The 41,634-nt window shown below is 69.3% G+C and carries 34 protein-coding genes and 2 riboswitches; of the genes, 5 read left to right on the top strand and 29 right to left on the bottom strand.

The window, feature by feature from the left end; translation table 11 throughout:
- Nucleotides 1–1,757 (top strand): substrate-binding domain-containing protein (locus tag A5655_RS20130; RefSeq protein WP_067013035.1); only part of this gene is annotated, 1,757 nt, incomplete at its 5' end.
- A gap of 14 nt (nucleotides 1,758–1,771) precedes the next feature.
- Here A5655_RS20130 and A5655_RS20125 read toward each other — a convergent pair.
- Nucleotides 1,772–2,620 (bottom strand): MBL fold metallo-hydrolase, encoded by an 849-nt coding sequence (locus A5655_RS20125; RefSeq protein WP_067013027.1) that lies wholly within the window; start codon nucleotides 2,618–2,620, stop codon nucleotides 1,772–1,774.
- Nucleotides 2,621–2,700: 80 nt separating this feature from the next.
- Here A5655_RS20125 and A5655_RS20120 point away from each other — a divergent pair, with 80 nt between their 5' ends.
- On the top strand, nucleotides 2,701–3,561 hold the full coding sequence (locus A5655_RS20120; RefSeq protein ID WP_067013025.1) for a haloalkane dehalogenase: 861 nt from the start codon (nucleotides 2,701–2,703) through the stop codon (nucleotides 3,559–3,561).
- Between the two features lie 84 nt (nucleotides 3,562–3,645).
- On the opposite strand, the gene gcvP is transcribed toward A5655_RS20120, so the two are convergent.
- From gcvP to A5655_RS20060, 12 genes are all read right to left on the bottom strand, one after another.
- A complete protein-coding gene (gcvP, locus tag A5655_RS20115) occupies nucleotides 3,646–6,483 on the bottom strand; it encodes an aminomethyl-transferring glycine dehydrogenase (protein ID WP_067013023.1) in 2,838 nt (945 codons plus the stop codon).
- A gap of 160 nt (nucleotides 6,484–6,643) precedes the next feature.
- Nucleotides 6,644–6,741, bottom strand: a riboswitch (glycine riboswitch).
- Between the two features lie 24 nt (nucleotides 6,742–6,765).
- The gene (locus tag A5655_RS20110; protein WP_067013021.1) at nucleotides 6,766–7,395 is read right to left on the bottom strand and encodes a MerR family transcriptional regulator; all 630 of its coding nucleotides are present in this window, start codon (nucleotides 7,393–7,395) and stop codon (nucleotides 6,766–6,768) included.
- Nucleotides 7,396–7,691: 296 nt separating this feature from the next.
- Nucleotides 7,692–8,186 (bottom strand): bifunctional nuclease family protein, encoded by a 495-nt coding sequence (locus A5655_RS20105; RefSeq protein ID WP_066933175.1) that lies wholly within the window; start codon nucleotides 8,184–8,186, stop codon nucleotides 7,692–7,694.
- A 64-nt stretch (nucleotides 8,187–8,250) separates the two neighbouring features.
- Nucleotides 8,251–9,018 (bottom strand): MerR family transcriptional regulator, encoded by a 768-nt coding sequence (locus A5655_RS20100; protein ID WP_067013019.1) that lies wholly within the window; start codon nucleotides 9,016–9,018, stop codon nucleotides 8,251–8,253.
- Nucleotides 9,018–9,503 carry a glycogen accumulation regulator GarA gene (garA, locus tag A5655_RS20095; protein WP_067013017.1) on the bottom strand — a complete coding sequence of 162 codons (486 nt, stop codon included), beginning with the start codon at nucleotides 9,501–9,503 and terminating at the stop codon, nucleotides 9,018–9,020. The genes A5655_RS20100 and garA overlap by 1 nt, the downstream gene beginning before the upstream one ends.
- A 266-nt stretch (nucleotides 9,504–9,769) precedes the next feature.
- Nucleotides 9,770–10,168, bottom strand: a complete 399-nt coding sequence (gcvH, locus tag A5655_RS20090; RefSeq protein ID WP_067013015.1) for a glycine cleavage system protein GcvH — start codon at nucleotides 10,166–10,168, stop codon at nucleotides 9,770–9,772.
- 37 nt (nucleotides 10,169–10,205) lie between these two features.
- Nucleotides 10,206–11,063, bottom strand: coding sequence for a DUF881 domain-containing protein (locus A5655_RS20085; RefSeq protein WP_067013013.1), 858 nt, complete (start codon nucleotides 11,061–11,063; stop codon nucleotides 10,206–10,208).
- 16 nt (nucleotides 11,064–11,079) lie between these two features.
- Nucleotides 11,080–11,412: a small basic family protein gene (locus A5655_RS20080; RefSeq protein WP_067013011.1), complete on the bottom strand. Its 333-nt coding sequence runs from the start codon at nucleotides 11,410–11,412 to the stop codon at nucleotides 11,080–11,082.
- A gap of 37 nt (nucleotides 11,413–11,449) precedes the next feature.
- Entirely contained in the window at nucleotides 11,450–12,367 is a 918-nt protein-coding gene (locus A5655_RS20075; protein WP_067013033.1) for a DUF881 domain-containing protein, read from the bottom strand.
- Nucleotides 12,360–12,965, bottom strand: a complete 606-nt coding sequence (locus A5655_RS20070) for a CDP-alcohol phosphatidyltransferase family protein (RefSeq protein ID WP_067013009.1) — start codon at nucleotides 12,963–12,965, stop codon at nucleotides 12,360–12,362. Before A5655_RS20070 ends, A5655_RS20075 begins: the two co-directional genes overlap by 8 nt.
- A gap of 89 nt (nucleotides 12,966–13,054) precedes the next feature.
- Nucleotides 13,055–15,379, bottom strand: coding sequence for an accessory Sec system translocase SecA2 (gene secA2 / locus A5655_RS20065; RefSeq protein WP_067013007.1), 2,325 nt, complete (start codon nucleotides 15,377–15,379; stop codon nucleotides 13,055–13,057).
- Between the two features lie 36 nt (nucleotides 15,380–15,415).
- Nucleotides 15,416–17,068 (bottom strand): acetolactate synthase, encoded by a 1,653-nt coding sequence (locus tag A5655_RS20060; RefSeq protein WP_067013005.1) that lies wholly within the window; start codon nucleotides 17,066–17,068, stop codon nucleotides 15,416–15,418.
- Between the two features lie 81 nt (nucleotides 17,069–17,149).
- On the opposite strand from A5655_RS20060, the gene A5655_RS20055 reads away from it, so the two are divergent.
- A complete protein-coding gene (locus A5655_RS20055; protein WP_067013003.1) occupies nucleotides 17,150–19,069 on the top strand; it encodes an ABC transporter ATP-binding protein/permease in 1,920 nt (639 codons plus the stop codon).
- A 72-nt stretch (nucleotides 19,070–19,141) separates the two neighbouring features.
- On the opposite strand, the gene A5655_RS20050 is transcribed toward A5655_RS20055, so the two are convergent.
- The 3 genes from A5655_RS20050 to A5655_RS20040 form a co-directional block, all read right to left on the bottom strand.
- Nucleotides 19,142–20,596, bottom strand: a complete 1,455-nt coding sequence (locus tag A5655_RS20050) for an FAD-binding protein (protein WP_067013001.1) — start codon at nucleotides 20,594–20,596, stop codon at nucleotides 19,142–19,144.
- Entirely contained in the window at nucleotides 20,593–21,093 is a 501-nt protein-coding gene (locus A5655_RS20045) for a VOC family protein (protein WP_067012999.1), read from the bottom strand. Before A5655_RS20045 ends, A5655_RS20050 begins: the two co-directional genes overlap by 4 nt.
- 113 nt (nucleotides 21,094–21,206) lie before the next feature.
- Nucleotides 21,207–21,890, bottom strand: a complete 684-nt coding sequence (locus A5655_RS20040) for a TetR/AcrR family transcriptional regulator (protein ID WP_067012997.1) — start codon at nucleotides 21,888–21,890, stop codon at nucleotides 21,207–21,209.
- Between the two features lie 110 nt (nucleotides 21,891–22,000).
- Between A5655_RS20040 and A5655_RS20035 the strand changes: the two genes are divergently transcribed.
- Entirely contained in the window at nucleotides 22,001–22,447 is a 447-nt protein-coding gene (locus A5655_RS20035) for a nitroreductase/quinone reductase family protein (RefSeq protein WP_067012995.1), read from the top strand.
- Between the two features lie 6 nt (nucleotides 22,448–22,453).
- Here A5655_RS20035 and A5655_RS20030 read toward each other — a convergent pair whose 3' ends face one another.
- Nucleotides 22,454–23,128 carry a S1 family peptidase gene (locus A5655_RS20030; RefSeq protein ID WP_231999210.1) on the bottom strand — a complete coding sequence of 225 codons (675 nt, stop codon included), beginning with the start codon at nucleotides 23,126–23,128 and terminating at the stop codon, nucleotides 22,454–22,456.
- Nucleotides 23,129–23,226: 98 nt separating this feature from the next.
- Nucleotides 23,227–24,159 carry a sterol desaturase family protein gene (locus A5655_RS20025; protein WP_067012991.1) on the bottom strand — a complete coding sequence of 311 codons (933 nt, stop codon included), beginning with the start codon at nucleotides 24,157–24,159 and terminating at the stop codon, nucleotides 23,227–23,229.
- A gap of 63 nt (nucleotides 24,160–24,222) precedes the next feature.
- Between A5655_RS20025 and A5655_RS20020 the strand changes: the two genes are divergently transcribed.
- Nucleotides 24,223–25,422: an NAD(P)/FAD-dependent oxidoreductase gene (locus tag A5655_RS20020; RefSeq protein WP_067012989.1), complete on the top strand. Its 1,200-nt coding sequence runs from the start codon at nucleotides 24,223–24,225 to the stop codon at nucleotides 25,420–25,422.
- Nucleotides 25,423–25,437: 15 nt separating this feature from the next.
- Here A5655_RS20020 and A5655_RS20015 read toward each other — a convergent pair whose 3' ends face one another.
- The 11 genes from A5655_RS20015 to A5655_RS19965 all read right to left on the bottom strand — a co-directional run bounded on the left by A5655_RS20015 (nucleotide 25,438) and on the right by A5655_RS19965 (nucleotide 41,569).
- Nucleotides 25,438–26,145: an MgtC/SapB family protein gene (locus A5655_RS20015; RefSeq protein WP_067012987.1), complete on the bottom strand. Its 708-nt coding sequence runs from the start codon at nucleotides 26,143–26,145 to the stop codon at nucleotides 25,438–25,440.
- A 124-nt stretch (nucleotides 26,146–26,269) separates the two neighbouring features.
- Nucleotides 26,270–26,593, bottom strand: coding sequence for a DUF732 domain-containing protein (locus tag A5655_RS20010; protein ID WP_067013031.1), 324 nt, complete (start codon nucleotides 26,591–26,593; stop codon nucleotides 26,270–26,272).
- A 29-nt stretch (nucleotides 26,594–26,622) separates the two neighbouring features.
- Nucleotides 26,623–28,029, bottom strand: a complete 1,407-nt coding sequence (locus tag A5655_RS20005) for a PPE family protein (RefSeq protein ID WP_067012985.1) — start codon at nucleotides 28,027–28,029, stop codon at nucleotides 26,623–26,625.
- A 65-nt stretch (nucleotides 28,030–28,094) separates the two neighbouring features.
- Entirely contained in the window at nucleotides 28,095–29,393 is a 1,299-nt protein-coding gene (locus tag A5655_RS20000; RefSeq protein ID WP_067012983.1) for a PPE family protein, read from the bottom strand.
- Nucleotides 29,394–30,296: 903 nt separating this feature from the next.
- Nucleotides 30,297–31,496 (bottom strand): PPE family protein, encoded by a 1,200-nt coding sequence (locus A5655_RS19995; RefSeq protein WP_067013029.1) that lies wholly within the window; start codon nucleotides 31,494–31,496, stop codon nucleotides 30,297–30,299.
- Nucleotides 31,497–31,890: 394 nt separating this feature from the next.
- Nucleotides 31,891–32,062, bottom strand: a riboswitch (M-box (ykoK) riboswitch).
- A 71-nt stretch (nucleotides 32,063–32,133) separates the two neighbouring features.
- Entirely contained in the window at nucleotides 32,134–33,411 is a 1,278-nt protein-coding gene (locus A5655_RS19990) for a PPE family protein (RefSeq protein ID WP_067012981.1), read from the bottom strand.
- Between the two features lie 580 nt (nucleotides 33,412–33,991).
- On the bottom strand, nucleotides 33,992–35,827 hold the full coding sequence (eccA, locus tag A5655_RS19985; RefSeq protein ID WP_067012978.1) for a type VII secretion AAA-ATPase EccA: 1,836 nt from the start codon (nucleotides 35,825–35,827) through the stop codon (nucleotides 33,992–33,994).
- A complete protein-coding gene (eccE, locus tag A5655_RS19980; protein ID WP_067012976.1) occupies nucleotides 35,824–37,029 on the bottom strand; it encodes a type VII secretion protein EccE in 1,206 nt (401 codons plus the stop codon). Before eccE ends, eccA begins: the two co-directional genes overlap by 4 nt.
- Nucleotides 37,030–37,048: 19 nt before the next feature.
- Nucleotides 37,049–38,905, bottom strand: coding sequence for a S8 family serine peptidase (locus tag A5655_RS19975; protein WP_067012975.1), 1,857 nt, complete (start codon nucleotides 38,903–38,905; stop codon nucleotides 37,049–37,051).
- On the bottom strand, nucleotides 38,883–40,400 hold the full coding sequence (gene eccD / locus A5655_RS19970; protein ID WP_067012973.1) for a type VII secretion integral membrane protein EccD: 1,518 nt from the start codon (nucleotides 40,398–40,400) through the stop codon (nucleotides 38,883–38,885). The genes A5655_RS19975 and eccD overlap by 23 nt, the downstream gene beginning before the upstream one ends.
- 266 nt (nucleotides 40,401–40,666) lie before the next feature.
- On the bottom strand, nucleotides 40,667–41,569 hold the full coding sequence (locus tag A5655_RS19965) for an ESX secretion-associated protein EspG (protein ID WP_067012971.1): 903 nt from the start codon (nucleotides 41,567–41,569) through the stop codon (nucleotides 40,667–40,669).
- Nucleotides 41,570–41,634: the final 65 nt, after the last annotated feature.

The following is a 41,634-nucleotide window of genomic DNA, read 5'->3' as shown; positions in this document are numbered from 1 at the left end:
GTTTCAGTGGCGGGCACCGCGGGCTCGGCGAGCGACTCGGTGGCCACCGCAGCGACGGCGGGCGCCGCGGGGTGAGCATCGGGGTGATCGTCGCGCTCGTCGCCGTCGTCGTCGTGGTGGGCGGCGTGATCCTGTGGACTTTCTTCGGTGACGCGTTGTCGCACCGCTCACACACGGCCGCCGCGCGCTGCGTGGGAGGCAAGGAGACGGTCGCCGTCATCGCCGACCCCTCGATCGCCGAGCCCGTGCGCGAGCTCGCCGAGAACTACAACGCCACCACCGGCCCGGTCGGCGATCACTGCATGGTGGTCAGCGTCAAACCGGCCGGCTCCGACGCCGTCCTCAACGGTTTCGCCGGCAAGTGGCCGGCCGACCTGGGCGGCCAGCCGGCGTTGTGGATCCCGGGCAGCTCGGTCTCCGCCGCGCGGCTCGCCGCGTCGGGCCAGAAGATCACCGAAAGTCATTCGCTGGTCACCTCGCCGGTCATGCTCGCCGTGCGGCCGGAACTCGGGCAGGCATTGGGCAATCAGGGGTGGGCGGCGCTGCCCGGCCTGCAAACCAACCCGAACTCGCTGGCCGGGCTGAACCTGCCGGCGTGGGGGTCGCTGCGGCTGGCGCTGCCGATGAACGGCAATGCCGACGCGTCGTTGCTGGCCGGCGAGGCGGTGGCGGCCGGGGCGGCGCCCGCGGGTGCGCCGCCGACGCAGGGCGTCGGCGCCGTGCGCACGCTGCTGGGCGCCCAGCCCAAGCTCGCGGACAACTCGCTGACCGAGGCGCTCAATACGCTGCTCAAGCCCGGCGACCCGGCGGCCGCGCCGGTGCACGCGGTAGTCACCACCGAGCAGCAGCTGTACCAGCGCGGCCAGTCGCTGTCCGACGCCAAGAGCACGCTGGCCTCCTGGCTGCCGTCCGGCGCGGTGCCGGTCGCCGACTATCCGGCCGTGCTGCTCAACGGCTCCTGGGTGAACCAGGAGCAGGCCTCCGCGGCCAACGGGTTCGCCCGCTTCATGCAGAAGCCCGAGCAGCTCGCGAAGCTGGCCAAAGCCGGCTTCCGGGTCAACGGCGTCAAGCCGCCGAGCAGCCCGGTCACCAGCTTCGCGGCGCTGCCCTCCACGCTGTCGGTGGGTGACGACGCGATGCGCGCGACGCTGGCCGAAGCGATGGCCGCCCCGTCCAGCGGGCTCGCCACGACGATCATGCTCGACCAGTCGATGCCCGCCGAGGAGGGCGGAAAGTCGCGGCTGGCCAACGTGATCGGGGCGCTGCAGGAAAAGATCAAGTCGTTGCCGGCCACCGCCGCCGTGGGGTTGTGGACTTTCGACGGCCACGAGGGACGTTCGGAGGTGACGAGCGGACCGCTGGGCGACCCGGTGAACGGCCAGCCGCGCTCGGCGGCGCTGACGGCCGCGCTGGACAAGCAGTATTCGTCGGCCGGCGGCGCGGTGTCGTTCACCACGCTGCGCCTGCTCTACCAGGAGGCGCAGGCCAAATATGTTGCGGGTCAGCCGAATTCGATATTGGTGATCACGTCTGGGCCGCACACCGACCAAACCCTGGACGGCGCCGGGCTGCAGGACTTCATCCGCAAGGGCGCCGACCCGGCCAAGCCGATCGCGGTCAACGTCATCGACTTCGGCACCGACCCCGACAGGGCCACCTGGGAGGCCGTCGCCCAGCTCAGCGGCGGCGCCTACCAGAACCTCGCGACCTCGGCCTCCCCCGATCTCGCCGCCGCCCTCAGCACGTTCTTGAGCTAATCGGTTGGCACCGATCAGGTGAGATGGTCGAAATCGCCACGGACCCAGCCGATGTAGCGATCCGCGGAGCGTCGGATGACCGTGCCCGCATCGGAATCGATGGTCTTGCCGAAGTTGTCGTACAGGCGGTCGAATGCCAGCGGCTCCACCGCGCGGGCGACGCGATCCACCACCGCGGCCGACAGCGGTATGCGGTTCGGATAGCTGCGCATGAACGTCACCGAGGTGCGGTCCGGATTCGCCTGCATGGTGTCGGCGCTGAGCAACACCCCGCGTCCGCCGGCCCCGGCCGCCCAGTGCGCGACGGCACTACCGGGGAAATGCCCGCCGACTTGCAGCAACGTAACGCCGGGCAGCACATCGAGTTTGCCCGACCACGGGCGAACCACCGGGTCCGGCCTCGCAACCCACGCCATGTCTGCTTCGGCGACATAAACCGGCACCGATCCCAGGGCCCTACTCCATTCGACCTGCACCCCGTAGTGGTGCGGGTGGCTCGCGACGATCGCGATCACCTCGCCGAGGTCGCGTACCTGCGCGACCGCGGCGGCGTCGACATAGCCGGTGACGTCCCACAGCAGGTTGCCGCTGGGCGTGCGGAGTAGGTGCGATTCCTGGCCGATACCGAATTTCGGGTCGACCGTCAATCCGTACAAATCCGGTTCCAGCTCGCGCATCCGCACCCGATATCCGGCGTTCGCCAGCTCCTCGAGCGTCGTCCACAGCTGCCCCTCTGCCGGCACCCATTGCCGCTCATCCGAACAGATCCGGCACGTGTCGGCGGCGTCGTCGTGCTCCACTGCGCATGTCCTGCAGATTTTCACGCGAGACTCCTCCTCTGTCTCGAGATGCGTGTACCCCATCACGGCCGCCGGACACCCTCGGCCAGTCGGACGTGTCAGGGTTCGGGCATACGATCGTGGCGTTGCCCGAAGGGAGCGTCATGAACATCGAGTTCACCCCGGATCCCGGCCTGTATCCGTTCGAGTCGCGCTGGTTCGACAGCTCGCGCGGGCGGATGCACTACGTCGACGAGGGTGACGGGCCGCCGATCCTGTTCTGCCACGGCAACCCGACGTGGAGCTTCCTGTACCGAAACATCGTCGTCGCGCTGCGCGACCAATTCCGGTGCATCGCACCGGATTACCTCGGCTTCGGGCTTTCCGAGCGGCCCGCCGGATTCGGCTACAAGATCGACCAGCACGCCCAGGTGGTCGGCGAGTTCGTCGATCACCTCGGCCTGGACGGCTATCTGACGATGGGCCAGGACTGGGGCGGGCCCGTCAGCATGGCGGTCGCCGTCGAACGCGCCGCCCGGGTCCGCGGCGTCGTGCTGGGCAACACCTGGTTTTGGAAGACGGACGAGCTGTCAACAAAGATCTTCAGCCGGGTGATGGGCAGCCCGCCGATGCAGTGGGCGATCTTGCAGCGCAATTTCTTTGTGGAGCAGTTGATTCCGGCGGGCACACAGCACCGCCCGAGCGCGGCGGTGATGGAACACTACCGGGCCGTGCAGCCCAGCGCCGATGCGCGAAAGGGCGTGGCCGAGATGCCCAAGCAGATCCTGGCGGCCGAACCCCTGCTGTCGCGGCTCGGGCGGGAGGTGCCCGAAAAGCTTGGCGCCAAACCCGCGCTATTCGTGTGGGGGATGAAGGACTTCGCGTTCAGGCCCGGGCCGACGCTCCCCCGGATGCGCGCAAGCTTCCCCGATCACGTCGTCGTGGAGCTGCCCGAGGCCAAGCACTTCATCCAGGAGGACGCGCCCGAGGAGGTCGCGGCGGCGATCGTCGAGCGCTTCGGCTAGGCGCGAGCCTAACCGCACTGCCAAAAACCCAGCCGGATTTCGCAGTGCGGTTCGGCTCGGGCGGTTGGCGCGGCCGGTGCCGCCCTAGGCGAACGCCTCCACCGGTGGGCACGAGCAGACCAGGTTGCGGTCGCCGTAGGCGCCGTCAATGCGGCGCACCGGCGGCCACACCTTGGGCCGGAAGCCCTTGCCCAGCGGGTAGGCCGCCTCCTCCCGGGTGTACGGGTGATCCCAGTCGGGGACCAGCAGGCACTCGGCGGTGTGCGGGGCCCCCCGCAGCGGGTTGTCGTCGGCGGACCATCCCCCCGCTCCGACGCGTTCGATCTCGCCGCGGATGGCGATCATGGCCTCGCAGAAGTCGTCGACCTCGGTCAGGCTCTCGCTTTCGGTCGGCTCCACCATCAGCGTGCCCGCGACCGGGAAGCTCATGGTCGGCGCGTGAAAGCCGTAGTCCGCCAACCGCTTTGCGACGTCGTCGACGGTCACCCCGGTCGCCTTGGTGATGCCGCGCAAGTCAAGGATGCACTCGTGGGCGACCATGCCGTTCTCGCCGGCGTACAGCACCGGGAAGTACTCGTCGAGGCGCCGGGCGATGTAGTTGGCCGAGGCGATCGCGGTCAGCGACGCCGCCCGCAGCCCCTCGGCGCCCATCATCCGGATGTAGGCCCAGGTGATCGGCAGGATCGACGCCGACCCGTAGGGCGCCGACGACACCGGGTGGCCCCCGGGCAGCTCCGGCGCGTACGGGTGCCCCGGCAGGAACGGCGCCAGGTGTGAGCGCACCGCCACCGGCCCGACGCCCGGCCCGCCGCCGCCGTGCGGGATGCAGAACGTCTTGTGCAGGTTCAGGTGGCTGACGTCGCCGCCGAACCTCCCGGGCCGGGCCAGCCCGACCAGCGCGTTGAGGTTGGCGCCGTCGATGTAGACCTGCCCGCCCGCGTCGTGCACGGCCGCGCAGATCTCGGCGATGTCGTGCTCGTACACGCCGTGGGTGGACGGGTAGGTGATCATCAGCGCCGCGAGGCGGTCCGCGTGGTCGGCCACCTTGGCGCGCAGGTCGTCGAGGTGAACGTCGCCGTTGTCGCGGCAGGCCACCACGGCCACCCGCAGCCCGGCCAGCGCGGCCGACGCGGCGTTGGTGCCGTGCGCGCTGGACGGGATGAGGCAGATGTCGCGGTGGGGCTCACCGCGGCTGGCGTGGTAGTCGTGGATGGCCAGCAGGCCGGCGTACTCGCCCTGCGAGCCGGCGTTGGGCTGCAGCGAGACGGCGTCGTAGCCGGTGATCTGCACCAGCCAGCCCTCCAGATCCGCGATCAGCCGGCGCACCCCCTCGGTGTCGGAAGCCGGCGCGAACGGGTGCAGGCGCGCGAATTCCGGCCAGGTGATCGGTTCCATCTCGGCGGCGGCGTTGAGTTTCATCGTGCACGAGCCGAGCGGAATCATGCTGCGGTCCAAGGCGATATCCTTGTCCGCCAGCGTGCGCAGGTAACGCATCATCGCCGTCTCGGTGCGGTACTGGGTGAAGGCCGGGTGGGTCAGGAAATCCGACGTGCGCGTCGCGATGTCGGCTGGGGCCAGCGCGGCGGGGGCGACGCCGAAGGCGTCCAAAACCGCGGCGACGTCCGCCTCCGTGGTGGCCTCGTCGCAGGCCACCGAGACGTGGTCGGCGTCCACTCGCCATAGGTTGATGCCCTTGGCCTTGGCGGCGGCCAGCACCGCGTCGGCGCGGCCGGGCACGCGGGCCAGCACGGTGTCGAAGTAGGTGTCGTGCACCAGTGCTGTGTTGGCTGCCGAGCCCAGCGCGGCGGCGATGCTTGCGGCGTGCCCGTGCACGCGGCGGGCGATCCCGATCAGCCCGTCGGCGCCGTGGTAGCTGGCGTACATCGCGGCCATCACCGCCAGCAGCACCTGCGCGGTGCAGATGTTGCTGGTCGCCTTGTCCCGGCGGATGTGTTGCTCGCGGGTCTGCAGCGCCAGCCGGTAGGCCGGGGACCCGTCGGCGTCCAGCGACACGCCCACCAGCCGCCCCGGCAGCTGGCGGGCGTGCTTGGCGTGGACGGCCAGGTAGCCGGCGTGCGGCCCACCGAATCCCATTGGGACACCGAATCTTTGGGTGGTGCCGAACGCGACGTCGGCGCCGATCTCCCCCGGCGGGGTGATCAGCGTAAGGGCCAGCAGGTCCGCCCCGACGGCGACCAGCGCGCCCCGCTCGTGCGCCGCCGTGACCAGGGCCGCCCAGTCGGTGATCCGGCCGCTGGCGCCGGGCAGCTGAGCGATGACGCCGAAGAAGTCGCCTTCGGGCAGGCCGTCCCGCAGGTCGGCGGTGACGATCTCGATGCCCAGCGGCCGAGCGCGCGTGGCCAGCACGGCCGCGGTCTGGGCGAACACGTCGACGTCCACCACGAGCCGGTTCGTCGCGCCGCGAGCGGCGCGGTGCATCAGGGTCATGGCCTCGGCCGCGGCGGTGCCCTCGTCGAGCATCGACGCGTTGGCGACCTCGAGGCCGGTGAGGTCGGCCACCATCGTCTGGAAGTTCAGCAGCGCCTCCAGCCGGCCCTGGCTGATCTCCGGCTGATAGGGCGTGTAGGCGGTGTACCAGGCCGGGTTCTCCATGATGTTGCGCAGCAACACCGGCGGCGTGAGCGTGTCGTAGTAGCCCTGCCCGATCATCGAGACGGCGACGGTGTTGGCGTCGGCCAGGGCGCGCAGCTCGGCCAGCGTCTCGGCCTCGCTGGCGGGGGGCGGCAACTGGTCCAGGCCCGGCGCGGCGTCGCCGTCGGCGCGGGTGTCGAGGATGCCGCTCGGAACCGCCTTGGAGGCCAGCTCGTCTAACGAGTCGACCCCGATGACGTCGAGCATGGCCGCGATGGCCTGCCTGTCGGGGCCGATGTGCCGCGCTGCGAAGGTTGACTGGTCGGGCACTGGAGAAACTCCTGAGGTCGAGGGACTAGCGGCCCTCTCCCTCTGTCTTCACCCGTTCGCCGGGCGCCTGAGAGATTCGGCGCCGGGCTTCGGCCCGGGCGCCTTTCCCCATCGGCGGGTGTGGACCGCTACCGGTCCGCACCGCTTTCCAGAGGCATCGTTAACTTGCGCGGTCCGGGTGCCTGAGAGGTTGACGGAGAGGTATTGCTCCTTCGGCGTCCGTGACTGGCGGCCACGAAACTCTCCCGCTCGAGTGCGATGCGCGGCCCAGTTTACCCGGGGTCAGCCGATCTTGCGGTCGCGGTGCTTGCGCCGGGACGCCAGCTCATCCTCCGGGGCCGCGATCGACTCGCCGCCGTCGGCGCGCTCGCCGTGGAAGTCCGCGATGACGCCGGTCAGCTCGCGCATGGCCCCCGACACGGCGATGCCGAACACGCCCTGCCCGCCCTGCAACAGGTCGACGACCTCTTCGGCCGACGTGCACTCGTACACGGTGGTGCCATCGGAGAACAGGGTGATGTTGGCCAGGTCCTGGACGCCGCGCTGGCGCAGATGGTCGACGGCGACGCGGATGTTGTGCAGCGAGATGCCGGTGTCGAGCAGCCGCTTGACGATCTTGAGAACCAGGATGTCCTTGAACGAGTAGAGCCGCTGGCTGCCGGAGCCCGCCGCACTGCGGATCGACGGAACCACCAGCGAGGTCCGGGCCCAGTAGTCCAGCTGTCGGTAGGTGATGCCGGCGATCTGGCAGGCGCTCGGCCCGCGGTAGCCCACCAGCTCGTCGGGCACGGAATCGTCGGGGAACAGCCCGGGCTGCACGGGCGCGCTGGGCGCGGAGGCGGGCTGGTCGCTGCTCGCGGCGTTCGCTTGGTCAGCTAGGTCCAGCTGCTCTTGACGTGGCTGCTCGCTCACGGTGGTTCCTCTCGCCGATCGCGCTGTCATCGTTAGCTGCGTCTCTGGCTGCACCGCAGCCACGTGTGCTCAGGCCCGAGTGCTAGTGAGCTTACGCTTTTCGATAGCCGCCGCGCCTTAAGTCGTGATCAAAGTATGGCGGCCGCAAGCCCAACTGGCAGCACTATCGGCCAGCGTGTCGAGATCGCGGCGCCAGATGAGATGGATCCGTGATGTCGGCGCCCAGCCTAGCCGGACGCCGACCATACGCAGAATCGCAGGCGAAACGTGCGAGTTTGCGTCCCGGCGAGCCTCGGCTAGGTGGCCTTGAAATCGTCGGGTGACACGCTGTCGAGGAACTCCTTGAACTTCTCGACCTCGTCCTCGCGGACGGCGGTGTTGGCCTCTTCGTCGCTCTCGTCCGGGATGAGCAGGCCGGCCTGGGCGAGCACGGCCTCCTCGACATAGATAGGAACGCCGACCCGCAGGGCGATCGCCACCGAGTCCGACGGGCGCGCCGACACGGTGATGTTGCGGTCGAAGACCAGGTCGGCGTAGAACGTGCCCTCCTGCAGATCGACGATCCGCACCTCTTTCAGCGAATGCCCAAGCGCGGCAATGAGATCCCTGATCAGGTCGTGCGTCAACGGCCGGGGCGGTTCGACGCCCTGCTGCTCCAGCGCGATGGCGGCGGCTTCGGACTGACCGATCCAGATTGGCAGGTACCGGTCACCGTTGGCCTCGCGCAGCAACAGCACCGGCTGGTTCTGCGGCTGCTCGACGCGAATGCCGACAACACGAACTTCACCCATCTGTGTCTGCCCTCCGCAACTCTTCAGCCCGCCGAACACCAAGCTGTCCAACGAAGTCTAATCCTCAGCGATGCAGAACGTCGCGAACGGCAGACTTGATCAGCGAGGTGTGCAACGTGATCGCGAGCGCGGCCACCTCACGCGCAAGGTCGTCGGCACGGTCGCGGGCGCCCGCCTTCCCGGCTTTGACGAGCGGCCCCGCGATTTGGGCGATCAGGTCGGACTGCCGGTCGGCCGCGGAACGGAACGCGCGCAGATGCCTGGGCTCGACGCCGTATTCGGCCAGCGCCCGCGCGCATTGAAGGATGACCACCGCGTGTTCGTCGAAGAACCGGCCCGGGCCGGTGGTGATCACGCCCGCCCGCAGCAACGCCGTCAGCAGTTCGTCGTCCACCCCGGAACGTTCCAGGAGATCCTCTCGGCTCAGCCGGATCCGCGGCGGGGCCACCGCCGCCGCGTCGGGCCTGGCGCCCGGGCCGGCCTCGGCCGCGGCGTCGGGCTCCCCCCCGTTGGGCACCGACACCAATCGCGGTACCCCGTAAGGCGATCCGATCGGGGGCAGCTCACCGTCGGGCAGGGCGTCCAGCTGCGCGCGGATCACCTTCAGCGGTAGATAGTGGTCGCGCTGCGCGGTGAGGATGAACCGCAGCCGCGCGCAGTCGTACGCGGTGAACCTGCGATACCCCGACGCGGCGCGCTGCGGCGTCACCAGTCCCTCGGCCTCCAAGAAACGAATCTTGGAGATCGTGACATCGGGGAAATCCGGCCTCAACAGGTCGAGGACCGCCCCAATCGACATCCCGGCCAGTGCCGGGCTATCGGGTGCGCTCACTACCCTCCGGAACCTCCGTCGTCGTCGCCTTGCTTGGGTCCGGTCAAAAAGACCAACCGGAACTTGCCGATCTGCACTTCGTCGCCGTTTGCCAGCACCGCCGAATCGACGGGCTCGCGGTTGACGTACGTGCCATTCAGGCTACCGACATCGACGACGTGAAATTCGTTGTTTTCCAACCTGAATTCGGCGTGGCGACGGCTGACGGTGACGTCGTCGAGGAAGATGTCGCTGTCGGGATGCCGGCCGGCGGACGTGATGGCCTGGTCGAGCAGGAATCGCGATCCGGCGTTCGGCCCGCGTTTGACGACCAGCAACGCCGAGCCGGCCGGGAGTCCCTCGACTCCCGACACCGCGCTCTCGGTCCCCGCCTGGGCGGGGGCGTCGAGTTCGTTGAGGAAGTCGGCGCGAAAGACCGAAGTCGTCTCGACCGTGACTTCGTCAGAGGTCTGGTCTTTCCCCATGTCCGAGTCCATGTCCGTCACGCGCTGCTCCTCACTGGCCGCTGTGGCGTTGTCCGAACCGGGCCGCTCGCCCGGCTCCCCTCTAGGTTTCTCGAGGCTTCCTGAGTTTTTCTAGCCCCGCACTGCTGATTACTTGACCGTCTCGTGTCTATCAAGTGTCGGTCTGTTGACCGTACCGCGCACCCGTCCGCAATGTGCCCCCCACCGGACGATCGGAAGCGCGACCGACGTGAACCGGGTGCGCCGCCCGCGTCACCGAGCGGGGCTGGCAGGCACATTAGCAATCGTCATTCGGTCAGCGTCCCGCGGTAGGCCTCGGGATCGAGCAGCGCCGAAATCGCCGACTCCAGCTCGGCGGCGTCCGAAACCTGGACATCCACCAGCCAGCCCGACCCGTACGGGTCGGAGTTGACCAGCTGCGGGCTGCCGTCCAGATCGCCGTTGACCGCTGAGACCGTGCCCGAGACCGGCGCGAACAGGTCCGACACGGATTTCGTCGATTCCACCTCGCCGAAGGACTCGCCCGCGGTCACCTGGCTGCCCACGTCGGGCAGCTGGACGAAGACGACGTCGCCGAGCGCCGACTGCGCGAAGTCGGTGATGCCGACCCGCACGGTGTCCTCACCGCTGCGTCGAACCCACTCATGTTCGGCGGTGTAGTGCAGATCGGACGGGATATCGCTCACGGGTGATCCTGTTCTGGTCGCTGCCAACGAGGCACGTTCACTTGACGGGCTGAGCGTATTGGTGCGGTTTTGGTTGCCGCAAGGTGGTCACGTCGACCCGATCGGCCTGCTGCACCGACATCCGCGCGCCGACGCGCTTGATGCTGTCTTCGGCACCGCCGGGGATGTTCATCGCCGCGGCCAGCGTGGGCGGATCGCCAATCGCCAGAATCGAATACGGCGACGACAGGTTCTTGCCGTCGATGGTCAACGACCCGGGCGCACCCACTATCCAGGTGTCGACGCCCACCCGCACGGACTGGTGCGCGTCGTTGATCTCGATCGCTTCGGCGCCGGCGGCACGCAACTCGTTGATCACGTCGAGCATCGCCTCCGGCGAGACGCCCGGCCCCGGGTCGTCGATGGTGATGGTGACGCCCGGGCCGGTGGCGCCCACGGCGCCGACCAGGATGGACAGCGCGGCGAGCCGGGCCTGCGCGCTCTGGATGGCGGCCTGATCGTTGTTGCCGGACGCCTGCAACGAGTTCAGCGTGTTTTGCAGCTCGCCGACTTCGGTGTTCAGCGTCGCTTCGCGCTGCCGCAGCGAGTCCAGCAACACCAGGAGGTCGGCGGGACGGGCGGTGTCCAGCGAGTCGCCCGACTTGGTCTGGCGGACCTGGGTGACGATGGCGATCCCCAGCACGAGGCACAGCACGACCGCCAGCGCCCCGAAGGCCAGCCGGGACCGACCGGCCCGCAGCAGCGCGGACAACCCCGTGCGGTGCACCGGCCCGATCTCGGGACGCGGGCGGTTCGCCGGCAGTTCGTGGCGGCCGCGATGCGCACCTTCGTCCGCCGTGGGTTCACGGCTTTCCCCGTCGTGGGCGCCGGGGCGATCGGGCGGGTCCTGGCTCACGGTGTCCTCATAGGGGTTACGCCCCGAACAGCCGGCGCCGCAGCGCGGCCGCGTTGCCGAAGATGCGGATACCCAGGACGACGATGATCGCCGTGGACAGCTGCGTGCCGACGCCCAGTTGGTCGCCGACGTAGACGATGAGTGCGGCCACAAAGACGTTGAACACGAACGAAATCACGAAGACCTTGGGGTCAAAGATGCGTTCGAGGTAGGCGCGCAGTCCACCGAACACCGCGTCGAGCGCGGCCACCACCGCGATCGGCAGATAGGGCTGCACGACTTCGGGGACGGCGGGGTGGAAAACCAACCCCAGCACGATGCCGAGCGCGAGGGCAGCGATGCCGATCATGCGCGGCGTCCCGTCTGTCTCCCGAAGAGCTCTCTCACTAGGGCCCAATCTGTTTGGCGAACTTGACATCCCGGATCGGTCCGGCGGGCAGCGATAGGCCGTCGGCGATGTCCACGCTGACGACGACGCCGTAGGAGGCCTCCAGCAGCCTAAGCCGCTGCAGGCCGGGGCTGCCGTCGAAGACGTCGCGCATCGAGTGCGGCGGCCCGACCGCCAGGATCTTGTAGGGGCTGCTGGTCGGGTTGTTGTCGACGAGGATCGCCCCGCCGGCCTGCCGGATGGTGACGTTCGGTCCGATGCGGACGCCGCCGACGGAGATTGCTTCGGCGCCACTGGCCCACAGCGAGTTGACGACCAGCTGGAGGTCGCGGTCCAGGATGATCTGCCTGCTGCCGTTGATGCGCTGCTTGGACACGTCGGAAAGGTTCGGGCCGGCGCCGGGATCGGTGACGGTCACCGTGAGGCCGGGACCGATGACCGCCTTGCTCGCCGCGGCGAGCCCGAGGGCATCGAGACTGGCCAGCAGCCGCTGCCCCTGGGCGTTTTCGGCCAGCGCGTGCCGCTGCACGTCGTCGACCCGGGTCGAGAGCGCGCTGCGCTCCTGGCCCAACTTGGCCGCGGCGGCTTCCGACGAACGCACGCTTTCCAGCAGCAGCTGCTGCGCGGTGCGCACGCCGGGCGCCACCGAGCGCGCCTGTGCGACGGCGGCGGCGAACACCGTGGCGATCAGCAGCGCCGCCACGGCCTGCCATAGCCAGCCGAAAGCGCGTTGTCGCGCGCCCGGTTCCGAGCCGTCACGTTTGGCCGCGGCCGCGGCGTAGCCGGGATCCAGGTGCTCCGAGAGCAGGGCGCGCAGCAACGAGGGCACCGGGATCAGCTGCGGCCGCGCCGCGGCGTGGGCGCTGCGGCCGGCGTTGGGGTCGTAGCCGCCGAGCAGGCGGTCCGCGTCAGCCATGACCACCCACAGGCTGTTTCAGCTTGGGCATGCGGCGCACGACCAGCGTCATCTGCACCGCATAGAGCACGAACGCCCACAGGTAGGTGTACAGGCCCCAGCCCAAAAAGCCCCAGCCGCAGGCCCTCAGCGCGCGGCTCCACGCCGCGCCGCCCGTTCCCAGCAGGACCAACGGGAATCCGGCCATCAACGCAAAGGTGGCGCCCTTGCCGACGTAGGTCACCGGCAGCGCCGACAGCCCGCGACCGCGGAGCACCGGCAGCGTCGCGGCCAGCAGGCCGTCGCGCACCAGCAGCGTGATGACGAACCACCACGGCACGATCCCGCTGATCGCCAGGACAATCGGGACGGTCACCATGTAGAGCCGGTCCACCGCCGGGTCCAGCAGGACGCCCAGCCGCGAGGACTGGTTGAGCGTGCGGGCGATCTTGCCGTCGGCCCAGTCGGAGGCCCCACTGAACATCAGGATGGCCACCGCCCAGCCGTTGGCGTGGGCGAACAGCAGCACGTAGACGAACACCGGGATGAGCAACAGGCGCACGGCGCTCAGCGCGTTGGGCACCGTCAGCACCCGGTCGGGCGGAAGCACGGGCTCCATGAGCCGTGACATTAGCCGAATGCCGAGCGTGCGGCTGGCCGCACACTCGGTCGCCAGCGTGCGGCTGGCCGCGCGCTCGGCGGCTCAGCTCAGCGGAACACCCCGGGCAGGCTCAGCGTCGACAGCGTGTCGTCCGACAGCGGGTTGTCGTTGACCATGTAGGTCCACGTCGACGTCGGCCGCGCCAGCTTGGACAGGTCCAGGCCCGGCTCCTCCTCGAGGACGTTCGCGGTCTCGAACGTCTGCTGGGCCGCCTCGATGGCGTCGGCGGCCAGCGACGCGAACGCGTCGACGGCCATCCGGTGGAACTCGTCCAGCGGGTTCTGCCGGCCCAGCGCGCGCAGGTGGATGCTTTCGCGGATGTCGGCGAGATAGGCCAGATGGTCGGCCCAGCCCCGGTCGAGGTGATACAGCATGATGAGCCGGCAGATCTTCTCCAGGCGGTCCTCGGAGATGTCCGCGGACAGTTCCTCGTAGCGGTCCGGCGCCAGCTCGGCGAGCTCCTCGCGCGCGGTTGCGGTGCGCAGCAACGTGTTTCGCCGATCGACGATGATGGCGCGCTGCTGCGCGATCAGCTGGTTGTAGCGCCACGTGTTCGCGTGCACGTCGAGCATCCGGCCCTCGGCGACGCGCTGGGCGTGGTCGAGCATCCCGGCCGCCTTGGGGCTGACGATCCGGCCGTCCCCGTCGGTTTGCATGGGCAGCTTGTTGGGGTCGAGGTTGGCGGCGACGACGTCGTCCTCCCAACTGGAAAAGAACACCGACGACCCCGGGTCGCCCTGCCGTCCGGCACGGCCGCGCAGCTGGTTGTCGAGCCGCTCGGTGTGGTGGCGGCCCGTGCCGACCACGTGCAGGCCGCCCAGTTCGGCGACGCGGTCATGGTCGGCCTCGTCGGACCCGCCGAGGCGGATGTCGGTGCCCCGCCCGGCCATCTGGGTCGACACGGTGACGGTGCCGTATTCGCCGGCCTCCGCGATCACCTTCGCCTCCTCGGCGTCGTTCTTCGCGTTGAGCACCACGGCGGGCACGCCTCGGCGCAGCAGCCGCTCGTGCAGCTCCTCGGACTCGGCCACGTCGCGGGTGCCCACCAGCACCGGCTGCCCGGTCGCGTGCACCTCCGCGATGTGCTCGACGATCGCGTCGTTCTTGGCGGCGGCGGTGATGTAGACCCGGTCGGACTCGTCCTCGCGAATGTTGGGCTCGTTCGGGGGGATTGGCGACACGCCGAGCTTGTAGAACTGGCGCAGCTGCTCGCCGGCGGCCAGCGCGGTGCCCGTCATGCCGCACACGGTGGCGTAGCGGTTGATCAGCGCCTGCACGGTGATCGTGTCGAGCACCTCACCGGTTTCGGTGGTCTCGATGCCCTCCTTCGCCTCGACGGCGGCCTGCAGTCCGTCGGGCCAGCGCTGCAGTTGCGCGATGCGGCCGCGGGCGGAGTTGATCAGGTGCACCGCGTCGTCCCGCACGATGTAGTGCACGTCGCGGTGCAGCAGCACGTGCGCGTGCAGCGCGACGTTGACCTCGGTCAGGGTGGTGCCGACGTGCTCCTCGGAGTACAGATCGATGCCGCCGAGCGCCTTTTCCACCTTGCGCGCGCCGACGTCGGTGAGGTGGACGTTGCGGCTGTCGGCGTCGGTGTCGTAGTCCGTCCCGGCATCCAGCTCGCCGACCAGCTTGATGATCTCCAGCCGCGGCGTCTCGCGGTGCGTGGTGCCGGCCAGCACCAGCGGCACCAACGCCTCGTCGACCAGCACCGAGTCGGCCTCGTCGATGAGGGCCACGTCGGGGTTGGGCGACACCAGGTCGTCGACGTCGGTGGCCAGCTGGTCGCGCAGCACGTCGAAGCCGATCTCGTTGACCGAGGCATAGGTGACGTCGCAGCCGTAGGCGGTGCGGCGGTCCTCGCTCGACGATTCCGCCGTGATCCACCCGACCGTCAGCCCCAGGGCCTCCAACAGCGGGCCCATCCACTCCGCGTCGCGGCGCGCGAGGTAGTCGTTGATGGTCACGACGTGCACGTGCCGCCCGCCGAGGGCGTATCCGGCCGCCGCGATCGCGCCGGCGAGGGTTTTGCCCTCACCGGTGGCCATCTCGATCACGTCGCCGGCCAGCATCCGCAGCGCGCCCAGCAGCTGCACGTCGAAGGGCCGCAATCCCGTCGCCCGCTCGGCCGCTTCCCGGGCGATCGCGAGGAACTGCGGGATGTCGGCGGACTCCGCGAGGTCGCCCAGCTTGAGCAGCCCGGTCGCCTTGAGCAGCTTCTCGTCGCTGAGATCGGCGGCCTCCTTGTCGAATTCCGACGAGGCGTCGACGTCCGCGAGGGAGCGGCTTCGGTTCTTCTCGGTGCTGGCGCCGAGCAGTCGCCAGAAGCGGCTACTCAGGCGGCCGGGTTGGGTCCGGGTGGTCTTTGGCACAGGTCAACGGTACGCGGTGAGCGGGCGTGGCCCGTCTTAGGCAAGGTTGGATCGGCGCGGGTAGGCGACGGCGGGGTCGGTGAGCACGTTGAGGACGGCGGGCAGGCCGCTGGCGAAGGCCCGCTCCAGCGCGGGACGCAACTCGGTGGGCGCGGACACCAGCTCGCCGTGGCCGCCGAGGGCGCGCGCGACCTCGTCGTAGCGGGTGCCCGGGCGCAACTCCGCCACCACCGAGTAGCCGTACAGCGCCTCCATGGGGTGCTTCTCGAGCCCCCAGATCCCGTTGTTGCCGATCACCGACACGACCGGCACGCCGTGCCGGACCAAGGTGTCCCACTCCATCCCGCTGAAGCCGAAGGCGCCGTCGCCCTGCAGCAGCACGACCTGGCGGTCGGGCCGCGCGAGCTTGGCGGCCAGCGCGTACCCGGGGCCCGACCCGAGGCAGCCGAACGGGCCGCTGTCCAGCCAGCAGCCGGGCCGATAGCTGTCGATCACCCGGCCGGCGTAGGACCCGAAGTCGCCGGCGTCGATGACGACGATGGCGTCGCGGTCCAGCAGCGGGGCCAGCTCCGCGTAGACCCGCATCGGGTGCAGCGGGATCCGGTCGTCGGCGAGCTCGGCCTGCTCCTGGGCGCGCGCCGCGGTCTCGGCGGTTCGCAGCCCGGCGACCCAATCCTGGTGTGCAGTGCCGGGTGTCGCGGCGAGGGCCGACAGGATCGAGGTGAGATCGCCGTACAGGCCGGCGGCGATGGGACGGGGATGCTCGCGGGCGGGCTCGCAGCGGTCGGCCACGATCAGCTGGGTGTCCGGCCCGAACACCTTGCCGAAGCCCAACCGGAAATCCATTGGCACGCCGACGATCACCGCCACGTCCGCCTCGCCGAGGGCCTTGCCGCGCACCCGCGAGAAGGCCATCGGGTGGTCGGCGGGCACCGCGCCGCGGGCCATCCCGTTCATCAGCACCGGAATCTGACGTTCCTCCGCCAGGCGCAGCAGCGCCGCCTCGCCGCGTCCCCACCAGACGTTGGTGCCCGCCATGATCACCGGCCGGTGCGCCGCCGCCAACAGGCCCACGGCGCGGTCGAGGGCCGCGGCGTCGGGGGCCGGGCCGGGCGGCACCGCGCTCAAGGCGCCGGGCCCGCCCCAGATTTCGGAGTCCTGCGACGTCGAAAAGGCGTGGTCCATCGGAAAGTCGACGAACCCTACACCGGACGGGGTGCCGACCGCGGCCCGCAATGCCTCGTCGACCAAGCGGCCGGCGTCGTCGGCCGACTGCGCGGTGGCGGCGAACCGGGCCAGCGGCGCCACGAACGGCACATGGTCGATCTCTTGCAGCGAGCCCATGCCCCACCGCAGCGCGGGAGCCCGGCCGCCCAGCACCACCAGGGGCGACTGGTTCTGCTGTGCCGCGGCCATCGCGCTCATCCCGTTGGTGACGCCCGGCCCGGCGGTCAGCGCGGCCACGCCGGGCAGCCTCGTCACCTTCGACCAGCCCTCGGCGGCGAACGTCGCGGTTTGTTCGTGGCGGGTGTCGATCAGCCGGATGCCCTCGTCGCGGCACCCGTCGTAGATGGAGAACAGGTGGCCGCCCGACAGGGTGAACACGGTGTCGATGCCGCTGGCTTTGAGCCGGCGCGCGATGAGTCGGCCGGCATGTACGGTCTGGCTGGACGGAGCGTCGATGCTCATCCAGGCAGCCTATCGGCAATGACTCGGGTACCTTCGCCGAAGGATTTTGTGTCAGGCCTCGACCTTAAGGAGACATCGACCATGGGCCCGAAGCCGTTTACGCCGTCGATCAATTGGTCGGCGGCACCCATGGATTCCCTGCGCTGGGTCGCCATAGCCTGGGCGGTCGGTGCCGTCTGCCTACTCGCCGTGCTCGTGGCGTTCCGGTACCTGACCCCGTGGGGCCGGCAGTTCTGGCGGATCACCCGCGGCTACTTCGTCGGCCCGTCGAGCGTCAAGGTGTGGGCGATGCTCGGCGCGCTGTTGCTGTCCGTACTGCTGGCGGTGCGCCTCACCGTGCTGCTCAGCTACCAGGGCAACGACCTGTACACGGCCGTGCAGAAGGCCGTGCAGGGCATCGCGGCCGACGACGCCAACGTCAAACAATCTGGGATTCATGGCTTTTGGATGTCGATCGGGATCTTCAGCGTCCTGGCGACGCTGTACGTCATCCGGTTCATGATCGACATCTCTCTGACCCAGCGATTCATCATCGCCTGGCGCGTCTGGCTGACCGCCCACCTCACCGACGACTGGCTGGAAGGCAAGGCCTACTACCGGGACCTGTTCATCGACAACACGATCGACAACCCGGACCAGCGCATCCAGCAGGACATCGACATCTTCACCGCCAACGCCGGGGGCACCCCGAACATCCCGTCCAACGGGACGGGCAGCACCCTGCTGTTCGGGGCCGTCAACGCGGTGGCCTCGGTGATCTCCTTCGCCGCGATCCTGTGGCAGCTCTCCGGGAACCTGGAGCTCTTCGGCTTGGTGTTGCCGCGCGCCATGTTCGTCACGGTGCTGGTCTACGTGCTGGTCGCGACGATCGTCGCGGTCTGGTTGGGCCATCCGCTGATCTGGCTGAGCTTCAACAACGAGAAGCTCAACGCCGCATTCCGCTACGCGCTGGTGCGGTTGCGCGACGCCGCCGAGGCGGTGGGCTTCTATCGCGGTGAACGAGTCGAGCGGGCGCAATTGTGGCGGCGCTTCACTCCGATCATCGCCAACTACCGCAAGTTCGTGCGCCGGACCATCATCTTCAACGGGTGGAACTGGTCGATGTCGCAGATCATTGTTCCGCTGCCGTGGGTGATCCAGGCGCCGCGACTGTTCGCCGGCCGGATCGACTTCGGCGACGTCGGCCAGAGCGCGACGGCATTCGGCAACATTCAGGATTCGCTGTCGTTCTTCCGCAACAACTACGACGCGTTTGCCGCTTTTCGGGCGGCGATCATCCGGTTGCACGGGCTGGTCGACGCGAACAGCCAGGGCCGCGCGCTGCCGACGATCCTGGTCAAGCCCAGCGACGAGGCGACGGTCGAGCTTCGCGGTGTCGAGGTGCGCACCCCGGCCGGAGACCAGTTGATCGACCCGCTCGATGTGCAGCTCGACGACGGCGACTCGCTGGTGATCACCGGGCGATCGGGCGCGGGCAAGACCACGTTGCTGCGCAGCCTGGCCGAGTTGTGGCCGTACGCGTCCGGGACCCTCTGCCGCCCCGACGGCGACAACGCGACGATGTTCCTGTCGCAGTTGCCCTATGTGCCGCTGGGCAGCCTGCGCGGCGTGGTCTGCTACCCGAACGAGCCGGAGCAGGTCTCCGACGGCGAACTGCACGACGTGCTGACGAAGGTGGCCTTGGCGCCGCTGATCGGGCGCCTTGACGAAGAGCAGGACTGGGCCAAGGTGCTGTCGCCCGGCGAGCAGCAGCGGGTCGCCTTCGCGCGCATCCTGCTCACCAAACCGAAGGCCGTCTTCCTCGACGAGGCCACCTCGGCGCTCGACGAGGGGCTTGAGTTCGCGCTATATCAGCTGGTGCGCACCGAGTTGCCGGACTGCGTGCTGGTCAGCGTCAGCCACCGACCCACCGTCGAGCAGCATCACCGCCAGCAGCTCCAACTGCTGGGCGGCGGCCAGTGGCGGCTCGGCCCGGTGGAGAAGGAACCCGCGGGCGTCTAGGCGTTTGCGTTGCGGCCAAGGCCCGCCGAGCCTGCAAATCCGCAGCGGTTTACTCGCACTTTCGCTGCGAAACTACAGCCTCGATGCCGCGTGCGCCCCGGCGCGGCGCCCGAAGAACGAGCCCTCGCCCAGCTGCGTCCCGCTGGCGTAGCCCTTGCCGTCCTGGGCGATGTTTGATGCGCACGCCCCCACCGCGTACAGGCCGGGCACCACGGTGTCGTCTTCGCGCAGCACCTGCCCGTCCACGGACACGGCCAGCCCGCCGACGGTGAATCCGGCGTACATCGCCTTGCCCAGCGACATGTCGAACGCGCCCCACGGCCCTTTGTCTTGCGGCGCAAGGAATTCCGGCTGCTTGTGAAAATCGGGATCCTCGCCGCGTGCGGCGTGGGTGTTGTAACGATCCAGCGTCGCCACCAGGTTGCCCTGCGGGATGCCCAGTGCGGCTTCCATCTCGGGCACGGTCTCCCAGCCGTCGATCAGCGGCACCAACGGCATCTTGGGGTGCTCCAGGTGGGCCTCGTCGACGATCAGGAACGCCGCGCTGTCCGGCTGATCCATGATGAACCCTGACGTGCGGGAGTGGTAGGAGTCTTCGGCGACGAACCGCTGCCCGAGCTTGTTCACGATGATCCCGGTGAGCAGGATCGACGGCGGGTACGGCGGCGCCGTGATGAAGATCTGATCCATGTGCTGGGTGGCGCCCCCCGCCGAGACGCCCAGCCGGATGCCCAGGCCGTCGTCGTAGGTGTTGCCGAGCACGAACGGCTTCTCGCCCAGCTTCGGGGTGTACTTGGCTACCATCTCCGGGTTCATCACGAAGCCGCCGGCAGCGATGATCACCGACTTTGCCTTGATCGCACCGGTTTCGGAGAATTGCTTCCATGTCACGCCGGTCACCGCGCCGGTGTCGTCCACGATGAGCTGGGTGGCGCCGGTCTCGTACCGCACCTGCACGCCGAGGCTCGCGGCCCGCTTGAGGAGCAGGTCGATCACCATGCTGGCGCCGCCGGTGTCACCGGGCACCGGCACCTTGTGGCCGCGCGGCGCCGGGACCGCCTTCTCCAGGAAGGGCCACACCTTCTCGTTGCCGGTGAACATCAACCCCTCGGTGTTGGGCTGGATCACGGCCTTGCCCGGGAAGTAGCTGCGCTCGAACTGAAAACCCAAGTCTTCCAACCAATTGAAATGCTCGACGCTGCCCTCGCAGTAGGCACGGATCTTGGCGTGGTCCGGCTGCCGCGACACCGCGACGAGGTATTTGTACATCTCCTCGGCCGAGTCGGGGTGGCCGGTCGCCTCCTGCACGGCGGTCCCGCCGCCGAGGTAAAAGTGGCCTCCCGCAAGGGAAGTGGTGCCACCCGCGGCGGCCGCGCGCTCGAGCACCAGCACCCGCGCGCCCGCTGCCGCCGCGCTGACCGCCGCGCAGCCGCCGCCGATGCCGAAGCCGATCACCACCACGTCCACCTCGTCCGACCAGGACGGCACCGCGTCCGCGTTGACCGTTGCGGGGATCTCGGTGCTCATCGCTGCTCCTGCTTGATGTAGTCGTAGAACGCCCTCATCTCGGGTGAGACGTAGGCGATCTCCAGATAGGGCACCCCCGCCTGCCGCGCCGACACGTAGGCGAATTGGATGCCGCCGGGCATCACGCCCTGCTGCACGACCGGGGCCCCCTGGGCGGCGGCCTCCGCCAGCGCCGCGTCGAATCCCTCGGGGTTCGGCGCCTCCGTGCAGATGTGATGCAGACCGGGCCCCGATTCGCGCAGAAAGTCACTATAGATGTTCTCCCCGCGGACCGGTGAGATCAGCTCCAGCTGCATGTCCCCGAGGTAGCTCAGCGAGATGCTGGCGACGAAATCGGCGGGCCCGCCGAGGTAGCTGCAGCTGTCCGGAGCAAAGTGCACCTCGGGTATCCGCACCCACTTCCGGACGCCTAATAGGCCGGTGAGGGCGGTTTCCGTGGCATCCAGGTCCGGGGTGACCCAGGCGATCTGCGTCGGCGATTGAGTGGGACGGGTCATCGTCTCGCAGGATAGCCCAGCCGGCCGGCCGCCAGAAAGGGCCGGGAAGACTTTGCCGTGAGCGGCCGGCTCGACCACGCGAAAGCGCGATGAACACGTTCTAATTCGGCGGCTCAGTGCTGGGTCAGCACGTCCACCAAGAGCCGCAGCTGGGTGTCGAACACCGCCGCCGGGTCGGTCAGGGTGTCGGCGCCGTATTGCCCGAAGACCTCGAGGCTGATGGCGCCCAGCACGCCCGCCCACAGCAAAAAGCACTTGGCGATCACCAGGTCGTCGCCCGGGAACCCGAACTCGTGGCGAACGCGTTCGAAGTCCGACGACATCGGTTGCGGCGCAAGATCATTCGTCAGGCGGATATCGCCGGTCGCAATGCCGGCGGCCACGGCGTCGAAGAACGCTGCCACCACGCGGGTACCGGCCGGGACGGTGCGCTCGGCGGGGGCGTGATAGCCGGGGATGGGGCTGCCGTAGAGCAAGGCCCAGCGGGCCGGATCGGCCACGGCCCACCCCCGGGCCGCCCGCGCGATGGCGATGACGTCGTCGCTCCACGCCTCGCCCGCGGTCTCGCGGGCCCGGTCCACGGTGTCGGCCAGGTCGGAATACGCGTCCACCAGCAGCAGGGTCAGCAGCTCGTCGCGGCTGGACACGTAGCGGTACACGGCCGAGGACACCATGCCGAGATCACGGGCGATCGCGCGCACCGACAACCCGGCGGCGCCGCCTTCGACCAGCTGGCGGCGGCCGAGTTCGATGATTCGCGCCTCGATCTGCTCCCGCGATTCCTGGCGTTTGCCCACGTCGCCAGTCTGTCACAACCGAGAACACCGCTCTTGCTTTTCGGTGCCGGCTGTGGCAGCGTGTCCGCCATAGAGAGCACCGCTCTCGGACCACTGCGGAGAGGACCACCATGGCCACGCGCTACGAAGAACCGGGTCGCGTCGCCCGCGCCGGCAACGCGGTGATCCGCGGGCTCGCCGAGCTGGGCATCAGCATCGCGGGCACCCGGGCGCTGCGCGTCCGGGGCCGCAAGAGCGGCAAACCGCGCGCGGTGGTGATCAACCTGCTCACCATCGACGGCGTGGACTACCTGGTCTCACCGCGCGGCAACACGCAGTGGGCCCGCAACGCGCGGGCGGCGGGCGTCGTCGAGGTGGGCCCGCGCTGGCGGCGGCGACGCGCTCGAGTCAGTGAGGTCGCCGATGCGGCCAAGCCCGAAGTGCTGAGGCGCTATCTGGCCCGCTGGTATTGGCAGGTCAAGGACTATGTCGGCGGGCTGACACCGGATTCCACCGACGAGCAGCTGCTGGCCGGGGCGCCCTCGATCCCGGTGTTCGTGCTCGAGCCCGCCGGCTGAGGCGCGTCAGCGCGGGTTGGGCGTCGCCCCGAGGTCCTGGCGGACCTGGTCCGAGGTGGCCCGCCACGACACCGCCGCGGGCAGGTCGCCCCAGACGCTGTTGAAGATCCCGACGATCTCTCCCGGGCCGCCGTTGGGCGCCAGGTACACCGGTCCCCCGGAGTCGCCCCGCTGGCTCTGCACGCCGTGCGACATGGTGAACCACCCGTTGTTGACGCTTTCCACGGTCCCGCAGGTCTCACCCGTGACCACGCCGAAGTGGCAGACGGCCTCGCCCGGCTGAAGCGCCAGGGCCGGGTTGGATTCCAGGGGACGCCCGCCCGGCAGGACGTTGTTGGCCGTGACGCCGCTGTCCAGCACGATCGCCTCGTAGTCGTTGATCACCTGGTCGGTGGCCACCGTGGTGCCGCTGGGCGTGTTGTCGCGGAATGTCGCCTGGCGTCCGATGACGTTGTGTTCGCGGTCGTAGACGACCCCGCTGCCCCGGCAGTGCCCCGCGGTGAACGCGATCTTCAGGCCCGGGTCGACGTAGCCCAGGGTGCAGACGCGATTGTCCTGGTGGATTTCCATGCCCGGATACACGACTGGGGGGTCCGCTTTGGCCGGCAGGGGCGGGAGCCAGGATGCGAGTGCCACGACGGAAGCCGAGGCGGCGAATGCGTGCAGTGCCAGGCGGCGCATGATGAGCTCCGATCCCTCCGTGAAATGCCGACCCGAAGGGTGACGTTACGGCTTGATCTCACCCCTCGTTGATCTTTTCGCACTTGAGGGCGCCGGCGTTACCCGGGCGTGACCAGCGGGACGGCGCCGTCGGTGCGGTCCGCCGTGCGCGGTTCCCAGCCGGGCGGCCCGAACACGTAACCCAGCCGATCACGCAGGCGGTTTGCCGATCGCCAGTCGCGGGCGATGGCGACGTATTCGCGGGTCTGCAGCTTCCAGATGTTGAACGTGTCGACCTGCTTCGTCAGGCCGTAATGGGGGCGGAAGACCTCGGGCTGGAAGCTGCCGAACATCCGGTCCCAAAGGATGAGGATGCCGCCGTAGTTCTTGTCCAGATAGAGCTGGTCCATCCCGTGGTGCACGCGATGGTGCGACGGGGTGTTGAAGAGGAATTCGAACGGCCGGGGCAGCTTGTCGATGCGCTCGGTGTGGATCCAGAACTGGTAAATCAGGTTCAGCGACCAGCTGAAATACACCATCCAAGGCGGAAGCCCCAACAGCGGCAACGGAATCCACATCAAGACCTCGCCGCTGTTGTTCCACTTCTGGCGCACCGCCGTGGCGAGGTTGTAGTACTGGCTGGAGTGGTGGGCCTGGTGCGTCGCCCAGACCAGCCGGACCCGGTGAGCCATCCGGTGGTAGCCGTAGTACAGCAGGTCGACGCCGACGAGCGCGACGACCCAGGTGTACCACTTGGCCGGCGAGAGCTGCCAGGGCGCCAGGTAGGCGTAGATCGCGGTGTAACCCAGCAGGGCCAGCGCCTTCCAGCCGGCGCTGGTGGCTATCGAGACCAGGCCCATCGAGATGCTCGCCCAGGAATCGCGCGTCAGGTACGCGCCCGATCCGGGGCGCTGCTCCCCCTCGGCGCGCTGCAGCTTGCGGGCCGCGGTCCATTCGATGGTCAGCAGCAACAGGAAGAACGGGATGGCGAACAGCACCGGGTCACGCATCTGCGGGGGCAGCGCGGACCAGAACCCGGTGACAGCATGCACACCGATAGATTACGACCATCGGCCAACGTTGGTAACGGCCCGTACCAATGAGGTGTTGAGCGCTTGACCGCTGTGGTGGTGATCGGCTCCGGGTTCGCCGGGTTATGGGCGGCACTCGGCGCCGCCCGGCGGTGCGACGAGCTCGCCGTCCCGGCGGGCAGCGTCGACATCACCGTGGTGAGCGCCAAACCCTTCCACGACATCCGGGTGCGCAACTACGAAGCCGACCTGAAGCCCTGCCGAATCCCGCTCGCCGATCTGCTCGACCCCGTCGGCGTGGCGCACGTCGCCGCCGAGGTGACCGCCATCGACACCGGGTCCCGCACCGTCGCCACGTCGAGCGGCGCCACCTACGGCTATGACCGACTGGTGCTGGCGTCGGGCAGCCACGTGGTCAGGCCCGCCATCCCGGGCCTGCGGGAGTTCGGGTTCGACGTCGACACCTACGACGGCGCCCTTGCGCTGCAGGGCCACCTGCGCGAGCTTGCCGACGACTCGCCGACACCGGCGGCGGCAACCGTCGTCGTGGTCGGTGCCGGACTGACCGGCATCGAGGCGGCCAGCGAGCTGCCAAATCGCTTGCGCGCCTTATTCTCTGGGCGGGGCGTCACCCCGCGGGTGATCCTGATCGATCGCAATCCGGCGGTGGGCTCCGACATGGGGCCGTCGGCGCGTCCGGTGATCGAACGGGCCCTGTCGGACAACGGCGTCGAGATCAGAACCGCCGACGGCGTCGCCGAGGTGACCCAGCGGGGCGTGACCCTGTCCTCCGGAGAGCGACTGCCGGCGGCCACGGTGGTGTGGTGCGCGGGGATGCGGGCGAGTTCGCTGACCGAGCAGCTCGGAGTGCCGCTCGACCGACTGGGCCGGGTGCATGTCGACGACTACCTGCGGGTGGCGGGCGCGCCCGGGGTGTTCGCCGCGGGCGACGTGGCCGCCGCCCGCATGGACGACGACCACCTGTCGGTGATGTCGTGTCAACACGGGCGCCCGATGGGTCGCTACGCCGGTTACAACGTCATCAGCGACCTGTTCGGCGAGCCGATGCTGGCCCTTCGAATACCTTGGTACGTCACGGTTCTCGATCTCGGCCCGGCCGGAGCGGTCTACACCGAAGGGTGGGACCGGCTGGTGGCGTCGACCGGTGCGGCGGCCAAGGCGACCAAGCAGACCATCAATACCCGGCGCATCTATCCCCCGCTGACCGGCAGCCGGGCCGACCTGCTGGCCGCCGCCGCGCCTGAGCTGCAGGCCCGGCCCTGACCGGTCGCGGTCAGCTCAGTCCGCTTGCGCCTTTTCCCCGGCGTACCACTGCACCGCCCGAACCCCCGGCTGCAGGGAGAGTTCCGCGACCAACCGCTCGAGCTTTGCCGGCGTGTGGCCGTCCATCAGTAGGTGCGCGGTCAGGGTGATCTCGTCGTCGGCCGCCTGCCCGGTGTGGATCCCGCGCAGCGTGATGTCGTTGCCGCCGGCGTGCTGGACGATGTGGGTGCGGGCGTACTTTTCGGATTTCGGGCGGCAGACCACCTGCACCAGGTAGGGCTGCACGCCCTCGTCTTCCTCGACGACGTCGTCGCGGTCGATCAGCCGCCCGAGCGGGCGCCCGAACAGGTGGATGGCGATCACGGTGCCGGTGGCGATCGCGGTGAACACCAGGTGGCCCGAGGCGGCCAGCACGCCCACCGCCGCCGAGCACCACAGGGTCGCGGCGGTGTTGAGGCCCCGGACGTTGAACCCGTCGCGCAGGATCACGCCTCCGCCGAGGAACCCGATCCCGGACACCACGTAGGACGCGACGCGGGTGGGGCTGCTGTCCTCGGTGACGACCGCATAGAGCACGAACAGGGTCGCGCCGCCGGCCACCAGCGCGTTGGTGCGCAACCCGGCCATGCGGGCCCGCCACTGCCGCTCCAGCCCGATCAAGGCGCCACAGCCCACCCCGACGCCGACGCGAAGGGCGAACTCGGCGACGCTCAACGTCTGCATGACACCGCGCCTCCTTCCCCCAACGGACGGCGGCAGCTAAGCACGCTTAGGTGAACAGCAAGTGGACCGCGACCGATCTGGCCGCCTGGTGGTCACACCGCGATAACCGGCGGGCGACCCGGCGCTAGGCCTTTGAAAGCTGTTGCGGGCAATAGAATTTCGCGGAGATCATCGCGAAGTTGGACGCGTTCTCCATGTCCATTCCGGGATTGTGGGTCTTCACGTCGTGCACCAGCTCAAGCCCCGACTCACCGTTGTTGAGGCACGTGCACACCGCCTTGCCGGACGCGACGGCCGCGTCCGGGCTGGCGTAGCTGATGCCGACCTGATGCAGGGCGGCGAGGAAGCCCGCGTCGTCGCCCTCCGGCGGCGCAGGCGGGTCCGCGTGCGCAGGCGCGGCAAACCCAATTGCGGCCGCGGTTCCAATGGCTGCCAGTAGCAGTCTCATCTTCATCACTCTCCCAATTACTCTGTGCGCTAGCCGATTTGCGCGTCGGAGGCCACTACTTGCGGCTTGTCGCCCTTCCTGAGGTGCACCGCGTGAATGCCGGGCTTCTTCGACAGCTGATCCAGCAGGGCGTCAAGACCCTCCTGATCGACGTTGTGGTGCTGCACGCTTTCGGGCTTCTCGGATATCTGGGCCACCAGACGCTTGAGGTGCTCCGGCGAGTTGCCGTCCTTCAGCTCCTTGATCGGTTTGATGCGACCTCGCACCCCGGCGCCGCCCACCACGGTGGGCGCCCCGGCGCCCAGCGCGCTGCCAAGCATGCCCGCGAGGGACATGGAGCTGAGCAGCCCGCCCTCACCGAGCGCGGCCGCGGGCACCGCGTCGGGTCCGGCGGCCGACAACGCGGCGGCCACCGTCCTGATGGCCGGCGTGGCCGTTGCCCAGCTCGGCGGGACCGACAGCTTGCCGACCAGCGTGCCGGCATTGCCCATGCCCCCCGATACGGAGTTGAACAGCGTGCCGCGGCCAAAGTTGGCGCCCCCGAGTCCGGCTCCCAGCGCATCTCTTGGCAGCCCGCCCGCGGCCGCCGCGTGCGGAGCGAACTTGAGGAACTGCGACGCGGGCAGGTTGATCAGCAGCCCGATGTCGTTGAACCCGGTGGTGAATCCGAGCGGGGTCTTGATGGCGTTGTACAGGGCGGCATATGTCGATGCGCCGGTCGGGCCGAACAGCGAGTTGACCAGGCCGTTCATCGTGCTGGTGTAGTCGGTACTGAGATTGGCAAGCGTCTGCAACAGCGGGTTGGCCGTTGTCAGCGGTGTGGACGCCGCCGACACGAGTGAGCCCACGTTCCCGGCCGGAGTGGCGGCGGCTTGGGTGACCGCGGCCGCCTGGCTGGCCAGCCCGCCGGCGTTGGTGATCTGTGGGGCCTCGGTGAACGGCGTCACGTTGGAGGCGGCCGCCGACGAACTGGCATACGTGTCCATCGCCACGGCGTCCTGCGCCCACATCTCGGCGTACTGGATCTCGGTCGCCGCGATCGCGGGGGTGTTCTGCCCGAACACGTTGGTCGCCACCAGCGACGCCAGTTGGCTGCGATTGGCCGCGATTTCCTCCGGTGGCACGTGCGCGGCGAACGCCGTCTCGTAGGCGGTTGCCGCCGCGGTCGCCTGGGCGGCGGCCTGGGCCGCCTGGCCGGCGGTGCCCTGCATCCAGGCCAGGTAGGGCGTGACGGCCGCGGCCATGCTCACCGACGACGGGCCCGTCCACACCCCACTGGTCAGGCCGTCGATCACCGAGGAATAGGCGGAGACCGTGGACTGCAATTCGCTGGCCAGCCCCTCCCAGGCCGCCGCGGCCGCCCGCATGGACCCCGAACCGGGGCCGGCGTACATCCTGCCCGAATTGAACTCCGGTGGAAAAGCTGCGTAGAACATCGTCTAGTCCCCTTGCCTGGTCGAGCGCGCCTGGGTGGTGTGGGCCGTTGCGGGTGTCATGGCGGTCACTCCTCGATCGCCGGGATCACGATGATGGTGGCCGTGCCGGCCTCCGCCGCGGCCACGCCGCCCAGCGAGCCGGCCACGCTGCCGCCGGAGGAGCCGACCCCGGCGGCGGCCACCGCCCGCCCGGCCAGGCTCGACAGCGCCATTTGGCTGAACACGCCTTCCTCGCCGGTGAGTGAGGCGGCGGCCGGCGCGGCCGCGTTGGCGGGCAGCACCTGCGCGAGCGTCCTGATCGCCGGCGCGGCCTGGGTCCAGCCCTGCGGCACCGACATGCTCCCCACCAGCGCGGCTTTGCCCATCGCTCCGGACGCCGGTGTCGCCCCCACCGCCGAACTCAGGTGGGTGGTGGCGCCGCTGGCCAGAGGCGCCAGCGCACCGGTGATGGGTTTGACGGTGTTGAACGCGGCGAGGCCCTGCCCGTTCTGCGCGTAGGAGTACACCTGGCCGAAGGACAGGAACGGACCGCCCGGTATGGAAGCCAGCCCCTGCAGGGAGTACGGCCCGGACGCAATGGTCGACATGATCGTGTTCCAGTTCGCCAGGTCAGCCGACAACCCGGCCGGCATGGAAACGTTGACCAACTGCGGTAACGACAGCCCCGAGAGCAGGTTCGCCGAGCCGGTGGTGGGCGACGAGGCCAGCCCGCTGCCGAGGCTTTGCAGCGCGGTCGGCAGGGAGTTGATCAGTTGCGACAGCTGCGTGCCGATGTTCAGGCCGCTCGCGCCGCTGGCCTGGGAGACCGCGGCCGCCTGCGCCGGCGCGGCCGCGGCGTTGGTGGTCTGCGGCGGCTCGCTGAACGGGGTGAGCTGCGACGCGGTGGCCGACGAGGCGGCGTAGGCGTACATGGCGGCGGCGTCCTGGGCCCACATCTCGGCGTACTGGGCTTCGGTGGCCGCGATGGCCGGCGTGTTCTGGCCCAGGAAATTAGTGGCGATCAGCGCCATCAGCAGGGTGCGATTGGCCGCGATCACCGGCGGCGGCACCGTGGCCGCGAAGGCCGTTTCGTAGGCGCCGGCGGCGATCTTGGCCTGGCTGGCGGCCTCCTCGGCCTGCGCGCCGGTCGCGCTCATCCACGCCACATACGGCGCCGCCGCGGAAGCCATCGCGATCGAGGAGGGGCCGGTCCACGGTCCGGTGGCGAGACCCTCGATCGTGGCGCCGTAGGAGGCGGCCGTCGACTGCAGTTCCGTCGCCAACTCGTCCCAGGCCGCCGCGGCTGCCAGCATCGGCCCCGACCCCGCGCCGGTATACATTCGCCCGGAGTTGATCTCCGGTGGTAGCGCCCCGAAATCCAACATCTATTTCCCTCCGCTCCCCTAAGTGGCCGCCATGGTAGGCGCGGCTTTCCGGCCCGGCCGCAACCGCGCGGCAGCTCTAATGGAATCCATGGAATCCGCCGTCGAATTCACCCGTTGATTCGACGTGTATGAGGACAACAGGGTTCCACACTCCCATTAAAAATATGTCAGAGGCGGCGGTCCGCCCGGCGTTCAGGCGGCGTTGCCCAATGTAGCGATCATCGTGATTGAAACGTATTCGTGGCGCGTTCCCGGGATGTAATCGTAAGGTAAACGACGAGTGTCACCGCGCCCCTGGGCCTGTGAGCATGCTGCTCATCAGCTACCATATTTCTGAACGGAAAGCCTTGTGCAGTCAACTCATAGCTAATACGTAGCAACCATCCAGAAATGGCGTTAATTTGTCCGGATGTGAACGCAATCCAGCGGCAGAGCGGCGCTGTCTGACGGCTCTGCGATATCGAATCCGCGCAATTATTGCGGCGAGCCGTTCTTGTTGCACACCGTTAAGTAATTAACATATTCGTCATGTCGCGCGTGTGAAAAGTCGTCGAGTTTGCCGGCGAGCATTTGGCGCTGCCGGCTCGCCCGCCCGTCGCAATTATTATGAAATGCAAGCAAACCCGGCCCGCCGCGCGTGCCTCGCCTGGTCACGGCGTCCTGGGCGTCCACCGTCGCCGGATCGATAGGTCGTCGTCATCTGGCACTCCCCTAAATTTCACCTAGCGTACGCATTCGTCGCTGGCGGAACGCTGATTTGCTGCTGGAAGTTTCCTGTGAGCGACTCGGTGGGATTCGCTGTGGTCATCGCGCCGCGCCGGCGCCCCGCGGGATGATCGGGAGGTTGCGGAAAGCTCATTCCGCCCGGCCGCCGGGTGTGAGGTGACGCGCGATGACCCAGCGCTAGCCGGCGGCCGGGGGCCGCGCGACGAAGGTGGGGCGGAAGCCGTACTGCGGCACGGCGCGCCCGTAGGGCTGCGCGCCCGTCGCTCCGATCGGCATCCCCGGCATGCCGGCCGCCATGGCCGGGGGTGCCACCATGGGCGTTCCGCCGAGCGACGAGGCCAGCGGGCCGGCCAGCGGCGCGGGCGCGGTCCAGCTCGGCGGCACCGACAGCGCCCCGATCATCGGCGCGTGCCCGAGCCCGGCCGAGACGGCACTGCCGACGCCCCCGGCGGCGGGGCCCGCGACCGCCTCCCCGACCGCGCCGTCGATCGCCTGGGCCGCGTCGGCCACGTCGCCGCCGGCGCCCTGGCCCAGCAGGCCCAGGAATGGGGCCAGCGTGTTGCTGGGCATGTAGAACCCCGACGAGAACGCGGTGTTCCAGATGTTGGCGTTGGGTCCCCACTCGGCCCAAAGGTTGTCCAGCGTGGCGGATCCCGACCCTGACCCGGTGAGGAGTCCCACGATCTCCGAGGCCGGGGTCTGCGCCGACGCCGGCGACGCCAGCCCCTGCAGCGCGGCCGGCAGCGCCGACATCAGCTGCGACACCGTGCCCTGCAGAGTCCCGGCCGGGTTGGCGATGGCCTGGGCCACCGCGGTCGACTGCGCGCTCGGCCCGCCGGGGCTGGTGGTCAGCTCCGGCTCGGTGAACTGGCTCAGCTGGGTGGCGACCGCGGACGAGGCGGCGTAGCCGTACATCGCGGCGGCGTCCTGGGCCCACATCTCGGCGTATTGGGCCTCGGTGGCCGCGATCGCCGGCGTGTTCTGGCCGAGGATGTTGGTGGCGATCAGCGCCATCAACTGGGCGCGGTTGGCCGCGATGACGGGCGGGGGCACCGTCCCCGCGAACGCGGCCTCGTAGGCCGCCACGGCGCCCTCGGCCTGCACGGCGGTCTGCTCGGCCTGCTCGGCCGTGGTACCCAGCCAGGCCGCGTAGGGCGCGGCGGCGGCGGCCATCGCCACCGATGCCGGGCCGTGCCATTCCTCACCGGTGAGCGCGGCGAGCACCGCGCCGTAAGACAGTGCGGTGGAACGCAATTCGGCGGCGAGTCCATGCCACGCCGACGCCGCGGCCAGCATCGGGCCCGAGCCCGCCCCGGAGTACATCCGGCCGGAGTTCACTTCCGGTGGGAGCATCGCGAAATCGAGTGCAGCGGTCATCGTCAGCCCCATCCGTCGTTGTGGGTGCTGAATTGTGTTGTTGCTAAGGCGAACTCGCGACCTGCGGTGGCGAGCTGCGCCGGGCGTGCGAAGACAAGCGACATCGGACTACTCCTCGGGGAAAGAGAGTGACCCGGGCCGGCCGGCAATCATGGCTGGTTTCAGCGCAATTCACGGACGCGGTCCGCTGGGCGGACGCGTCCGTACGAGGTCTGTCGGGGTGAGCCGTTCAGACTGTCAGAAAGGGGCCGGGGCCGGATCGAATCGAAATGGTCGATCTGGAATACGGACTATCGCCGAGACTCATTTCGCTCTCACCTCCTCACGGCCTGGGCACACGGGGGTGCCGTCAACGTGCACACGGGGAGAAGTGCCCGGGCTGATACTCCCGGAGACCGCACCCCTCTCGTCAGAGCTTCGGCACCACACGGCGTATCCGACCTGAGCCGGAAGCCACTTGGGCTCAACCCTTAGTCCGGGAGGAGCTGTCCTGACCCTGGGCGTCTTTCGACGTTCGAGGTCAGTGGCCTGTATCCGCGCAGACGCCTCACCTAGCGAGGTGCTTGCAGAGGCCATCGTGGCACCCGGCCGTTCGATAAGTCAACCCAGCTGCAACGCGTTTGCAACAATCCCGCCGTCACCCGGCGGCCGGGGGGCGCGGCATCACGGTCACGCGGAAGCCGTAGCGCGGGCCGTGGCCGTAGCCTCCCGCGGCCGTGCCGGCGGGCATCCCCGGCATGCCCGGAATCGGTGCCGGGCCGGCCCCCACCGCACCCGCACCCGGGCCGACGGCGTTGGTCCAACCGCCCCCGGCGAACGTCGCGCCCGCGTGGTTCTCCACCTGGGCGGCCGCCGTCCAGGTCTGCGGCACGGACAATCGCCCCACCAAGGCCGCCTGGTTGGTGCCGGCCGAAAACCCGCTCAGGTCCGCGGCGCCCAGGCCGCCCGAACCCAACGCCATCCCGGCCGCACCCGGCAGGGGCGTCCACAGCGCATTCCCGGAACCCGCGCCCATCGGCGGCAGCGCGGTCGCCGTCGGCGTCGCGGCCACCGACACCGCGTTGATGTCGGCCATCCCGGCCGTGACGGCCGGTTCGATGATGGCGGGGCTCACGTACCCGGCCGAGACGAACCCGTTTACGAACGAGGAATTCAGGAACGTGCCGATCGCGTTGCCGTCCGCCCCGTCCAGGAAATTCAGGATGCCGTCGAGGAGTCCCTGGCCCGGGACGGCCGCGGCGGGGTTCGCGACCGCCGACAGCGGTGACGAGAACCCTTGCAGCGCAGTCGGTATAGCGGACATCAGTTGGTCGACCGTCTGGCTGCCGGTGCCCGCCGCCGTGCCCGTGGCCTGCGTGACCGCCGATGCCTGGGCGGCCGGCCCGCCCGGATTGGTGGTCTCGGCCGGCTGATCGAACGGCGTCAGCGTCGAGGCCGCCGCCGAGCTCCCCGCGTAGCCGTACATGGCGGCCGCGTCCTGGGCCCACATTTCGCCGTACTGGGCCTCGGTTGCCGCGATCGCCGGGGTGTTTTGCCCGAGGAAGTTGGTGGCAACCAGCGCCGCGAGCAGGGAGCGGTTGGCCGCCACCTCCGCCGGGGGCACCGTCATGGCGAACGCGGCCTCGTAAGCCGCCGCCGCGGCCGCCGCCTGAGCGGAAGCCTGCTGGGCGAGTGTCCCGGTGCTGGCCATCCACTGCACATAGGGCGCCGCCGCGGCGCCCATCGATGCGGAGGCCGGCCCCATCCACTCCTCGCTCGTCAGCCCCGTGACGACCGAGTCGTATGAGGCCGCCGTCGAACCCAGCTCCGCGCCGAGCGCGGCCCAGGCCGTCGCGGCCGCCATCATCGGTGCCGATCCCGGCCCGGCATACATCCGGGCGGAGTTGACTTCCGGTGGGAGTGCTCCGAAATCCATTGCCAACACCTCCCTTAACCGGCCGTCGCGGCGTTGCGGGCGGGCATGGCGGCGTTGCATCGTGATTTCCGTTGTGTTACAAAGAAATACATCGGACTACTCCTTAAAAAATCGGATGGTCCGACCCGGCTACGGGCAGGCGAGGCCGCCGAGCGATATCGGGCGTTGCCGATTCAAACGGCGGCGAGTGCGCCGCGACCGGATCGGAGCGAAACGGTCGTTGTTCTCATGCGCTAACTGTCAATTCGGCTGTCAATTCGGCCAGTGCGCCCACCTCCCGTCGCCATGATTGCCCGAATCCGGACGAGATCCGCCGGACGCAGAGCGGACCATGCGTGGGGTAACAGCCGCCTGATTTCCAGGCGCCTTGCGACGATAGACCTAAATCCCCTTCTCAAGACCCATTTCCGCGGGGAAACTGCGCTCGGCGATGAGCATTGAGGATCATGGTGGCACCGGCACCAGCGGGCGGCAACGCGAACCGCTCACCCACTGGAAATTAATAGAAAGCTCATAGAAAGGCCGCGAGGCCACCGAAAACAATTGCGGCCGTTGGCCAGTCAGAACTGCCCAGGCAGTGCTATGACGGCGGCTTCTTCTCGGCCACGGCGGTCCGGATCCCCTCGGCGAGGTCCTCGGCCGTCAGCTCCTTGAACCGCAGGAGTTGGGCCTCGCTGAACTCGCTGAGATCGCTGGACAGGACCGCGTCGAGGTCTTCGTCGTCGAGCCGGAAACTCCGGTGATCGCGCGCCTTTTCCACGACGTTGCGGACGAAGCCGGCGTTGCCGAGCGTGTCGATACCGCGAATCAGGTCCCCGTCTTCGGAGTAGCTCTCGTCGAGGTAGAACTTGGTGTACGAGGGCAACAGGGCCTCGGCCGCCTGGTCGGTGATGACGTCCTCGTTCTCCCGCCCCATCAGTTTCGTCAGCGCGACCAACTCGTCCGGGGTGTAGCTGAAGAACTCGATGACGGTCGAAAAGCGCCGCCGCAGGCCCTGATTCACCTCGAGCATCTTGTCCATCGCCTTGGCGTAACCCGCGCCGAACACGACCAGCTCGTCGCGATGGTTTTCCATGTACAGCAGCAGCGTGTTGATGATCGCGTTGCCGTAGGGGTCACCCTGGTGGTACCCGCTCTCGTGCAGCGTGTGCATCTCGTCGAAGAAGACGGCGCCGCCCAACGCCCCCTCGAGCATCTCCTCGGTGTTCTTCTCGGCGTCGGCCATGTACCGGCCCAACAGCTTGGTGCGGCTGGTCTCCACCACCAGCGGCTTGCGCAACACGGTGAGCCCGCACAGCTGCTTGGTGAAGGCCCGCGCGACCGACGTCTTGCCGGTCCCGGGCGGCCCCAGCAGCAGGGTGTGGCGCGAGGTCACCGGCACCGGCAGCCCCATCTTCTCCCGGGCCAGGTTGACCTTGGTGGTCGACTTGATCAGCTTGATTTCCCGCTTGGCCCGTTCCATGCCCAGCATCGCGTTGAGCTCGGCGTCCCCTTCGGCCAGGTATTTGGCGGCCTCCTCGGCGTGGCGGGCGGCCTCCGTCTGGGCGCGCGTCGGCGCGCTGTCCGGGTCCCACGGGTCGGTGCGCGCCTCGATCGTCTCCGGATCGGTCAGCACCAGGCGATAGTTCGGGTTGTCCAAGGCTTCTCGCGCCGGGGCGAACTTCGGGTCCCGGGAGTACACCCGGCGCAGCAGCTCGACGGCCTCCTCCTCGCGGCCGACGTGCCGCAGGCACATGCCCTGGGTGTATAGCGCGATGTTGGCCGCCCCCGGCACCCGGTCACCCTCGACGGCGTCCTGGCCGCGCCGGAAGGCCTCCTCGAACACTCCGAGCGAGGCCAGCGCGGTGGTCGCCATCGCGGCGCCCGCGGCCTTCAGCTCGGGGTGCCGCCACGTCTTGCCCTCCGGAAACTGCACGAGCACGTCGGGCCAGCGCCCGGTGCGGAAGTACAGCACGCCCCGCACGTAGTTGACGACTTCCTCGTCGAAGGGATGCCGGGGCTCGACGCCGTCGAGCAGCTTCGCGGCTTCCCCGTAGCGTTTGGCCTCGGCGAGCACGGCGGCGTACGCGCACGCCAGCGACTCCACGCTGGTGACGGCCAGCCGGAGGAACAACCCGTCGGAAACCTCGGGCCGGAACTGCAGGTCCGTCACCCCGAGGCGGCGGGTCTCCCAACCGAACGTCCGGACCGCCGCCCACGCGCCGGCGAGCACCTCGATGCTCTGCTCGCCGGCCAGCATCCGCGCCAGCCAGGCGTCGCACATCCCCGGGTCGAGCGTGGTGGCCGTGTTGAACATCTGCGCAGCCACCTGCGGGTTGTGGCTGGGCTGTAGCCCGTTGACCGAAATTCCGGACGCCAAGAGCCCGGCGACCATGGCATTACGGGCGTCTTCGGCGGTCGACTGCGAGCGCGTCATTGCGCCGCGGGCACGCTCGCTGCGCTCTCCCGCTCCTGGCCGACAGACAGCACCAGATCATCGTCGTCGAGCAACGGACGGCTGGGCACGATCAAGAGCGGGCGGGCGGCCGGGGCGGGCAGGCTGGCGCGTACCGCCGCCAGTTGGCGGCCGGTGAGCCGGTTGAGTCCGGACCACACGCTCCTGGGGAGGCGGCGCTCGCTGTGGTAGCGCACCCAGGCCGACAGCTGCGGCCGGCCGGAGCTGGTGAGGAGCCGGATCGTGACGACGGCGGCGCCGACGTCGGGCTGCAACAGGTCTTCCAGCGTCTCGGTGGTGATGTCCGACGGCGTCAACCAGAAGCTGGCGGCGAACCCGTTGAAGTGCTTGAGGTGCCGCCATCCGGGGCGGCTCCAGGTCGGTTCGAGATCGGCCAGCACCGCGCTGTCGACCTCGGCGAGCTCGTCGGCGGTCAACGGCCTGGCCACGCAGTTTTGTCCATCGAGGTCCTGGGCGAGCCGCTCGGTGGCGGCCACCAGGGTCGACGCGAGCGAGTCGCGGGCCGCCACGGCGGCGACGTTGCGCTGCGGGTTCATCCGCAGCACCAGCCAGGTGCGGCGCACGTAGGAGGTGGGCTGGTCGCTCACCACGCCCCACTCCTCGGGGCCCCAGTCGTCCAGCTTGGACTTCTCGGCCGCCCTGGATTCGGGGCCGCCGCGGCGCACCTTCATCGAGACGATGTCGATGCCGTCGAGGTGAATGTCGAACTGGCGCAAGCCCTCTGCGACCGCGTGCACCGGCAGGATGGCCGCGGTGTTCCGGTGCCGGTGGCGCCCCGAGGCGTCGTCGTCCCCGCCGTCCACCGCGATCACGCTCACCAGGTGGCCGTCGTACTGGCGGACGCCGACCCGGTCGCGCCCGAACCGGCGCTGGTGGTCGATCGCCGGCGTGCAGCCCGCGGTCAGCGCGGTGCCCGGGTCGGCGGACCAGTCCCACAGCCAGGTGGCCAGGCCGGAGGTCACGGTGAGCCCGTGGTGGGTGACCAGGGACAGCAGCGTGACCACCGTCGCCAGGCCGACCCCGACCCAGAACGCGATGTGGTGCTCCCCCTGCCAGGAGGCCGGGCAGTGGCTGGCCACCAACAGGATGAGGATGTCGACAACAAACACCGCGGTGACCCGCGGCCACGACAAAGACAATCCGAAACTTCGCTGCGCCTTCATTGCTATTGCTGCTCCGACCTCATTGCTGCTTCCGTGTTCGCTTCATGAACACCGCTATACCGAACACGGCGCCGCCGATCAGTAACGCTGCGGTCAACCCTCCGGCTGCCACCCATATTGGCACCATATCCCGGGGCGGCGCCGCCTTAGGAATGTTCAGCGGTGCCGACAGCTGCTGCGGCGGCTTTGCCGGGCCTTCCGGTACGTCCCACGTCAAGGCCGCCACCGGGTCGATGACACCGTAGCCGACCTGGTTATCGACCCCCCGCGCCGGCGCCCGGGCGGTGCGTTCCAACCGGTTGACGACCTGATACGCCGATAGCTGCGGGTACTTGGCGCGGACGAGGGCGGCCACCCCGGACACGATCGCGGTCGAGAAACTGGTGCCGGCGGGAACCAGCAGCGAGTTGTCCGGGCCGTCGATGGCGTTGATCAAACCGTCGTCGCGGGGCGAGAGCCCGATGACGTCGGTCCCGGGCGCGGCGATTCCCACCCACGGTCCCGCGACGCTCGTCGAACCCTGGCCCTGGCCGCCCTGGGTGAGCGGCCGGCCATCGGTGTCGACCGCGCCCACGGTCAGGACGTAGTCGCTGAACCACGAGGGCGTCACCACCGTGCCCACGCCGCTCCAGTCGCGGGGATCCTTGGGCTGCATGGGATCGAAGGCCGGGTTCTGCTTGCAGTCCTTCTTGCTGGTGTCGCCGGCCGCCGCCACGATGACGACGTTCTTGTCGACCGCCGCGTAGCGCACGGCGGCGCCCAGCGAGCGCTGATCGATGATGTTGCGCGAGCTCATGCAGGTCACGTCGGAGATGTTGATCACCGTCGCGCCCAGGTTCGCGGCGTGCACGATCGCCCGCGCCATGGTCTCGACGTCGTCGATCTTTGCCCGGGTCTGCGGGTCCTCGTCGCCGGTGTAGGCGTCCTTGAGGCCGAAGGCCTGGCTGGACTGGCGGATCGCGATGATGTCGACGTCCGGGGCGATTCCGCTGTACGCGTCGGGCGCCGACGCCGGTGCCGGGGGTGCCGGCGGCGGGGGTGACGGCTTGGGCGGGTCGAGCGGACGCGGGCCGGCCGGATAGACCGGGTTGTCGACCCCCACCACGTGCCCACCGCCGGAGTAGCTGGGTATGGTCACCGTCCCGCCGCCATGGTTGGCCGCCGGTGCCTGACCCGGGCCGGCCGGACCCGCCGGGGGACCGGCCGGTGCGGGTGCCGCGGGTGGTGCGGCCGGCGGTGGCGGCGCGCCAAACGGTCCCGGCGGAGGTGACTCCGACGGCGGTGCGGGGACCATCGTCACGGTCTGAGGCAACGGCGACAACGTCACCGTCTGTGGCGGCGGCGCTTTCGGGGGCGGCTCCGTGGTGGGAATCGTGACCGGCTTGCGCGGCGCCGCCGGCGGGGTCGCCGCCCCGCTGGCGGGGGCCGCGCCGATCATCGACGCCACGATGGTGCCGTGCGCGTCGCAGTCCGACAGCCCGTCGCCCGACATGATGTAGTCGCCGCCCGGGATGAGGTGCGGAAACCGCGGGTGCGGCGTCACACCGGTGTCGATGACGGCGACCTTCTGCCCGGCCCCGCGGCCGAATTGCCACGCCTCCTGCAGGTTCAGCATGTCCATGTACTTCGGCTGCAGCCGGAAGTCGCTTCCGGGCAGCACGCCGACCTCGGTGCAGTAGGAGTTCTGCTTCATCGGCGCCGGCGGCCCGGGCGGGCCGTCGGGCGGCACCGCCGCCGGATCAACCGTCGGCGGCGATACCGCGTACGCGGGAGGCAGACCGGCTAGTGCACCTGAGGTGAGCAGGAGTGCGGCGACGGTCGCGCGGGATGCGCGACCGCGCCACACCCTGCTGCTAGCGATAACGGATCGCCGCATAGACATTCATCAGCCACAATGCCAACGGGAAGATCGGCATCAGGCACAGGTACTCGATGTATTCCACGAACTTGCGGAACAGCGGGCTGTAGATGGTGTTGGGCACCACCGCCGCGGCCGTCATGCCCGCCGCCGGCAGCAGGACCAGGATGGCCACGCTCACCGACACCGCCAGCGGGGACTGCAACCCCAGCGCGTAGCGCACCACGATGGCGGCGACGATCAGCACCGACGTCGCGGCCAGGCTGATCGCCTGCCAGCGGTCCACGTACGAGCGGCCGCGCAGCATCAGGAACCCGGCGGCGAAGCCGGCCAGAATGAGCGGCAGCCAGCGCTGGAAGGTGTGCGGGTCCGACAGCGCGGTCAGCGACACGATCATCAGCACCCCGAGCCCCAGCAGCAGGCCGGACAGGAACGAGCGGGCACGCTCGGCCTGCAGCACGACGTCGCGAACCGACGCGGGGCCCTCCAGGACCGGGGCGCCGCCGTCGGCGCGCACCACGGTCGTGGGCAGGTCCGGTCGCGCCTCGAACACCCACCGGCTGGTGGCCGACGGGAAGACGGGCAGCCGGATGCCGGCCAACCGGCGGGACAGCGCCGGCGCGGCCTGGTAACCCAGGACGCAGACCAGCACCACGCAGGCGAAGTTGGTTACCGCGCTGGTGTTTGCCACCATCCGCGCCAGGCTGGCGATCGCCGCCACGGCGCTGATCGTCACGATCGCGGTATAGATGGCCAGCCGGCGACCGGTGAAGCGCAGGATCAGCGACGCGCCGATCGCGAGCACGCCGAAGCCCAGCACCGCTTGCGGTGAGCCCACGCCGCCCGGCGGGGACGACGCCGCGGCCACCGTGAGCGGCGCGAGGCCGCTCAGCAGCATGATGTCGGCGACCAGCCGGTCCGAGTCCGTCTTCGCCCGCATCGCCAGCATGATGGCCACCGACAACGCGATCGCGGCGATGACCGAGGAGTAGACCGTGGGCAGCCACGAGTTGTGGTGCCAACGCCACCAGCCGAGCAGAGCCGACGCCAGGGTCACGCCGATCGCGACCATCGAGGCGCCGACCTGCACCGCGACGACCGGGTCGATCGCGGCGAAGCGCTTACTCAGGTTTGCCGAGACGGCGGTCGAGATGTGCTCGATGACTTGCGATCGGTGCTCGGTGTCCGGCAGGAACCGGATCCACAGCCGGTCGCCGTCGTAGACGTCCTGCTCGGTCAGCGACTGCGTGGCCCGCAGCGGCGTGCCGTCGACGAGGCACAGCGCCCACCTGCCGCGGCCGGTGGCCTCCAGCGGGGTCTCGCCGAGTTCGCGCAGCCGGCTGTTGACGACCTTCAACAGCGGGTCGGTCATCACCGAGACCGGGGCGTTGGCGTCGAGCAGGACGCCGATCTGGACACCCTCGCCGGCCATGACGCCGACGACGACCGCCCGAGGCTGGGCGATGCCCTCGATTTCTGCCTGTAAGGCGTCAGCTACTCCGGCCGATGTCATCGCCCAGCACCCCCTGTCATCGTGAATGTGTAACCCCGTGTCGCCAGGCGCTGGAAGGCCCCGGGCACGTCACTCGCAGAGGCGCCGCGGCCCCGTGAGAGGTACAGCTCGACCAATTCGGATTTCATCTGCCTCGCCTTGCGTTAAGGGTTGTGGTGACACTGCTTTGAAGATTTGCTGATGATTCTAGAGAAGTATGCCGTCTTCGCATCCCGACCGCATGTTGTCTGCAAAAGCGTTGGTGAAGTTTGTGTTTCACACGTATGTCAGACCCTGCTGTGCGTTTTCCACTCGCCGTAGGGCAGCGTGTCCAACACGGTCTTGATGCCCACCTGCACGAGTTGGGGCGTCGCCGGGCAGATCGCGAGCCACGCCTCCCCCGAACCGGCGGTGCGCGCTTGCTGGTACAGCGCGATGCGGCCGCCCGAGCCGTCCTTCAGCGACAGGACCGAGGCGCTGGGGCCCTTGGCGTCGTCCCGGTACTGGCGCGCGTACACCGCGACCTCGGCCGCGGGATCCGACAGGGCCTGGCCCAGGGCGGCAACCGTCGCGGCGCTGATCCCCATCCGCCGCAGATCTCCCCCGGAAAAGACATTGAAGCCGGATTCCTGCCAGGACTTGGTCGCCTCCAGCATCTCCTCCAGCGGCACGTTGACGGCGTTGATCGCCGCGGGCTCGGCGTGGTGAATCGACTCCAGACCGTCGATCACCAGCGACGCGATCGAGGCGCTGTCGGCGACGGCGACGTCGTCGACGGTGATGTCGCTGCCGACGCGGACGGCCGACACCCAGTGCTGACCGCGGCGGGCGAGGACCACGCGGAACTCGTTGTCGGGGATGTCGCGCGAGCCGGGTGGCTGGTTCTCGTCGTCGACGACTCCGTAGAGCAACTTGCCCCGCGACAGCAGCGCCACGACCTCGAGATCGGGCGCGGCGAGGACCCGCATTCGAGCGGCGACCTGCTCGTGCACCTCGTCGCCGACCACGATGCCCTGCTCACGCATCACCGCCATTCCGGGGTGCTCGTTGAGCCAGTCGCTCGAGTCGGTGGATACGAACGGGCGGCATCGCAATTCCGGCGCGACGTGGCGAATGTCGAGCAGCGCCTGAAGCATCCAGAAGCCGTCGACGTTGACGGTGATGTCGGTGCGGGTGCTCTGTTGGTCCATCGATAGCCTCAGAAGTAGTCGAAGTTACGGAAACCGCAGGACGCGGCAGCACACCACATCCGGTG

Source organism: Mycobacterium sp. 1081908.1 (genome assembly GCF_001673535.1).
Classification (GTDB): domain Bacteria; phylum Actinomycetota; class Actinomycetes; order Mycobacteriales; family Mycobacteriaceae; genus Mycobacterium.
Note: the sequence above shows the minus strand (reverse complement) of the source record. Positions and strands in the feature narration are given on the sequence as shown.

Excerpts from the sequence above, each read along its gene's own strand:
- A5655_RS20000 (WP_067012983.1), bottom strand. The coding sequence starts at position 29,393 with ATGTTGGATTTCGGGGCGCTACCACCGGAGATCAACTCCGGGCGAATG.
- A5655_RS20125 (WP_067013027.1), bottom strand. The coding sequence starts at position 2,620 with ATGGGGTACACGCATCTCGAGACAGAGGAGGAGTCTCGCGTGAAAATC.
- A5655_RS19965 (WP_067012971.1), bottom strand. The coding sequence starts at position 41,569 with ATGGACCAACAGAGCACCCGCACCGACATCACCGTCAACGTCGACGGC.
- A5655_RS20070 (WP_067013009.1), bottom strand. The coding sequence starts at position 12,965 with ATGGAGCCCGTGCTTCCGCCCGACCGGGTGCTGACGGTGCCCAACGCG.
- A5655_RS20035 (WP_067012995.1), top strand. The coding sequence starts at position 22,001 with ATGGCCACGCGCTACGAAGAACCGGGTCGCGTCGCCCGCGCCGGCAAC.
- A5655_RS20015 (WP_067012987.1), bottom strand. The coding sequence starts at position 26,145 with ATGCAGACGTTGAGCGTCGCCGAGTTCGCCCTTCGCGTCGGCGTCGGG.
- A5655_RS20075 (WP_067013033.1), bottom strand. The coding sequence starts at position 12,367 with ATGGCTGACGCGGACCGCCTGCTCGGCGGCTACGACCCCAACGCCGGC.
- A5655_RS20030 (WP_231999210.1), bottom strand. The coding sequence starts at position 23,128 with ATGCGCCGCCTGGCACTGCACGCATTCGCCGCCTCGGCTTCCGTCGTG.
- A5655_RS19990 (WP_067012981.1), bottom strand. The coding sequence starts at position 33,411 with ATGGATTTCGGAGCACTCCCACCGGAAGTCAACTCCGCCCGGATGTAT.
- A5655_RS20010 (WP_067013031.1), bottom strand. The coding sequence starts at position 26,593 with ATGAGACTGCTACTGGCAGCCATTGGAACCGCGGCCGCAATTGGGTTT.
- A5655_RS20050 (WP_067013001.1), bottom strand. The coding sequence starts at position 20,596 with ATGAGCACCGAGATCCCCGCAACGGTCAACGCGGACGCGGTGCCGTCC.
- eccE (WP_067012976.1), bottom strand. The coding sequence starts at position 37,029 with ATGAAGGCGCAGCGAAGTTTCGGATTGTCTTTGTCGTGGCCGCGGGTC.
- A5655_RS20120 (WP_067013025.1), top strand. The coding sequence starts at position 2,701 with ATGAACATCGAGTTCACCCCGGATCCCGGCCTGTATCCGTTCGAGTCG.
- eccA (WP_067012978.1), bottom strand. The coding sequence starts at position 35,827 with ATGACGCGCTCGCAGTCGACCGCCGAAGACGCCCGTAATGCCATGGTC.
- A5655_RS20005 (WP_067012985.1), bottom strand. The coding sequence starts at position 28,029 with ATGTTCTACGCAGCTTTTCCACCGGAGTTCAATTCGGGCAGGATGTAC.
- A5655_RS20080 (WP_067013011.1), bottom strand. The coding sequence starts at position 11,412 with ATGATCGGCATCGCTGCCCTCGCGCTCGGCATCGTGCTGGGGTTGGTT.
- A5655_RS19975 (WP_067012975.1), bottom strand. The coding sequence starts at position 38,905 with ATGCGGCGATCCGTTATCGCTAGCAGCAGGGTGTGGCGCGGTCGCGCA.
- eccD (WP_067012973.1), bottom strand. The coding sequence starts at position 40,400 with ATGACATCGGCCGGAGTAGCTGACGCCTTACAGGCAGAAATCGAGGGC.
- A5655_RS20045 (WP_067012999.1), bottom strand. The coding sequence starts at position 21,093 with ATGACCCGTCCCACTCAATCGCCGACGCAGATCGCCTGGGTCACCCCG.
- A5655_RS19995 (WP_067013029.1), bottom strand. The coding sequence starts at position 31,496 with ATGACCGCTGCACTCGATTTCGCGATGCTCCCACCGGAAGTGAACTCC.
- A5655_RS20060 (WP_067013005.1), bottom strand. The coding sequence starts at position 17,068 with ATGAGCATCGACGCTCCGTCCAGCCAGACCGTACATGCCGGCCGACTC.
- A5655_RS20105 (WP_066933175.1), bottom strand. The coding sequence starts at position 8,186 with ATGGGTGAAGTTCGTGTTGTCGGCATTCGCGTCGAGCAGCCGCAGAAC.
- A5655_RS20055 (WP_067013003.1), top strand. The coding sequence starts at position 17,150 with ATGGGCCCGAAGCCGTTTACGCCGTCGATCAATTGGTCGGCGGCACCC.